Annotated in this window: 56 protein-coding genes and 1 other RNA gene (2 of these 57 running past the window's edge); 27 read left to right on the top strand and 30 right to left on the bottom strand. The window is 67.1% G+C overall.

What is annotated here, in order from left to right:
• Both OG474_RS27150 and OG474_RS27145 read right to left on the bottom strand, forming a co-directional pair.
• On the bottom strand, positions 1–948 hold the 5' portion of the coding sequence (locus tag OG474_RS27150) for a heparinase II/III family protein (RefSeq protein ID WP_405056402.1). Its footprint begins 822 nt before the window's first position; 948 of the gene's 1,770 nt are visible here — the first part of the coding sequence; it begins with the start codon at positions 946–948; the stop codon falls past the left edge of the window.
• Between the two features lie 176 nt (positions 949–1,124).
• A complete protein-coding gene (locus OG474_RS27145; RefSeq protein ID WP_405056401.1) occupies positions 1,125–1,490 on the bottom strand; it encodes a VOC family protein in 366 nt (121 codons plus the stop codon).
• A gap of 1,764 nt (positions 1,491–3,254) precedes the next feature.
• Between OG474_RS27145 and OG474_RS27140 the strand changes: the two genes are divergently transcribed.
• The 9 genes from OG474_RS27140 to OG474_RS27100 all read left to right on the top strand — a co-directional run bounded on the left by OG474_RS27140 (position 3,255) and on the right by OG474_RS27100 (position 10,561).
• Positions 3,255–4,169: an ABC transporter ATP-binding protein gene (locus tag OG474_RS27140; protein WP_405056400.1), complete on the top strand. Its 915-nt coding sequence runs from the start codon at positions 3,255–3,257 to the stop codon at positions 4,167–4,169.
• Positions 4,166–4,900 carry an ABC transporter permease gene (locus OG474_RS27135; protein ID WP_405056399.1) on the top strand — a complete coding sequence of 245 codons (735 nt, stop codon included), beginning with the start codon at positions 4,166–4,168 and terminating at the stop codon, positions 4,898–4,900. Before OG474_RS27140 ends, OG474_RS27135 begins: the two co-directional genes overlap by 4 nt.
• A 36-nt stretch (positions 4,901–4,936) precedes the next feature.
• Positions 4,937–6,061: a sensor histidine kinase gene (locus OG474_RS27130; RefSeq protein ID WP_405056398.1), complete on the top strand. Its 1,125-nt coding sequence runs from the start codon at positions 4,937–4,939 to the stop codon at positions 6,059–6,061.
• Entirely contained in the window at positions 6,058–6,666 is a 609-nt protein-coding gene (locus OG474_RS27125) for a response regulator transcription factor (RefSeq protein WP_405056397.1), read from the top strand. The genes OG474_RS27130 and OG474_RS27125 overlap by 4 nt, the downstream gene beginning before the upstream one ends.
• Entirely contained in the window at positions 6,666–7,214 is a 549-nt protein-coding gene (locus OG474_RS27120) for an exonuclease domain-containing protein (RefSeq protein ID WP_405056396.1), read from the top strand. The genes OG474_RS27125 and OG474_RS27120 overlap by 1 nt, the downstream gene beginning before the upstream one ends.
• Before the next feature lie 33 nt (positions 7,215–7,247).
• Positions 7,248–8,345: a sulfite oxidase gene (locus tag OG474_RS27115; protein ID WP_405056395.1), complete on the top strand. Its 1,098-nt coding sequence runs from the start codon at positions 7,248–7,250 to the stop codon at positions 8,343–8,345.
• Positions 8,346–8,438: 93 nt separating this feature from the next.
• Positions 8,439–8,651: a hypothetical protein gene (locus OG474_RS27110; protein ID WP_405056394.1), complete on the top strand. Its 213-nt coding sequence runs from the start codon at positions 8,439–8,441 to the stop codon at positions 8,649–8,651.
• A gap of 62 nt (positions 8,652–8,713) precedes the next feature.
• A complete protein-coding gene (locus tag OG474_RS27105; RefSeq protein WP_405056393.1) occupies positions 8,714–9,319 on the top strand; it encodes a winged helix-turn-helix domain-containing protein in 606 nt (201 codons plus the stop codon).
• A 9-nt stretch (positions 9,320–9,328) separates the two neighbouring features.
• Positions 9,329–10,561, top strand: a complete 1,233-nt coding sequence (locus OG474_RS27100; RefSeq protein WP_405056392.1) for an MFS transporter — start codon at positions 9,329–9,331, stop codon at positions 10,559–10,561.
• Here OG474_RS27100 and OG474_RS27095 read toward each other — a convergent pair.
• The 9 genes from OG474_RS27095 to OG474_RS27055 form a co-directional block, all read right to left on the bottom strand.
• Positions 10,543–11,994: a multicopper oxidase family protein gene (locus OG474_RS27095; RefSeq protein ID WP_405056391.1), complete on the bottom strand. Its 1,452-nt coding sequence runs from the start codon at positions 11,992–11,994 to the stop codon at positions 10,543–10,545. The genes OG474_RS27100 and OG474_RS27095 overlap by 19 nt on opposite strands.
• A complete protein-coding gene (locus tag OG474_RS27090) occupies positions 11,987–12,400 on the bottom strand; it encodes a DUF6220 domain-containing protein (RefSeq protein WP_405056390.1) in 414 nt (137 codons plus the stop codon). Before OG474_RS27090 ends, OG474_RS27095 begins: the two co-directional genes overlap by 8 nt.
• Complete coding sequence (locus OG474_RS27085) at positions 12,397–12,822, bottom strand: DUF1707 domain-containing protein (RefSeq protein WP_405056389.1); 426 nt, start codon at positions 12,820–12,822, stop codon at positions 12,397–12,399. The genes OG474_RS27090 and OG474_RS27085 overlap by 4 nt, the downstream gene beginning before the upstream one ends.
• Positions 12,823–13,049: 227 nt before the next feature.
• Positions 13,050–14,411 (bottom strand): ABC transporter substrate-binding protein, encoded by a 1,362-nt coding sequence (locus OG474_RS27080; protein ID WP_405056388.1) that lies wholly within the window; start codon positions 14,409–14,411, stop codon positions 13,050–13,052.
• Positions 14,411–15,310, bottom strand: coding sequence for a carbohydrate ABC transporter permease (locus OG474_RS27075; RefSeq protein WP_405056387.1), 900 nt, complete (start codon positions 15,308–15,310; stop codon positions 14,411–14,413). The genes OG474_RS27080 and OG474_RS27075 overlap by 1 nt, the downstream gene beginning before the upstream one ends.
• A complete protein-coding gene (locus tag OG474_RS27070) occupies positions 15,307–16,248 on the bottom strand; it encodes a carbohydrate ABC transporter permease (RefSeq protein WP_405056386.1) in 942 nt (313 codons plus the stop codon). Before OG474_RS27070 ends, OG474_RS27075 begins: the two co-directional genes overlap by 4 nt.
• Before the next feature lie 49 nt (positions 16,249–16,297).
• Positions 16,298–18,415 (bottom strand): alpha-galactosidase, encoded by a 2,118-nt coding sequence (locus OG474_RS27065; RefSeq protein WP_405056385.1) that lies wholly within the window; start codon positions 18,413–18,415, stop codon positions 16,298–16,300.
• A gap of 127 nt (positions 18,416–18,542) precedes the next feature.
• A complete protein-coding gene (locus OG474_RS27060; protein ID WP_405056384.1) occupies positions 18,543–19,301 on the bottom strand; it encodes a DNA polymerase beta superfamily protein in 759 nt (252 codons plus the stop codon).
• Positions 19,291–20,208, bottom strand: coding sequence for a DNA polymerase beta superfamily protein (locus tag OG474_RS27055; RefSeq protein WP_405056383.1), 918 nt, complete (start codon positions 20,206–20,208; stop codon positions 19,291–19,293). The genes OG474_RS27060 and OG474_RS27055 overlap by 11 nt, the downstream gene beginning before the upstream one ends.
• A 170-nt stretch (positions 20,209–20,378) precedes the next feature.
• Between OG474_RS27055 and OG474_RS27050 the strand changes: the two genes are divergently transcribed.
• The 8 genes from OG474_RS27050 (at position 20,379) to OG474_RS27015 (ending at position 29,018) form a co-directional block, all read left to right on the top strand.
• The gene (locus OG474_RS27050) at positions 20,379–20,939 is read left to right on the top strand and encodes an ArsR/SmtB family transcription factor (protein ID WP_405056382.1); all 561 of its coding nucleotides are present in this window, start codon (positions 20,379–20,381) and stop codon (positions 20,937–20,939) included.
• Positions 20,936–21,619 (top strand): SRPBCC domain-containing protein, encoded by a 684-nt coding sequence (locus OG474_RS27045; RefSeq protein ID WP_405056381.1) that lies wholly within the window; start codon positions 20,936–20,938, stop codon positions 21,617–21,619. The genes OG474_RS27050 and OG474_RS27045 overlap by 4 nt, the downstream gene beginning before the upstream one ends.
• A 100-nt stretch (positions 21,620–21,719) precedes the next feature.
• The gene (locus OG474_RS27040; protein ID WP_405056380.1) at positions 21,720–22,922 is read left to right on the top strand and encodes a hypothetical protein; all 1,203 of its coding nucleotides are present in this window, start codon (positions 21,720–21,722) and stop codon (positions 22,920–22,922) included.
• A gap of 161 nt (positions 22,923–23,083) precedes the next feature.
• Positions 23,084–25,414: an FHA domain-containing protein gene (locus OG474_RS27035; protein WP_405056379.1), complete on the top strand. Its 2,331-nt coding sequence runs from the start codon at positions 23,084–23,086 to the stop codon at positions 25,412–25,414.
• Positions 25,415–26,019: 605 nt separating this feature from the next.
• Positions 26,020–26,448, top strand: coding sequence for a MarR family winged helix-turn-helix transcriptional regulator (locus tag OG474_RS27030; RefSeq protein ID WP_405056378.1), 429 nt, complete (start codon positions 26,020–26,022; stop codon positions 26,446–26,448).
• Positions 26,441–27,649: an epoxide hydrolase family protein gene (locus OG474_RS27025; RefSeq protein ID WP_405056377.1), complete on the top strand. Its 1,209-nt coding sequence runs from the start codon at positions 26,441–26,443 to the stop codon at positions 27,647–27,649. The genes OG474_RS27030 and OG474_RS27025 overlap by 8 nt, the downstream gene beginning before the upstream one ends.
• Before the next feature lie 28 nt (positions 27,650–27,677).
• Positions 27,678–28,346 (top strand): hypothetical protein, encoded by a 669-nt coding sequence (locus OG474_RS27020; protein ID WP_405056376.1) that lies wholly within the window; start codon positions 27,678–27,680, stop codon positions 28,344–28,346.
• 93 nt (positions 28,347–28,439) lie between these two features.
• Complete coding sequence (locus OG474_RS27015) at positions 28,440–29,018, top strand: Uma2 family endonuclease (protein WP_405056375.1); 579 nt, start codon at positions 28,440–28,442, stop codon at positions 29,016–29,018.
• Positions 29,019–29,031: 13 nt separating this feature from the next.
• Here OG474_RS27015 and OG474_RS27010 read toward each other — a convergent pair whose 3' ends face one another.
• Entirely contained in the window at positions 29,032–29,766 is a 735-nt protein-coding gene (locus OG474_RS27010) for a hypothetical protein (protein ID WP_405056373.1), read from the bottom strand.
• 24 nt (positions 29,767–29,790) lie between these two features.
• Complete coding sequence (locus tag OG474_RS27005) at positions 29,791–30,732, bottom strand: SAM-dependent methyltransferase (protein ID WP_405056372.1); 942 nt, start codon at positions 30,730–30,732, stop codon at positions 29,791–29,793.
• Positions 30,733–30,784: 52 nt separating this feature from the next.
• Between OG474_RS27005 and OG474_RS27000 the strand changes: the two genes are divergently transcribed.
• Genes OG474_RS27000 through OG474_RS26990 form a run of 3 tightly spaced genes read left to right on the top strand, consistent with a single transcriptional unit; the run spans position 30,785 to position 32,910 of the window.
• Positions 30,785–32,224, top strand: a complete 1,440-nt coding sequence (locus tag OG474_RS27000; protein WP_405056371.1) for an FGGY-family carbohydrate kinase — start codon at positions 30,785–30,787, stop codon at positions 32,222–32,224.
• Between the two features lie 36 nt (positions 32,225–32,260).
• Positions 32,261–32,590 (top strand): hypothetical protein, encoded by a 330-nt coding sequence (locus OG474_RS26995; RefSeq protein WP_405056370.1) that lies wholly within the window; start codon positions 32,261–32,263, stop codon positions 32,588–32,590.
• Entirely contained in the window at positions 32,587–32,910 is a 324-nt protein-coding gene (locus OG474_RS26990; protein WP_405056369.1) for a hypothetical protein, read from the top strand. Before OG474_RS26995 ends, OG474_RS26990 begins: the two co-directional genes overlap by 4 nt.
• A gap of 177 nt (positions 32,911–33,087) precedes the next feature.
• On the opposite strand, the gene ssrA is transcribed toward OG474_RS26990, so the two are convergent.
• Both ssrA and OG474_RS26980 read right to left on the bottom strand, forming a co-directional pair.
• Positions 33,088–33,464: a transfer-messenger RNA gene (gene ssrA / locus OG474_RS26985) on the bottom strand.
• An 86-nt stretch (positions 33,465–33,550) separates the two neighbouring features.
• Positions 33,551–34,111: a DUF1707 and DUF4870 domain-containing protein gene (locus OG474_RS26980; RefSeq protein ID WP_405056368.1), complete on the bottom strand. Its 561-nt coding sequence runs from the start codon at positions 34,109–34,111 to the stop codon at positions 33,551–33,553.
• 119 nt (positions 34,112–34,230) lie between these two features.
• On the opposite strand from OG474_RS26980, the gene OG474_RS26975 reads away from it, so the two are divergent.
• Together OG474_RS26975 and OG474_RS26970 are read left to right on the top strand one after the other, a co-directional pair.
• Positions 34,231–34,662, top strand: coding sequence for a MerR family transcriptional regulator (locus OG474_RS26975; protein WP_405056367.1), 432 nt, complete (start codon positions 34,231–34,233; stop codon positions 34,660–34,662).
• Complete coding sequence (locus OG474_RS26970; RefSeq protein WP_405056366.1) at positions 34,659–35,609, top strand: NAD-dependent epimerase/dehydratase family protein; 951 nt, start codon at positions 34,659–34,661, stop codon at positions 35,607–35,609. The genes OG474_RS26975 and OG474_RS26970 overlap by 4 nt, the downstream gene beginning before the upstream one ends.
• Here the strand turns inward: OG474_RS26970 and OG474_RS26965 are convergent, their stop codons facing one another.
• The 5 genes from OG474_RS26965 to ftsE all read right to left on the bottom strand — a co-directional run bounded on the left by OG474_RS26965 (position 35,610) and on the right by ftsE (position 39,763).
• Positions 35,610–36,098, bottom strand: coding sequence for a DUF4265 domain-containing protein (locus tag OG474_RS26965; protein ID WP_405056365.1), 489 nt, complete (start codon positions 36,096–36,098; stop codon positions 35,610–35,612).
• 14 nt (positions 36,099–36,112) lie between these two features.
• Positions 36,113–36,592, bottom strand: coding sequence for an SsrA-binding protein SmpB (smpB, locus tag OG474_RS26960; RefSeq protein WP_405056364.1), 480 nt, complete (start codon positions 36,590–36,592; stop codon positions 36,113–36,115).
• 21 nt (positions 36,593–36,613) lie between these two features.
• Positions 36,614–38,047, bottom strand: coding sequence for a M23 family metallopeptidase (locus OG474_RS26955; RefSeq protein WP_405056363.1), 1,434 nt, complete (start codon positions 38,045–38,047; stop codon positions 36,614–36,616).
• Between the two features lie 70 nt (positions 38,048–38,117).
• The gene (gene ftsX / locus OG474_RS26950) at positions 38,118–39,029 is read right to left on the bottom strand and encodes a permease-like cell division protein FtsX (protein ID WP_405056362.1); all 912 of its coding nucleotides are present in this window, start codon (positions 39,027–39,029) and stop codon (positions 38,118–38,120) included.
• Between the two features lie 44 nt (positions 39,030–39,073).
• Positions 39,074–39,763 (bottom strand): cell division ATP-binding protein FtsE, encoded by a 690-nt coding sequence (gene ftsE, locus OG474_RS26945; protein WP_405056361.1) that lies wholly within the window; start codon positions 39,761–39,763, stop codon positions 39,074–39,076.
• 199 nt (positions 39,764–39,962) lie between these two features.
• Here ftsE and OG474_RS26940 point away from each other — a divergent pair, with 199 nt between their 5' ends.
• Together OG474_RS26940 and OG474_RS26935 are read left to right on the top strand one after the other, a co-directional pair.
• Positions 39,963–40,172, top strand: coding sequence for a type II toxin-antitoxin system VapB family antitoxin (locus OG474_RS26940; RefSeq protein WP_405056360.1), 210 nt, complete (start codon positions 39,963–39,965; stop codon positions 40,170–40,172).
• Positions 40,169–40,606, top strand: a complete 438-nt coding sequence (locus OG474_RS26935) for a PIN domain-containing protein (RefSeq protein WP_405056359.1) — start codon at positions 40,169–40,171, stop codon at positions 40,604–40,606. The genes OG474_RS26940 and OG474_RS26935 overlap by 4 nt, the downstream gene beginning before the upstream one ends.
• Before the next feature lie 17 nt (positions 40,607–40,623).
• Here OG474_RS26935 and OG474_RS26930 read toward each other — a convergent pair whose 3' ends face one another.
• Together OG474_RS26930 and OG474_RS26925 are read right to left on the bottom strand one after the other, a co-directional pair.
• Positions 40,624–40,788, bottom strand: coding sequence for a hypothetical protein (locus tag OG474_RS26930; RefSeq protein WP_405056358.1), 165 nt, complete (start codon positions 40,786–40,788; stop codon positions 40,624–40,626).
• Positions 40,781–41,188: a hypothetical protein gene (locus OG474_RS26925; RefSeq protein WP_405056357.1), complete on the bottom strand. Its 408-nt coding sequence runs from the start codon at positions 41,186–41,188 to the stop codon at positions 40,781–40,783. Before OG474_RS26925 ends, OG474_RS26930 begins: the two co-directional genes overlap by 8 nt.
• A 107-nt stretch (positions 41,189–41,295) precedes the next feature.
• Here OG474_RS26925 and OG474_RS26920 point away from each other — a divergent pair, with 107 nt between their 5' ends.
• From OG474_RS26920 to OG474_RS26910, 3 genes are all read left to right on the top strand, one after another.
• Positions 41,296–42,366, top strand: coding sequence for a carbohydrate kinase family protein (locus OG474_RS26920; protein ID WP_405056356.1), 1,071 nt, complete (start codon positions 41,296–41,298; stop codon positions 42,364–42,366).
• 92 nt (positions 42,367–42,458) lie between these two features.
• Positions 42,459–43,727 carry an ABC transporter substrate-binding protein gene (locus OG474_RS26915; RefSeq protein WP_405056355.1) on the top strand — a complete coding sequence of 423 codons (1,269 nt, stop codon included), beginning with the start codon at positions 42,459–42,461 and terminating at the stop codon, positions 43,725–43,727.
• Entirely contained in the window at positions 43,727–44,131 is a 405-nt protein-coding gene (locus OG474_RS26910) for a cytidine deaminase family protein (protein ID WP_405056354.1), read from the top strand. The genes OG474_RS26915 and OG474_RS26910 overlap by 1 nt, the downstream gene beginning before the upstream one ends.
• Positions 44,132–44,146: 15 nt before the next feature.
• Here OG474_RS26910 and OG474_RS26905 read toward each other — a convergent pair whose 3' ends face one another.
• The 8 genes from OG474_RS26905 to OG474_RS26870 all read right to left on the bottom strand — a co-directional run.
• Positions 44,147–44,482 carry a helix-turn-helix domain-containing protein gene (locus OG474_RS26905; RefSeq protein ID WP_405056353.1) on the bottom strand — a complete coding sequence of 112 codons (336 nt, stop codon included), beginning with the start codon at positions 44,480–44,482 and terminating at the stop codon, positions 44,147–44,149.
• Positions 44,479–44,847 carry a type II toxin-antitoxin system RelE/ParE family toxin gene (locus OG474_RS26900; RefSeq protein WP_405056352.1) on the bottom strand — a complete coding sequence of 123 codons (369 nt, stop codon included), beginning with the start codon at positions 44,845–44,847 and terminating at the stop codon, positions 44,479–44,481. Before OG474_RS26900 ends, OG474_RS26905 begins: the two co-directional genes overlap by 4 nt.
• 41 nt (positions 44,848–44,888) lie before the next feature.
• Positions 44,889–45,884, bottom strand: a complete 996-nt coding sequence (locus OG474_RS26895) for a TIGR03842 family LLM class F420-dependent oxidoreductase (protein WP_405056351.1) — start codon at positions 45,882–45,884, stop codon at positions 44,889–44,891.
• A 12-nt stretch (positions 45,885–45,896) separates the two neighbouring features.
• Positions 45,897–47,303 (bottom strand): dihydropyrimidinase, encoded by a 1,407-nt coding sequence (gene hydA, locus OG474_RS26890; RefSeq protein ID WP_405056350.1) that lies wholly within the window; start codon positions 47,301–47,303, stop codon positions 45,897–45,899.
• Between the two features lie 9 nt (positions 47,304–47,312).
• On the bottom strand, positions 47,313–48,155 hold the full coding sequence (locus OG474_RS26885) for a nitrilase-related carbon-nitrogen hydrolase (RefSeq protein ID WP_405056349.1): 843 nt from the start codon (positions 48,153–48,155) through the stop codon (positions 47,313–47,315).
• Positions 48,156–48,283: 128 nt separating this feature from the next.
• Entirely contained in the window at positions 48,284–48,763 is a 480-nt protein-coding gene (locus OG474_RS26880) for a hypothetical protein (protein ID WP_405056348.1), read from the bottom strand.
• Between the two features lie 225 nt (positions 48,764–48,988).
• A complete protein-coding gene (locus OG474_RS26875) occupies positions 48,989–55,303 on the bottom strand; it encodes an RHS repeat-associated core domain-containing protein (protein ID WP_405056347.1) in 6,315 nt (2,104 codons plus the stop codon).
• On the bottom strand, positions 55,303–56,731 hold the 3' end of the coding sequence (locus OG474_RS26870) for a LamG-like jellyroll fold domain-containing protein (protein WP_405056346.1). The gene runs 2,048 nt beyond the window's last position; only the last 1,429 of its 3,477 coding nucleotides appear in the window; its start codon lies beyond the right edge, outside the window — the gene reads right to left on this strand; the stop codon is at positions 55,303–55,305. Before OG474_RS26870 ends, OG474_RS26875 begins: the two co-directional genes overlap by 1 nt.

Here is a 56,731-nt window from a genome sequence, read left to right as displayed (position 1 = left end):
TGCCTTGAAGATCGCCAGCCGCTGCTGGGGTTTCGGCCCCTTCTTGCCCTGCGTCGCGACGTACTCCATCGGGGTGCCCGCGACGTTGGACAGCTTCTCCGAGCCGGTGTTGCCGATCTGGTGCAGGTACCCGGTCGCGGTGGTGGCGTAGGCCATCCACTCCCCGAGGGCCTTCCGGCGGGTCTCGATGGTCGGCCCGGGGTCGACACCGCAGTCCCGCAAGCGATCCGAGGCGCGTCCCCACAGCCGGTAGTTGAAGTCGGCGTACCCGACCGCCTGCTCGTTGTTCGTTCCCTGGTCGTCGATCGCGGTCTTCACCGCTTTGTTCAACCGCTGCGCGGCGAGCCGCATGAAGTCGGTGCGGCCGTACGTGCAGCCCACCCCGAGCAACGCGATGCTCTGGTCGGTCCCGTGATTGTGCGCACCGCTCCAGTTGTCGCTCAGGTAGCGGGCATGCGTCAGCAGCGCCTCGTCGAGCCACTTGTACTGCGCCGGTAGCTCCTGAGCCTTCAGCTGCTTCAGCAGCGCCTGCCGCACACAGATGAGCACATTCGTCCGATGCATCGTCGACTCGGACGCACTCGTGTTGGCCTTCCAGGAGAACGGGTTGTCCCGCACCCAGTCCTGCACGATCGCCAGCACCCGCTCGGTCGCCTTGGCATCGCCGGTCTCCATCGCCTTGACGCCGTTCCCCAGCCAGCGCAGCGAATACAGCCACAACTGCCAGCTGATGTTCTGATACGGATCGGCGTCCCACTTGATGTCACCGGCACCGTTCCCCACCTGGTACGGCGCGGTGTTGCCCCAGGCGAACGTGTCCTTCATCAGCGCGGTCAGCGGCACCTTCGACTCGATCCGGCTGTACCCCTGACACGGGTATCCGACCGGCGGTGTCGCCGCGATCACGATGGAGTCGTCCCCCTCGCCCGCCGAGGTTCCCGCCAACACTCGTGGCACCAGGACCGCCGCCCCGCACACCACCACGAGGGCCACGCCCACCCCCACGCTCTTCACGCCAACGCCCACAACCAGTGCCTCCGAATCCGCTGCTCTCCAGCCGAACGGATTCGCCGCGCTTCACCGTTGCACGAGGCTCCTAACTGGAGCGCACCACTCCGGAACCGCTAGTCACCGTCCTCCAAACAGAACTCGTTGCCCTCAGGATCAGCCAGCACAACCCAACTCCCCGGCAGAACTCCCCGCCGGTCGTCGACCACGCGCGCCCCCAGCGACACCAGCCGAGCAACCTCCATCTCCTGCGACCCACCCTCCGGCAACAGATCAAGATGCAGCCGGTTCTTGCTCCCCTTGCTCTCCGGCACCTCCACAAACACCAGATGCAACCCCTCCTCGAGCCCCACCCACCACAACGGATTCCCCGGCATCTCCACCTTCGTCCGAGGCCACCCGGTCACCGCACTCCAGAACCCCGACACCACCTCGGAGTCCAAACAGTCGAACGTCACATTCAAAACCAAAGACCGACTCACCCAACCTCCTCATACACGACCTGGCGACCCAGAACACCTTGCCAGCTGTCCCAGCTCCCCAGCACACCCGACTACCTACCCAGGCAAATCCGTCACACATGGCACCACCCCACCCGCAGCCCCAGACGACGGGAACCTCCGTCACCCACCGCGCCTTCCCCGACCCCCTCCACGCCAAAAACCACAAGCAACGGGAATCTCGGTCGCCAACCGCCCTTCCCCAACCTCGCCATAGCCCGCCAACCGCAGGCAACGTGCCACCTCGATCACCATCCCCACCACCCACCCCAGGCAAAGCCCGGCCCAGCCACCCATCTCTCAGCAACCGGCCGCAGCGGCGACGAACCACTCGCCAACCCGTCCGGCCGCATCCCAGCGAGCGAAAGCGCCGCTTCGCGGGGAATCACTGCCATCCAGCGACAGCAGCTCCCCGCAAAGGCGCACCGATGGGTCGACGGACGAGATCCACGGAGATCTACTGCCGGGGAGCCTGTTGCGATTTGGGGCTGCGCTTCCCCGATCCGGTTTGGGGAGCGGGATCGCGACGGGTGATCGGTCGCGAGGGTTGAGGACTTCGCCTGGGCAAGAACCCCGCCGTCCCGAATGTGCTCGTCCCATCCGACCTCTCGGATTCGGCCGGCGACGTACACGGTGGCTGGTCGCCGCTGCGGCCGGTATTACAGGGACGGGTGGCTGGGCTGGTCTGTGGCTGGGCCGGATGGCGAGGCCGGTGACCGCGGTTCCCCGTCGCCTGTGGCTGACGGGCTGTGGTTGCTCCCAACGATCAGGAGGCCTGCTAGCTGACCCGTCGCGGTGGTTGCTCCCGACGGTGAGGAGGCTTGGTAGCTGCCCCGTCGCGGTGGTTGCTCCCGACGGTGAGGAGGCTTGGTAGCTGCCCCGTCGCGGTGGTTGCTCCCGACGGTGAGGAGGCTTGGTAGCTGCCCCGTCGCGGTGGTTGCTCCCGACGATCAGGAGGCCGGTCAGCTGACTCGCCGCCGTGGTTGACCACTGCGGTTGGGGTCGCCTGCCTCGGCTGCCTGGCCTGCGGAAATTTGGCTGGATATCCGTTCAAGTTGGCCCTTCTCTGCTCAAATATTGAGGGGAGAAGGGTCAACTTGCAGGGAGATCCCCTCGTTTTCCGCGACCGCAACCGAAGCCCGGAAGCTCAAGCAGCCGAAACTGTGGTCACCGGCCTCGCCATCCCCCTCAGCCACAGACCACGCCCGCCTAGCGCTTCAGTAAATCGGCCGCCGCGGCGACCAGCCACCGGGTACGTGTCCGGCCTGTCCGGTACGGCGCGAATCGGGGGCACACCAACACCCCGCGATCCGGCCACAACCAGAGCAGCCGCACGTAACGTCCGAAGAAACGGAGTCCACGCCCGCGGGTCCTTCGGACGCTAGGAACAGCCGTGGGTAACGTCCGAAGAAACGGAGACCACGCCCGCGGGTCCTTCGGACGCTAGGAACAGCCGTGGGTAACGTCCGAAGGATCGGAGGGCCCTGTCTTCGGTTGTTCGGACGTTGGGGCGGTGGTTGGTGTCGGGTGGGGTATCCGTCGGGAAGGACCTGTGGTGGTGCGGACGGGGAGCGTGGCGGGCGGCGGGGGCGGGCGGAACGGGTGGGTCTACGTGTTGCTGGCGACAGGGGGTGGCCCTGGTGGGGACCCTGAGGGGGGACCCTGAGAGGCGGCTGACGGATGTCATGGACGAGGTGTGACTAGTGGTCGAGGGGTGTGGCGGGGTGTGGGCGCAGGCTTCTTGGTATGACGACAACGACTGCGGTCAGCCTGACGGGCGTGACCAAGAAGTACGGGGCGGTGCAGGCTGTCGCCGGGGTGGATCTGAGTATCCGGGCCGGTGAGGTCGTCGCACTGCTGGGGCCGAACGGGGCCGGCAAGTCGACCACGATCGAGATGCTGCTCGGGCTGGTCCGGCCGGACCAGGGCAGTGTGCAGGTGTACGGCGGTACGCCGTCCGAGGCGATCGCCAACGGTCAGATCGGGGTGATGCTGCAGAGCGGCGGAATCATCGAGGACGCCAAGGTCGGCGAGCTGCTGAACCTGGTGGCCGGCCTGCACAGCAAGCCGATGCCGGTGAAGGAAGCGCTGGACCGGGCCGGGATCGCCGACCTGTACGACCGCAAGATGAAGGGTCTGTCCGGCGGTCAGAAGCAGCGGGTGCGGTTCGCGATGGCGATCATCCCGCAGCCCGACCTGATCGTGCTGGACGAGCCGACGACCGGCATGGACGTCGAGTCCCGCCGTGACTTCTGGGCGTCGATGCATGCCGAGACGGCCCGCGGCCGCACGGTGCTGTTCGCCACCCACTACCTCGAAGAGGCCGACTCGTACGCCGACCGCGTGGTACTGATGCGCAACGGGAAGATCGTTGCCGACGGCACCGCAGCGCAGATCAAGGCGAGCGTCTCCGGCCGGACCATCCGGGCCACCGTGCCCGGCGCCGACCTGGCCGCATTCGCTGCCCTGCCTGGCGTTCGCAACGTCGAGACGCGCGGCGACGTCGTACTGCTGCAGTGCGGCGACTCCGACGACACCCTGCGCTACCTGCTGAACAACACGCCCGCCCACGACATCGAAGTGACTTCGGCCGACCTCGAGGACGCAGTCCTCGCGATCAGCGACGGTGCAGCACTTCAAGGGGAAGAGGCCCTGGCATGAACCGCAACTACTTGATGTTCGACATCCGCCGGACGCTCCGCAACCGGCGTGTGATGATCTTCGCGATCCTGATGCCGCTGGTGCTGTTCGCGATCTTCGGCCTGACGATTCCCAAGGACGCGGCCGAGGGCGGCATCTCCGCGATCGCCTACGTGATGGTCAGTATGGCGATGTTCGGCTCGATGTCGGCCGCGATGAGCAGCGGCGGCGTGATCGCGGCCGAGCGCGACGGCGGCTGGAACCGGACACTCCGGCTCACCCCGCTCAAGCCGCAGGCCTACGTGATCAACAAGGTCATCCTGTCGCTGCTCATCGCGGTTCCCCCGCTGATCGTGGTCTTCCTCTTCGGCATGACGGTCGGCAACGTCCACCTCAGCGCCACCCAGTGGATCACCGTCGCACTCGTGTCCTGGCTCGGTGCCCTCCCCTTCGCCGCGATCGGCCTGGTCATCGGGTACGTCGCCAAGCCGGACAGCGTGCAGCCGATCACCGGACTGGCCACGATGCTGATCGCCGCGTTCGGCGGACTGTGGCTGCCGGTCGACTCGATGCCGTCGATCATGAAGCACATCGCCCAGCTGACCCCGGCGTACTGGACCGGCCAGACCTCACGCAGCGCGCTGACCGCGGGCGGCGTCGATACCCAGGCCCTGCTGGTGGTGCTCGGCTGGACCGTCGTCCTCGGCTTCATCGCCCTCCGCCGCTACCGCGCCGACACCGCGCGGGCCTGATCGCACCTGCACTGGAGAAGGCATAGCGTGAGCTTCATGAAGCGAACCCTGCCGGACGCGATGGCCGACGACGGTCGGCCGCCGGGCCGGTGGGGTTGGCTCGCGGTCGGGGTCTGGCTGTTCTACCTGGTCCAGCCGCTGACCGAGATCTGGCAGACCCAGCACGGCATCGCTCTGGTCCTCGGCCTGCTCAACCTGCTCCTCTTCGGCGTCACGTACATCAGCTTCTTCGGAGTCCTCCGCTGGCGGGAGTTCCGGCAGGACGCGTCTCCGTTGTGGCAGCGCCTGGGCTACCTGGTCTTCATGCTGCTGCTGACCCTGCTCCTGACCATGACCGCCGGCCAGACCGCGCTCACCTGCCTGGTCTACATCGCGGCGACCGCAGTGCTCTCACTGAGCATGCAGCTCGGTGTCGTCATCTGCCTGCTGCTTCTCGGCGGCGCCGAGCTGTCGATGCGGGTCGTCCCGGGCTGGACCGACGACGGCAGCTACGGATTCGCGATCTTCCTCGGCGGCCTGGCCGTCTTCGCGATGCGCCGGTCGATCCAGCGCTCGTCGGAGCTGACCCGGGCTCGCAAGGACATGGCCGAGCTCGCGGTCCAGGAGGAGCGGAACCGGTTCGCCCGCGATCTGCACGACATCCTCGGTCACTCGCTGACTGTGATCACGGTGAAGGCCGAGCTGGCCGGCCGGCTGATCCAGGTCAACCCGGAGAAGGCCGCGGCCGAGGTCGCCGATGTGGAGGGCCTGGCCCGCGCCGCCCTCGGCGACGTCCGGGCCGCCGTCGCCGGGTACCGCGAGCTCAGCCTGGCCGGTGAGCTCGTCTCGGCGCGGACCGCGCTCCAGGCCGCCGAGATCAAACCCGATCTCCCGACCACGATGGACGAGGTCCCGGAGGAGAACCGCGAACTCTTCGCCTGGGTGATCCGCGAAGGCGTCACGAACGTCATCCGGCACTCCGGCGCCAAGCGCTGCACGATCAAACTCACCGCCCGGCAGATCGAGGTCCTCGACGACGGCAAGGGCCCGACCCCGAGCAGTACCACCTCCGGCCATGGCCTGATGGGCCTGCGTGAACGAGCAGACCAGGTCGGCGCCGCGGTCCAGGTCGGCCAGTCCCCCGGCGGCGGCTTCCGCCTTGCTGTAAAGGTAGGCCAGTGAGTATCCGATTGCTGATAGCTGACGACCAGGCTCTCGTGCGCGGGGCCTTGGCGGCTTTGCTCGATCTCGAGCCCGATCTCGAGGTGGTGTCCGAGGTCGGCCGGGGTGACGAGGTTGTCGCCGCAGCCAAGGCCAGTACGCCGGACGTCGCGCTCCTGGATGTGGAGATGCCAGGACTGGACGGCATCGAGGCCGCGGCCGCGCTGCGCACCGCCGTACCGGGCGTCCGGATCCTGATGGTGACCACGTTCGGCCGTCCCGGCTACCTCCGCCGCGCGATGGAGGCCGGTGCCGCCGGCTTCGTCGTGAAGGACACCCCGGCCGCGCAGCTGGCCGACGCCGTACGGCGGGTGCACCAGGGACTGCGCGTGGTCGACCCCTCACTCGCCGCCGAAACCCTCGTGGCCGGCACGAGTCCGCTGACCGGCCGCGAGTCCGACGTACTGCGAGCCGCCCGCGAAGGTGGGACCGTCGCCGACATCGCCAAAGAGCTGCACCTCTCCGAAGGCACGGTCCGCAACCACCTCTCCGCCGCCATCGGCAAGACCGGCGCCCGCACCCGCGCCGAGGCCGCCCGGATCGCCCTCGACAACGGCTGGCTCTGATGCGCCTGCTGAACGTCATCGACGTCGAAGCCACCTGCTGGCAAGGCGATCCGCCGCCCGGCATGACCAACGAGATCATCGAAATCGGGCTGACCACGATCGACGCCGACACCTGGCAGCGCGTGGCGAAACACCAGCTCCTGGTCCGCCCCGAGCGATCCGAGATCAGCGCGTTCTGCACCGAGCTCACCGGCCTGACCGCCGCAACCGTGAGCGCCGGCGTCTCGTTCGCCGAGGCCTGCAAGCTGCTGACCAGCCAGTACGGCGCGGCCGAGCGCGCCTGGATGAGTTGGGGCGACTACGACCGCAAGCAGTTCGAGCGCCAGTGTGCGGCGACCGGTGTCGCCTACCCCTTCGGCCCCATGCATGTGAACGCGAAGGCGCGCTTCAGCGAGGTCCGCGGCCTGAAGCGGCGGCCAGGGATGGCTCGGGCGCTGGAAATCGCCGGCCTGCCGCTCGAAGGACGGCACCATTCGGGCGCGGACGACGCCTGGAACATCGGAGCGCTCGTCGTCCAACTCTCGGCGGAAAGCTTCCCCGAGGTCTGAGCACGCACTAGCGTGGACCCTCGGGGAGGAACCATGTCGATCGAGCAGTTCAGTGTGCGGGGGCGGCTGGCGGACACCGGTGAGGGCATCACCGGTGACGAGTTGCAGCTCGCGGCGCGTAACCACGGGATTCCGCTGGAGGCGCTGCGGTACGACGTGACGCCGGCCGGGCTGCACTACGTGCTGGTGCATTACGACATCCCGGCAGGGAATGCGGCGACCTGGCGACTGGAGGTCGATGGGTGCGTCGAGCAACCGATGTCGTTCGGATTGACCGAGCTGCGCGCGATGGGTCGCCGTACCGTCCGGGTGACGTTGGAGTGTGCAGGCAACGGTCGCGCGGGGTTGCAGCCGCGGCCGATCAGCCAGCCCTGGCTGAATGAAGCAGTCGGTACGGCGGAGTGGACCGGCGTGCCGTTGTCCGACCTGCTGCGGAACGCGGGGATCCGGCCGGACGCCGTCGATGTCGTCTTCACCGGCGCCGACCACGGCGTCGAACGCGGGATCGAGCAGGACTACCAGCGTGGCCTGTCGCTCGGCGAGGCGCTCGACTCCGGCGCGATCGTTGCCTGGGAGATGAACGGCGATCCGCTGCCGCCGCAACACGGGTATCCGCTGCGCCTCGTCGTACCGGGCTGGTACGGGATGGCCAGCGTGAAGTGGTTGCGGTCGATCGAGCTGATCGACCACGAGTTCGACGGTTATCAGAACGCTGTCGCCTACCGGATCCGGCAGGAGGCCGACGAGCTCGGCACCGCCGTCACCAAGATCGAGCCGCGCGCATTGCTGGTCCCACCGGGCTTTCCCGACTTCATGACCCGGCACCGATTCGTTGCCTCCGGCACCGTCACACTCGAGGGCAAGGCCTGGTCCGGCTGGGCGCCGATCGAACGCGTCGAGGTCAGTACGGACGCCGGCGTCACCTGGCATGCCGCGAAACTCGATGCTGCTGGCAACGATGAGCTGGCCTGGCGATCCTTCAGCCATGACTGGGAAGCGACAGCGGGCGAGCACGTGATCACCGTCCGCGCCGTCGACGCCAGTGGCCGTGAGCAACCAGTCGAAGCCCCCTGGAACCGCGGCGGATTCGCGAACAACAGCGCGCAGCGGATCACGGTCCTGGTCACCTGACCGCGTGTCGCTGGGCGATTCCGGCGTACGAGCGTCACATCCTGGATGAGGACACGGTTCTCCCTTCAGGAGTGAGCTAGCTGGAGTGATGCGGTGAACGAGCAACTGCACCTGCACGCGCGGATCTTCCGTACGGCGGACGAGTGGTACGCCGACATCGACGACGGACTGTTCCCGCAGCCCGACAACCCGCTGTGGTGCGGCTCCTACGCCAGCCAGCGGGCCGCGATCGACGCCGCCTGCACCCGGATCGCCGCCATGCACCGGCGGCCGCGCCCCGCCGTTCGCGACGACCAGGCCTCCTAGCAACCCCCCGCATCAGCGAACAGCCTATTGCAACACTTCTTTCGAAAGAGTACTTTCGATGCGTGGACGAGACGACGCAACGCAAGATCAGTGACGCCCGGACGCTGCGTGCGGTGGCGCATCCGGTGCGGATCGCGATCCTCGAGCAGGTCACCATCAACGGGGCGATGACGGCGACCCAGCTCGGCGACCGCCTCGACGAGACCCCGGCGAACTGTTCGTGGCACCTGCGCAAGCTCGCGGAGTACGGGTTCGTGGAGGAGGCGCCGGGCGGTACCGGCCGGCAGCGGCCGTGGCAGGCGACCCACCTCGGGATGACCTGGGGCGATGAGGAGGGCGGCCCGCTGGAGACCGACTTCCAGTTGGCCGGCCGCGCGATGACCGAGGTTCTGGTCGCCAGGGAGGTCGACCGGCTGCGGGACAGTCAGGCACGGGCCGCGGACGAGCCCCTGGAATGGCGCACCGCGACCACCAGCTCGCAGTCGATGATGTGGCTGACCGCCGACGAGCTCGAGGAAGCCAACGAAGCCGTCCGCGAAGCATTGATGAAGCATTTCGACCGGCACCAGGACCCGGCGCTCCGCCCGCCGGGGTCGCGCCTGTGCGCCTTCATGGCCTGGGGCGTGCCGACGTACGGCATCGCCGACCCGACGCCGTCATCCGAGTGAGGTAGTCCCATGCGCGCGATGTTCTCCCAACCCGCGTTCCGGCGGCTGTTCGCCGGACTGACGACGTCGATGTTCGGCGACTCGGTGATGCTGCTCGTCCTGAGCATGTGGGTGAAGAGCCTGACCGGCTCCAACGCCCAGGCCGGTCTGACGTTCTTCTGGATGGTCGTGCCGGCCCTGGTCGCACCACTCTTCGGCCTGTACGTCGATCGGCTGCCGCCGCGCCGCGTTCTCGCCTGGGGCAGTCTCGCCTCGGCGATCGCCGTCCTCCCGCTCGTCCTGGTCCGCGACGCGGGTGACGTGTGGATCGTCTGGATGGTCGCGTTCCTCTACGGTATCTCGATGATCGTCCTGCCGGCTGCGCTGAACGGTCTGCTCAAGGAGATCGTCACCGACGACCAGCTTGTCTCGGCGAACTCCTCGCTGCAGACCGTCAAGGAAGGCTTCCGGCTGGTCGGCCCGATCATCGGCGCCGGTCTGTTCGCCCTGCTCGGCGGCTGGGCGGTCGCACTCCTCGACGCCGCGACGTTCCTGGCGGCCGCGATCATCATCGGCTCGATGAGCCTTCCGGACCGGACCCCTGAGCGCTCCGAAGGCAACTGGCTGACCGAGATGGGCGGCGGCATCCGGCACCTGTGGTCCGACCGGATCCTGCGGCACACCCTGGTCGGTCTCGGCCTGCTGCTGCTCGTGCTCGGGTTCACCGAGGCCTCGATCTACGCGATCATCGACGTCTTCAACAAGCCGGTCGAGTTCGTCAGTGTGATCGTGACGGTCCAGGGCGTCGGCGCCCTGCTCGGCGGACTGACCGCGACCTGGTGGGTGAGACGGCTTGGCGAGGTCGGCACCTTCGCGGTCGGTGCACTGGCGATGGCCGCCTCGCTCGCCGTCATCGCCGGCACCGAAAGCCTGCCGGTCCTGCTCTTCGACATCCCCTTGCTGGGCTACTCGATCCCGCTGATCATCATCTCGTTCATGACCCTGATCCAGCGCCGCACGCCCTTGCGGCTGATGGGCCGCGTCTCCACCGCCTCCGAGGTCGTCATGGGCAGCCCCCAGGCCATCAGCCTGGCCCTCGGCGCGATCCTGGTCTCGATCATCAGCTATCACGTGATCTTCCTGCTGATGGCCGTCGTCATCACCGCCGCCGTCGGCTACCTCGCCCTGACGCTGCGCGGCCAACTCCTCCGCCCGGTCCCTGCCTGGACGGAAGAGGAAGAAGCTCACTCCGGGGTGTTGTGAGTCGCTCCACCGATCTGGAACGGCGTTGCGTAACCGGAGTACATGAGATGGGTCATCAGGCCCTCGGAGGCGTGCGGCAGGTTGTGGCAGTGGTCCATCCAGACGCCGGGGTTGTCGGCGCGGAAGGCGATCTCGTAGGTCTCGTCGTTGCCGACCTCGACAGTGTCGGTCCACCACGGCGAACCCGTCGCGGCGACACCGTTGCGGCTCAGGACGACGGCGTGGTGGCCGTGCAGGTGCATCGGGTGGGCCTGCCCGCTGGTGTTGCTGATCGTCATCCGGACGAGGTCGCCCTCGGTCACCATGAACATCGGTACGTCGGGAAACTTGTGGCCGTTGATCGTCCACCACAACCCCGGTACGCCGTCCAGGAACCCGAGCCGCCTGCCGATCCGGTACTCGAACCGCCGATCCGCCTTCCCTGGATCGAGTCCGAGCCCCTTGGCCGTTCCATAGCTCAACAGATCGACGGTCTCCCCCGGCAGCTCGGCGCTCGGCGGATCCACGGGACCGATCCCGAGCGACAGCGCCGCCGTACCGGCAACGAACCGCATGCCTCCTGCCGGTACGACGGCCTCGAGATCCACTCGGCCGCCCGCGGCCAGCGCATACCCCTTGCGCACCGGAGTCGGCCCGTTCACCTCACGACCGTCGACCGCGACCACCTTGTACGGCGTCCCGACCAGCCCGACCCGGAGGATCGCGTTGTCGGTGTTGATCACCCGCACCCGTGCCGTCGTACCCGCGGGCAGTTTCAGCTGCTGGCTCCCGGTCAGCCCGTTGATCGTCCGCTTGCCGTCGTACGTGTGGATCGTGGCGAGCACCTCACCAGGAGTCTTCGGCGCGATCACGATCGGACCGAAGAGCCCGCCCTTCACCTCGTCGCTCGACACCTGATGCGAGTGATACCAGTACGTGCCGGCATCGTCGGCCCGGAAGCGATAGACGTGCTGCCCACCCACCGGTACGGCGTCCTGCGTCACCCCGGCGACTCCGTCCTCGGCGTTCGGTACGTCGATGCCGTGCCAGTGCAAGGTTGCACCGTCCGGGACGGATTCGTTGATCAACGTCACCTGGACGAGATCACCGCTCTCGGCTCGGATCAGTGGTCCCGGTGACGTCCCGTTCAGTGTGTACCCGGCCAGCCCTTTCTTCTCCTTGCGGGCAACGAGCGTGACGGCCACATCCGGCGTACCGGTCTTCGGTCCGGTCAGATCGGCGATGCTCATGCTGTGGTGCTCATGACCGCCCGCCGGGCCGCCGCCATAGTCGGCGTACCCCATGTCTGCCGCGTTGTAGGTGCCAGGGACCAGGCTGGTCGCCCAGAGATACCCCAGCGGTACGAGTACCGCCAGGAAGATCCCCAGGGCGACCAACCGGCCCCGGCGGCGCCGCGGCCGGTAGTCGACCCCGGCGCCGGATACCTCAGGCACTGGTCGCGAGCGGCCGCGGTGTAGCGGCCCGCCCAATCGCAGTCCCGGCCATCGCACCGATCGCCAGCCCATTGAGACCGTGCAGCACACCCAACGCCGGCAAGCCGAAGGACACCGTCGCCAGCACGAACTGCAACGCGACGAGCCCGACGATGACCCCGGCCAGCACCCGGCCGCGCGGCACGTCGGTCAGGAACGAAACCACCAGCAGAACCAGCGCCAGCAGCCCGATCACCATCCCGGCCATACTGTGGTAGTTCTGCCCGAAGTTGGTGTAGTCGGCCCCGATCGCGGCGCCGTCGTTCGCATCCTTCGCCACCGTGAACCCGGCGAGCGCGATCGACGCGACCTGCAGGCCGACCGCGAGTGCGATCAGCATCGCGGTCACCCGATAGACGTTCCTCATGCCATCCGCCGCTTCCGGTAGATGACCACGCCGGCCACGATCGCCGCGATCAGCAACACCGGCGGGTGCCCGCCGCCGACCGCACACCCGACCGACGCCAGCACTGCAATGACACCCAGCGCCACCAGCAACGGCAGCGGAATCTTCCCGAACGGCGCTCCCGCCGCCCATTCCGGCCGCCGCCCACGAGCCCGCGCCCCCGCCGGCCCGGCCTGCGCCTGCGCGTGCTGCTCGCGCTGCTCACCCGGCAGGTCGGTGAACACGTCACCCAGCTCAGTCTTGGTCTTGGCCCGCAGCGCGGCCTCGACCCGATCCGAGTGCTCGTCGGCACTCAGCCGCCCGGCCTCGTAGTGATCTCCCAGTCGCCGAACCGCTTCTTCGCGCTCGGCATCCCCGATACGGACAGGTCCCTCGTCGTTCATGACACTCCTCGGTGCTCGCAGTTGTTCAACTGCACCGATCGTGTCGCGACAGCACGCTCCACCGCGTCGCCCCCACGGCGGCACCTCCCCTACCCCCTCCGGCGCACCACCCCCCGTACGACGCAGGGCGCCGTACTCCCCGTGGAGTACGGCGCCCCCGGCAAGACCCCTAGCGTCCGAAGGAACGCAGTACGTGGTGTGCGTCTTTTTCGGACGTTAGGGAGGGTTCAGGCGGTGGCCGCCAGGATCTGGTTCACGTCGTCGTTCGCCTTGGTCAGCGAGCTCGGTTCAGACTGGAAGAGCATGACCGATTCCATGGCCGGAGTCATCACTGCGGCGACGTCGGCGGCGTTCGGGTTCGCCGGGTAAGGGAACACATTGCCCGCCTCGACCGGCTCCAGGAACGGCGTGACGTCCCACCCGGCCTTGGCGAACGCGGCCTGCGCCGCGGGCATCGAGGCGCTGACCGCCGGGAAGACCACTGCGGCCTTGGCGACGATGTCCTGGGCGGTCTGCGAGCCGAGGAACTTCACCCAGGCCCACGCGGCGTCCTTGCGCTCGGTACCTGCCCAGATCGTGTCTGCCAGGCCGTTCATCATCGACATCCGCTTGCCGTTGGGACCTTGTGGCAGCCGCGCCAGCTTGGTCTTCACCGTCTTGAAATCGGCGTAGGTGCCGAGCATCCACGAGCCGTTCGGAGTGATCGCGTATCGGCCGGCCGCGTACGCCGTGGTGGCCGAACTGTCGATTCCGGACTTGGCCTGCGCGAGCGTCGGCATGTATCCCTTGGTCGTCAGCCCGCGCCACCAAGCGATCGTCTCGGTGAACTTCGGGTCGCCGTAGAAGAACTTCGTCCCCCAGGGCTCACCCTCGGAGTACTTCCAGCCGTTGCTCGCCGCGTACCAGCTCCAGGTCGTCTGCCCGTCGGCGTCGCCGGCACCACCGAGGCCGAGGCCGTAGACCTTGACGTTGTTCTTGTCGAAACCGGGCTGGTCGCCACGCCGGCCCTTCTTGTCGACAGTCAGCCGAGCGAGGATCCGCTCGAAAGTGCCGCCGTCCTGCGGATTCCAGGTCATCGAGTTGAGCTGCTCGGCGCTGACCCCGGCAGCCTCGGTCAAGGCACTGTTGTAGAAGTACGCCTCGGTGTCCCAGTCCTTCGGCAGCCCGTAACGCTTGCCGTCGGCACCGATCCAGCGATCGGCGAGACCCTTCTGGTAGATGCTGAGATCAACGTTGTCGCGGGCCACGAAGTCGTCGAGCGCGAGCACCTGACCCTTGTCCGCGAACAGCGGGTACTTCGCCGAGTGCGACGTGAACACATCGGGCGCCGTACCGGAGATGAATCCGGTGACGAGTTTGTTCCAGTAGTCGGCCCAGCCGTTCTGCACGAGGTCGACCGAGTACTGCGGATTCTGCTGCTGGAACACCTTGGCGCATTCGGTGTACATCGGCAGCTGACCCGAATCCCACAGCCAGTAGGAGATCTGGCCGGGCGGACGGTTGGCGGCGCCGTTGCTGCAGCCGGCCACCGCGGAGGCAGCGACACCGGCCAGTCCGGCCTTCAGGACGGTCCTGCGTGAGATTGTCATCATTTGATCCCGGAGAAGCCGATGGAGTTGGTGATGCGCTTGGCGAAGGCCAGGAACAGGATGATCATCGGCAGCGCCGCGATCAACGTGCCGGCCATCAGACCGGCCCAGTCCGGACCACCTTGTGGGGTCTGCGAGCGGAAGACGCCGAGGGCGACGGTGAGCACGCGGACGTTCTCCTGCTGCCCGACCAGCAACGGCCAGAAGTAGTCGTTCCAGGAGTTGATGTAGGTCAGGATCGCCAGCGTGGTGATCGGCGCGGCACTCATCGGGATGATCATCCCGAAGAAGATCCGCCGGTGGCCGGCGCCGTCGATCATCGCCGCCTCCTCCAGTTCGCGGCTGATGCCGAGGAAGAACTGGCGCAGGAAGAAGATCGCGAACGGCGTCATGAACGCGCCCGGCAGGATGATGCCGGCGAAGCTGTTCAGCAGGCCGAGGTTCTTGATCAGCACGAAGTTCGGCAGCGTGGTGAAGATCGGCGGCACCATCAGCGCGGCCAGGAAGAGCGCGAAGACCTTGTCCCGGCCGGGCCAGCGCAGCCGCGCGAACGCGTACGCGGCCATCGCGCTGAAGAAGACCTGGCAGACCGTGGTGACCGTTGCCACCACCAACGAGTTGCGCAGGTACAGCCAGAAGTTGACCGAGGCACCGGAACCGCCCTGGGCCTGGGCTTCGGCGATCGTCGACAACCCGAGCACCCGCTTGAAGGCGCCGAGCGTGGTCTCCACCGGCAGCAGCGAGCTCGGGTGCCCGGCCAGTGCGGTGTTGTTGGAGAGCGCCGTACGGAGCATCCAGTAGAAGGGGAAGAGCGTCAGGATCAGCAGAATGATCAGGAACGCCCAGGCCAGAATCCGGCCGAGGTTGAGTGGCCGTCTTGAATTCAACAGCAGGCTCATGCGAGATCACTCTCCTTGGCGCGCAGCAACCGCAGCTGCAGCAGTGAGACGATCGCCAGGATCGCGAACAGCACCATCGCCATCGCGGACGCGTAGCCGAAGTCGAAACGGGTGAACGCACGCTCGAAGATGTAGTAGTAGATGACCCGCGTCGAGTTGATCGGGCCACCCTGAGTCGTGACCGCGACCGTGTCGAAGATCTGGAACGAACCGATCATGGTGACCACCAGGACCATCACCAGAACGGGACGCAGCAACGGCAGCGTGATCCGCCAGAATGTCTTCATCTCCCCGGCACCGTCCACCTCGGCCGCCTCGTAGACGTACGTCGGGATCGTCTGCAGGCCCGCGAACACCAGGAGCGCGGTGTAGCCCATGTGCCGCCAGACGTTGATCCCGGCGATGGTCGGGATCGCCCAGTTCGAGTCGCCGAAGAAGGCGACCGGGTCGATGCCGATCCAGGTCAGTCCCTGGTTCACGATGCCGACCTGGAAGTCGAGCATCCAGTACCAGACCAGCGCGACCACGACGTTCGCGACCAGATAGGGCAGCAGGATCGCGGCCCGGACGGTGATCGACCTGGTCAGCCGGTACATCACCATCGCGATGGCCACGGCCAGGACGGTCTGGACGCCGATGTTGATCACGACGTACTCGAGGGTGACGCCGAGCGCGTTCCAGAAGAAGCTGTCGTGGATCATCCGCTCGTAGTTGTCGAGCCCGTTGAACTTCGGTGCCTCGAGCAAGCTGTACTCGGTGAAGCTCAGGTAGGCGCCGCGCAGGGTCGGCCAGATGTAGAACACCACGAAACCGACCGTGGCGGGCGCGAGGAACATCATCGCGACCTTGAGGTCTCCCAGGCGCCGTCGCTGCTTCGGCGGCGGCGCCTGCTCCCCGTGACTTCGCTTTCCAGGTGGTGCGTTCGTTACGGCAGTCACAGGGGGATCTCCTTTGCTGGGTCGACTGTCAGGTCAGTCGACAGGCGGGTCAGTCGATCGCGGTCACGTCCAGCAGCAGCGCGTGCTCGGGCCACTGCACCGGCAGCTGCACGCCGGCCGCGGCGAGCGCGGCGCCGTTCAGCTCGACGGGCTCGGTCCACGAGAACTTCCAGTGCGTCTTGGGACCCGGCGTCGCGATCGGGCTGACGCGGTAGGTGCGCTGCGGGTCGAGGCCCGGCAGCCGGACCCGGCCGACGGCCGAGGTGACGGATTGCGTCAGCTGGACGGCGGCGTACACGGCGCGGGAGTTGTCCTGGGCAACCACTCCGTGCAGCAGGAAGTCGTCCGGACCACGGTCGGCGCGAACCACCCGGCCAGTGTGCAGCAGCGGCCGCAGTTCCTTGTGCAGCGCGACCCATCCGGCGAGTTCGGTCCGCTCCTCCTCGGAGGCCTTCGTGATGTCCCACTCGATACCGAAGTGGCCGAACAGGGCGGTGATCGCGCGGAAGGACAGCGCCTGGGTGCGGCCGGTGGTGTGTGCCTTCGGCGGGCCGACATGCGAGCCGATCAGCTCCGGCGGCAGCAGGAGCTGCGTGTACCGCTGGATCGTCTGGCGCTCGAGGGCGTCGTTGCTGTCGCTGCCCCAGACCCGGTCGGTGCGCTCCAGGATGCCGAGGTCGACCCGGGCGCCACCGGACGAGCAGGACTCGATCTCCAGGCCGGGGTGGCGGCGCTTGAGTTCGTCGATCAGCCGGTACACGGCGAGCGTCTGCTCGTGGATCCCCGCCGTACCGGTCAGTTGGTTGCCGCCGTCAACGAAGTCGCGGTTGTGGTCCCACTTCAGGTACGCGATGTCGTACTCGGTCAGGATGCTGTCGAGCCGCTCGAGGATGTAGTCGTAAGCAGCCGGTACGCCGAGGTTCAGCCCCTGCTGGTGCCGAGCGGTCGGCGGGAAACGGTGGCCGGTGGCAAGGATCCAGTCCGGGTGCTCGCGGGCCAGGTCCGAGTCCGGGTTCACCATCTCCGGCTCGACCCAGAGGCCGAACTGGAGACCGAGGCCGCGGACGTGGTCGACGAGCGGGTGCAGGCCCTTCGGCCAGATGCCCTCGTCGACGTACCAGTCACCGAGGCCGGCGTGGTCGTCGCGGCGGCCGCGGAACCAGCCGTCGTCCAGCACGAAGCGCTCGGCGCCGACCTCGGCGGCCGCGTCCGCGAGGCCCTTCAGCTTATCCAGGTCGAGGTCGAAGTAGACGGCCTCCCAGGTGTTCATCACGACCGGACGGTCGGTCTGCGGGTGGTGCTCGCGGGACCGCAGGTACTCGTGGAAGCGAGTCGAGATCCGGTCGAGGCCGACGCCGTACGTGCCGTAGATCCACGGGGTGCTGTAGGTGCCCTGCGGCTGCACGCGACCCTCACCGGGCAGCAGGAGCTCGCCACCACCGATGACGGCGTACCCGCTCATCCCGCGCTCGGCGTACGAGCGGTGGTTGCCGCTCCACGCGGTGTGCACGGCCCAGATCTCGCCGTCGGAGAAGCCGAAGCCCTTGGTGCCGGCGAGCAGCAGCAGGGTCGCGTCGGCGCCGGTGCGGCCGCGGCGGTTGTCGCGGATGTGCGCGCCCTGCGTGAACTCGTGCCGCTGCGGGTGCCGCTCGCCGATGTGGCGACCGGTCAGATCGAGCAGCTCGGTCGCCTCGGTCGGCACCGGCAGCGCGAGGGTGAGGCCGTCGACCGTGTACGTCGTCTCGCCCGTGTTCGTGAGGTCTGCCTTGGCCCGGACGAGACCGGAGTCTGTCAGCTCGACGGTCAGGCGAATGGTCAGCCCAGCCTCGGTGTCGGTGGCGTCAACGACAACGCTGTTGTCAGCTTGCGCGACGTCGACGATCCGGAAGCTCGCCGAGAAGTCCTGGCCGTCGCGGTGCCCGTTCAGCCCCGGCAGCCCGAACCAGCCCGCCGAGTACTCCGGCACGATCGCGACCGGCCGGTTCTCGTCCAGCCCGTTCCCGTCCTGGACCGCGCCCGCTCCGCGCCGCAACTCCAGCAGAGCCCGCTCACTCAGTTCGCCCAGATCGGCACCCCAGTGCAGCACCGAGGGCAGCGCCGGCCCCGAGCAGTCCAGCACCAAGCTGACCCCAGCAGCCCGCAGCTGCAGCACCTCAATGTTCGACACTGTTGATTCACTCTGCTTTCTGATTGATTTCAGGACGAAACTATTTACCTCGCCAGCCCGGTTGTCAATGCTTCACGAAGTAAAGTAAGTACCCTAAGCCTCCGCCCGGCTCTCTACAACGCTGCAATCAGCGCGAGAGCCGCGCGCGAACCAGCAAGTCGTGCAGGCCCGCCTCGGCGGTCGAGTTCTCCGGCAGTCGACTGACCGCCTCCGCCTCATCCAACGCCGCCTGCAGCTTCTGCACATCGACCGTCAGCGTGTCGACCGACGGCCCCTCAAGTCCCCCGTGCTCAGCCTCGGCCTTCGCCGCCATCAACTCCGGCAAGTACGCCGGCGCTCCGTCGAGCAGCTCGCGCAGATCCGCCTGAACCACACCGGTCTGCATCAGATGGATCCCGGTCAGCAGCACCCGGAAGGTGTAAAGCAGCGGCTTCAGCTCACCGGTCTTCCCGAAGAACTCCCACTGAGTCTTCGCGAACCCTCGGTAGTGGTGCGCGTGCCACTTGGTGATGCAGCCGGCCGACAGGGCGACCAGTTCCTCGTGTTCCGGCGTACTGAGCACGACCAGCGGTGACAGGACCTGCTCCAGCACGTAGCCGTTCCGCCGCAGCATCAGCCGGGCGAACTTCGCCAGGTCGTGGGTGACGAGGTCGACCTCCGCCTCATTCTCGAACCAGGTCCGATCAAGCGTCTCCGGGCCAGTGCGCAGCCCGACCACCTCGGCGGCCGGGAGCACATGCACCCCGCGCAGGTCTACATCCGAGTCCCTCGACGGGAAGCCGTACAGGTGTGCACCCGAGACTGTTGCGAAGAGCAAGGGGTACGGCTGCTCACCCATGATGTCGCGCAGCTCGGCATAGTCGAGCGTCCGCATGTCACGCGTCATCGATACTCCTTCTCCGGACCGATCGGAGCCAGTCGTCGACCCGGGCCACGTCCGGGATCGCCGGGAGGACTGTACGACGGAGTGCGTCGTCGAGGTCGGCGTGGAGTCCGAGGCGCCATTTCTCGACCTCGTCCCACGGCAGCTCGCCACGCTTCACCGCGAGCAGGCGTTCGCGATAGGGGCCGACGTCAACGACCAACCGGGCCTCGAGCAACAGAGAGCGGGCCGACAGCAACAGACGGATCAGGTGCATGACGTGCTTCCACTTGGGCGCACCGTCGCGCCGGAAGTCCGCTTCCAGCTTCTTGAACTGGCTCAGCACATACCCGGAGTAGGTCTGGTAGGCGAGCTGCGACAGGAAGGCCTGCCGGAGCTCGACCAACTCCGCACCGAGTGCCGTCTGCTGAACGACCAGCGGCGAGTGCAGGACCTCGAGCAGGTTCGGGTTCGCCTTCAGTGCGAGCTCGCAGAACCGCTCGACCTCCCACGAGAACCACTCCGGCTCCGGCCCGTCCACATGCGTCGGCGGCTTCGCCAGCGACCAGAACGACTCGGTCGGCGCGACGAACACCCCACGGGTGTCGGTGTCGGACGTATCCGTGTCGAGCCCGAACGCCCGCGACCCCACCACGACCGCAAAGATCGTGTGCTCCCGCACCAGCAGATCGCCATCAGGCTGAGTCAGCTCGAGCGCCTCGTCCTGGTACGCCGTCCGCAGGCTCAACTGGTCCCGCCGGGCCACCGTCTCCCGACCGTCCACCAGCCGAACCGCATACCGCCCGTCCGGCGTGATCCCGGCAACCCGCCCGGTCGCCCCGCGCTGCGCCGTACCGCCCTGGTCGTCGGGCGCGGCAACCCGCATCACCACCTGTGTCCCCACCGGCAACTGCGGCCCCTCAACAGACATGCCGCCATCCTCCCCCACCCCCGCCCTAACAACAGGACATATACGCCCACTACCCCACCCCCGCACGCTCAGCCGGACCCCCGCAGCCCCGAAACCAGCCACACCTCCTGCCGTTCGGCAGATCACTCGCATATTGACAGTTTTTCCTGTCAAGTGGCAGATTGGGTTCCATGCTGGTCGAGGAGCCGGAGAAGGTGCGGGTGGCGTTGTCGCCAATCCGCCGACGGATGCTGGAGCTGCTGCGCGAGCCGGCGTCGGCGACCCAGCTCGCGACCGCACTCGAGCTGCCGCGGCAGCGGGTGGGGTACCACCTGCGCGAGCTGGAGAAGGCCGGGCTGGTGGAGCTGGTCGAGGAGCGGCAGCGGCGCGGGTTCACCGAGCGGATCTTCCGCGCCGCGACCCTGGTGATCGACCCGGCGGTGATGGGCCAGGCGTTCACCGGGATCCAGGACCAGTACGCCGCCGAGCACCTGGTGGAGGTTGCCGCGGGCACCGTTCGGGACGTAGCCCGGATGCAGAGCACGGCCGATGCCGACGGCAAGCGACTGCTCACGTTCACCCTCGAGACCGAGGTGCGCTTCGCCGAGCCGGGCGATGTCCACCGCTTCACCGACGCCCTGACCGAGGCCGTCCGGCAGGTCGTCGAGCAGTTCGACACCGACAACGGACGGCCCTATCGCCTGATCGCCGGCGGTCACCCGGCACCCCGTCGTACTGGAGGAGAGTCATGACCAAGATCGTGGTGACCGTCGCGGCACCCGTGGAAGCTGTGTGGGACGCCCTGCGGGACAAGGGGAAGATCCGGCACTGGCACGGCTGGGAGTACGAGGGGCCGCAGGGCGGTCTGGAGGAGGAGATCGACCTGATCTACTTCACCCAGGCGGCCGAGGACGGGACGACGCTCACGCTGGGGAACGGCGACGAGTTCGTCGTCGAGCCGGTCGACGGCGGCAGCCGGATCACGCTGACCCGGGCGCCGAAGGGCGCGAACCCCGACTGGGACGCGTACTACGACGACGTCACCGAGGGCTGGATCACCTTCCTGCACCAGCTGCGGTTCGCGGTCGAACGCCATCCGGGCGAGGCGCGTCGTACCTTGTTCTACTCGGGCACCGGTGCGGCGAACCCGATCACCGAGCTCGGCATCCCGGCCGACGAGCTCGATCTGCCGGACGGACGAGTCAAGGCCTCCACCCTCTACACCTCCGACCACCAGGTCGGCCTGGAGGTAGATGCCTGGGGCAACGGTTTGCTGGTGCTCAGCCACATCCCGCCCGGCGAGGCGAAGCCGGAGGGCGCAACCATGGCCATCCTGTCCCTGTACGGCGACGTCGACCGCGACGAGGTCGACGCGCGCTGGCGCGCCTGGTGGTCGGAGCGGTACCCCAAGGGGCTGGAGATGTTCGACTGACGCAGGCGTGACAGTACGCAAACGTGCCAGCACGCTCGGTCTGTTCTTCGTCGGTTACCTGTGAGTACATAGGGGTCCCTCCAGCAAGAGAGGTACCCCGGTGAAGAATCCGCCCAGTTCACTCCGGCTCGCCCTGATCCTTGCGCTCTCCATGACCGGGCTCTGCCTGGTCGCCGCCCCAGCCCGCGCCGACGGCCCCGGCACCGGCACGCCGTACGTGGTCACGCTCGGCGATTCCTACATCTCCGGAGAGGCCGGCCGCTGGGCCGGCAGCTCCAACGACTCCGAGGCACCCGCCGACGCTCTCGGCGCGCACGCCTACCACGACAACGCGAGCGGTACGGCGGAAGCGATCCCGAAATGCCATCGCAGCAGCTCGGCCGAGGCGTTCATCGGTGGGGGCGTCGGCGGCCTCAACCTGTCGTGCTCCGGCGCGCGAACCACGACCGGTACCGGCGACGACTTCAAGCCCGGCATCGACTTCTACGACAACGGCGCCGGCAAACTCGGCCAGGCGAAGGCGCTGCAGCAGTTCGCGACCAGCCACAACGTGCGGCAGGTCGCGGTCTCGATCGGCGGCAACGACTTCAACTTCGCCGCGATCGTCACGCAGTGCGTGCAGGACTTCCTGCTGTCGCCCTCATGGTCGCCCGACTACTGCAAGGACGACTCGTCCGTCGTCGCCAACTTCACGACCGCGAACGTGACCGCAGTCCGCGGCAAAATCGCGACCGCTCTGCAGAACGTGCGGACGGCGATGCGGAATGCCGGGTACGGCGACAGTGCCTGGACGCTCGTCGTACAGACGTATCCCTCACCGATCCCGAACGGAAGCGGCTTCCGCTACGGCCAGACCGGCTACACCCGGCAGAGTGTCGGCGGCTGCGGCTTCTGGAGCGCCGACGCCGACTGGGCCAACAGCACCGCCCTCACCACCATCAACAACACCGTCCGCGCGGCCATCTCCCAATCCGGCCTCGCGAACATCCGTCTACTGGAGCTGCAGTCCGCCTTCAACGGCCGCCGCCTCTGCGAGAAGACAGTCGGCCTGTACGAAGAGGTCGGCCTCTCGTCCTGGACGCAGCCCACAGCGGTCGACAAGACCGAGTGGATCAACCAAATTCGAACTGTCACGACGGTCGGCTCGAATTACTTCATCCAGGAATCTCTGCATCCCAACTACTGGGCCCAACTGGCACTACGGTCCTGCCTCCGCCAGACCTACAGCCAGAACCGCGGCGGCACCTGCACCATCGCGGGCACCGGCCTCACGAACGGCGAGCCCCGCATGACACTTGGTTAATTACAGACTCAACAGTCTCGGTACGGCGTTCGCCCCGCGCGGACGCCGTAACCTGTTGGTGCACTAGTGTTGCGAGTCTCATCAGGGTGGGGGCCCTGGACCGGATGCGGGTGGGAAAGGCAGAATCGCGCCGACGGGGTCGGCTGCCGGGTGGGGTGTTGGTGGATACGGAATTCGCGCTGTCGTTCGGCACGCAGCGCTGGCCCCTGCCCGCCGCCGCCGAGGAGATCACCATCGGCCGCGCCGCGAACGCCGACGTCCGCCTCCCCGCCGAGGACCAGATCTCCCGCATCCACGCGCGTCTGACCCGGGCCGGCGCCACCTGGACCCTCCACGACGCCTCCCGCAACGGCACCGGCCTCAACGGCCGCCGCCTCACCGCCCCCACCCCCCTGACCGACCAGGACCAAATCCACATAGGCCGCGCAGTCCTAACCTTCCACGCCACCCCACCCGCCCCCGGCACAGTCCCCGCCGCGGATGCATCGCCACCGCACCTACGCAGCACGCCCCCGGCGCCCGGCGCATCCACCGGTTTCGTCGACGCACCTCCGGCCCCCGGCATCTCACCGTCCGACGCGCTCGGCCGCCCGCCCGCCTCGGCGGCTTCCCCGGCCGACCTAAGCGGCGAACAGCTCACCCCCGGCGCAGCGCCATCCGGCCGGTTCGGTACGCCGCCCGCCCAGCAGCCGCCCAGCCCTCCGCGCGCGGACCCGGCGACCGGCGTACCCGCAACCCCGGCCACCCCACCTCCGCCGGCGAGCGCACCTCCTTACACTCCGCCGGTCACATCGGCAGCACCCCAGTCCCCTCCAGGTGAAAACGGCTCCAACCAGAACAGGTGGAACGCCGACTCGGAAAGCTCCTGGGGTGAGGCAGGTAGCGCCCGCGAAAACGCCGACTCGGACCGAGGCGGATGGGATGACGGGGCTCGCCCTCGGGCGGATGAGCAAGGCGGGAATGAGGCACACGCTCAGCGGGCCGGTTCGGCTCAGGGTAGGTGGGACGAGGCGGTCCCGGGCCGTGAGGGTGAGCGCAATCTCGGGCCCAACCAGCGGGAGTGGAACGACGGCGCCCGTGCGGGTTCGCCCGACGACTCCGGTCAACTGAGCCCGTCGTCCACCACCCCGCCTCCGCCCGCGCCTCCCAGGCCGCTCACCCCCCGCCCGGCCCCCACGACCCGACCCCCGTCCAGGGAATCCGCAACCGGCTCAGCCCATTCCCGAGCAACTCCATCCAGTTCGCACCCATCGGCCCCGGACGCCTCGGGCCGGGATGCATCGGGCTCGGACGGAGTGGGCCCGGACGGATTGGGCCCGGACGCATCCAGATCGCGGGTTTCCGGCGCGCGTCTGCCCGGCTCGACGGCTGCGGCTGCGGCTGCGGCTGCGGCTGACTCTGCGCCTACCGACTCCCCCTTTGCTCCGGCCCAGCCGACCCAACCCGCCCAGCCGACCCAGCAGGCCGAGCCGGCCCAACCCGCCCAGCGGGCCCAGCCTGTCGACGAAGACGCCGTACCGCGTAACGAGCCGTATCCGGCTGACCGGGCCAGCGTTAGCCAGCCGAACCCCGCCGACGCGAGCAACAGCGCGTCCTGGCCCGGCTACCCCTCCGCGGACTACCTCGACTCGGCCCGCTCCCCGCTGTCCGGTGGCGAACGTGCCCAGATCGCCCAGCCCGATCCCCCGCACCCCGCCTGGCCCGATCGCCCGGACTACCCGGATTACCCCGACGACCCAACCCCCAGTCGCCCGGCATCCAGACCGACGCCCCGCCCAGAACGCCGTACCCGCGAAACCGCCGAAGCCGAAGTCGGCCAGGTCCGCCTCGCCCGCGTGCTCGCGATCGCCGGCGCGATGCTGGCAGTCGGCCTCGTCATCAACCTGATCGCCACCTTCCTCGCCGACGGCCCCGGCGGCATGCTGCGCTGGCTGATCGCGCCCACGCTCGCACTTCTCGGCGCGATGACGTTCGCCGTCCTGGACGCCGTCAACCCCGCCGAACGCGAACCCGGCCGCTTCGACGTCTCCGTCATCGTCGCGATCGCCGCCGTACTGCTCGGTGTCGGCGTCGGCGGCTTCGCGATCACCGCCGGAACCGAGTACGCCGCCGGCTACCTCAGCGGCAACGAGACCGGCGAGGACCGCCTGATCAAGCCGGTCAGCAAAACCACCGCCGGTCTGACAGTCACGGTCGACAACGTCACCAACACCAGCCACTTCACCCGGATCCGCATCACCGTCACCAACAAGGGCAAGGACCCGGTCAACCTCCCCCTCGACGGCAACGCAACCTTCACCAGCGCCGAGGGCAACTCGATCCGCGCCGACGGTTCGCGCAGCGACTGGCCCCAGCAGTTCGCCGTCGGCCAGTCCGCCAAGGGCACGATCGTCTTCCGCGGCCACCTCCCGAAGGGCCAGAAAGCCGCCACCCTCACCCTCCGCCCCGGCGACACCCCGATCGTCCTCGGCGGCATCCCCCTCAGCAACTAACCGTCGGTAACGACACGTCATAGTCGCCCAGCCGACCCACCGCATGCCTGAACCCCGACCACCGCGGCGCCGACCGGTGCACATCTCCATGTCCTTACCGACAACGTCGCGCAGATCTCGACCGGCAGCGTGCATGGGTGGCTGGTCGCCGCTTCGGCCGATCAAAGACGGGATGGCGGGCCGATCGGATGGCTGAGGGGGATGGCACCCTCGGCGATCACGCGTGCGTCGCCTGAGGTTGCCGGGCTTCGGTTCCGGTCCGGGAAAGACGGCCAGCGACCGAAGCTCCCGCCGCCTGGGGTTGCCGAGCTGGGGGTGCGGAGGGCGCGAGGGGGGCTTGAACAAGCAATGACCTGTGCCGGCCCACCGGATCCTGTGCAAACCTCCGGTTCATGGCTCCTCGGGAGGGCGCATGCGGCAACTGGGCACCGCTCTTCCGACCTCGGCCAACTTCTGGGGGTACGGAGGGTGCACGGGGGGCTTGAACAAGCAATGACCTGTGCCGGCCCACCGGATCCTGTGCAAACCCCCGGTTCGTGGCTCGTCACCAGATACATCAACAATCGATCTGGTTCAACTAGATCGATTGTTGATATGTTCACCCCATGACCGCCGTGGATACCGAGCGTCTGACCCGAGTGATCGTGGACTTCAACACGATCTTCATCCGGCTTCCGTCCGTCCAGCGCTTCAACTTCTCCACCCTCTCGGTGCTGCACACGCTGTCGCGGAGCGGCCCGCTGCGTCTCACCGACCTCCTCGCGACCGAGCAACTCAAACAACCGGCCCTCACCAGCCTCGTCGCGAAGCTCGAACAAGACGGCCTGGTACGCCGACGCCCGGATCCAACCGACGGACGCGCGATGCTGCTGTCGCTGACCCCGGCCGGTAGCCGCGCCGTCCGCTCCCGGCACACCAGCCGCGTCAGCAAACTCACCCAGCTCGTCGACCAGTTGACCGACGCCGAACGCGCTGTACTCGCCGAATCCGTCGACGTACTCGCCCGCCTGACCGAGCTCGCCGAAGATGCCTAAGGCAACCATGAACCTGGAACCCACCCCGATCCACGTCCCCGAAGACGTCCTCGACGATCTGCGCCACCGCCTCCGCGCAACCAAATGGCTGCTCGACGCCGGGAACGACGACGGCTTCTACGGCGTACGTCGTACCGACCTGCAAGCACTCGCCGAGTACTGGGCGGACGGCTACGACTGGCGTGCCGCCGAACGCGCGATCAATGCCTACGACAACTACCGCGTCGACGTGAGCGGCGTACCGGTGCACTTCCTGTACAAACCCGGCGTCGGCCCGGCGCCGATCCCGCTGATCCTCAGCCACGGCTGGCCGTGGACGTTCTGGCACTGGTCGAAGGTGATCGACCAACTCGCCGACCCGGCAGCGTACGGCGGCGATCCGGCCGACGCCTTCGACGTCATCGTGCCGTCCTTGCCAGGCTTCGGATTCTCGACCCCGACCAGCCCGGACATGAACTTCTGGAAGATCGCCGACGTGTGGCACGAGCTCATGACCGGAGTCCTCGGACACACCCGGTACGCCGCCGGCGGCTGCGACGTCGGCGCGCTGGTGACCGGTCAGCTCGGGCACAAGTACGCGGACGAGCTCTACGGCATCCACATCGGCTCCGGCCTGAAGCTGTCCTTCTTCAACGGCGACCGAGCCTGGGACCTGACCGGCGGAAACCCGCTCCCGGACAACCTCCCGCCCGCCATCCACGACGGCGTCATCGCGTTCGAACGCCGGTTCGCCGCGCATCTCGCCGCGCACGTCCTGCACCCGAGCACCCTCGGCTTCGGCCTCGCAGACTCCCCCGCCGGCATGCTCGCCTGGATCCTCGAACGCTGGCAGAGCTGGTCCGACGGCGCCCCCTTCACGCCCGACGACATCCTCACCCACGCGACGATCTACTGGGCCGGCAACGCGATCGACACCTCGATCCGCACCTACGCCAACAACAACCGCTACCCCTGGACCCCGTCCCACGACCGCCACCCCGCCGTCGAGGCCCCCACCGGAATCACCTTTGTCGGCTACGAGAACCCACCCGGCATCACAACCCCCGAGGCCCGCGTCAACCACTTCCTCACCAGCGACCGAGCCCCCTGGTACAACCACACCAACCTCACCGCCCACCCCACGGGCGGCCACTTCATCCCCTGGGAACTCCCCACCCAATGGACCACCGACCTGAGAACGACGTTCCGCCCGCTCCGATAGCGCCCCCGGCAGGCGATAGATTCCCCGCATGCCCCTTCCGCGCAGAGTCTCTTCCAGGACAGGCGTTCCGCTGATCGTTGCCTCGGTCACCGTTCTCGCGCTCGCCCTGTCCGCGTGCTCCATAGTGCCCAAGATCGAACCTGGCGACTCCAGCACGCGGCCGACGCCGAAGCCGGTCGCTCAGCCTACGACTCCCGATCCGCGTCCCACCCGGCCACCAATGGCCGAGCCCCCGGTCGCGAAGGTCGGCCGGCCGATCACGCTGTACGACACGGGGAACGTGGACCTCCGCAGCTACGACCCACCGAAGTGGGCCTCGGCCGTCATCACCGTGACGTCGATCAAGACCCTGAAGACCGTTCCGGGCATCCCGGCCAAGATCCGGCCTGCCCCGCACACGATGTATGCCCTCGCCGACGTCCGGACGACGATCACCGCGGACCCGTTCACCCTCTGGAACGACCACTTCCACTTGACCGCCCCCGACGGCACCGAGTACCCCCGGGACCTGAATGCCGCCTACCTCGCCGACGCTTTCCGCGACAGCACGAGCTCCAAGATGCTCGAAACCAAGGGCGCCCTCGGCCCCGGCGACGGCCTACTCCTGTTCTCGATCCCCGACACGGGCCTCCCACCCGGCACCAAACTCACCGCAGAACTCTGGAAAGGCAACGCCTGCAGTTGGCAACTCCCCTGAACCTCCACACCCCAGGCGGGTGTGTCACCCCGAATCGGACCTCAAAGCACTGGGGGCATGGAAAAATCGGTGCCCTGAGATGAGGAGATGATGATGACAGCAGTTCCACTGCCGCCCGCCCATCTGCTCACCGTCGGTGAGTATGCCGAACTCGGCGAGGACAGCTCCGGCCGGTCCGAGCTGATGGAAGGCAATCTCGTGATATCGCCGGGCCCAGGCCCGGATCACACCATGGCTGCGCTGCGGATCGCCCTGCAGTTGATGCCGCAGTTGTCACCGGATCTCGAGGTCATCACCGATGTGGACATCGATCTCGAGCTCACTCCGGCCGATCAGCCCGGATTCTCGCGTCGGCCCGACGTCATCGTCGTACGCCGCTCCGCCCGCCCGCGGGTCAGGGCAGAGGGTGGGCTGATCCGGGCGTCCGAGGTGCTCATCGTGGTCGAGATCGTCTCTCCGGGATCACGCCGTACGGACAACGTCGTCAAGCGGGCCGAGTATGCCGACGCCGGGATTCCGCACTACTGGATCGTCGACATCCAGGATCCGATCTCACTGCTGGCGTGCCATCTGACCGACAAGTTCGGCTATCTGGACGACCAGGTCGTCGGCGGTACCTTCGCGAGCACCAGCCCGTTGGCAGTGACTCTGGAACTGGGCGACCTGCGCTAGGTTCCTGCGTCGCCTAGCCGTTCTTCCTGGCCATTTCGGCGAGGGTGGCGTTGACGGGCACCATGACCCGGGCTGCGGCGAGCATTGCCTCGTCGACGGACTGGCCGGCGGCGATCGCGTTGTCGAACGCCTGGCCCGCGGCGAGACAGTCGTCGACGGTCTGCGTCTGGAAGCGCAGCCTCCAGATCGCCTGGCGGCGCATCTCCTTGCGGGTCGCGTCGCCCTGGATCTTCATCTCCTTGAGCAGGTTCGCGTACTGGGCCGGGGTGAAGGGATCCCGCCAGTTCGGGTGGGCCTTCGCCCACTTCTCCCAGGTCATGTTGACCCAGTTGCGCGGCCCGTCGTCGCGGCCGTTCGAGACGAGTCCGTTGCGGCCGTTCTTGTACGCCGTGACCTGCTTGGCCGCCGCGGGCGACAGGTCCCGGTCCCCGATCGCGATCGCGTGGGTGTGCCACGGCCAGTCCGCCTGGGAAGGATCGCGGATCCAGGACGCGAACCCGACCTGCCGGGTCGCGCTCCGGATGCGCTCACGCCTGACCCTCGGGAACAGCATCCCCTTCGCGTCCTTGAGCGAGATGTCCACCGCCCCGCCGCCGTCATGCGTACCCGCGGACCCTTGGACACCACCCGGGTTGTACGAGCCCTGGGTCAGAACGAACGTCAGGTCACAGACCGACTCGGCGGCCTCGATCATGTCGATGGTGCGTTGGTTGAGGCGGACGCCCCGGTACCTGAGGATCTTCTGCATGTGCTGCCTCACTCCCTCGATGCGCTACGTCCCAGCTAACAGCACGCCGGGATCAGGCGGTACCGACAACGTCTCCAGGACCGCTGATGTCAGCAGGACCCGGAACGGATCAGGCTTCGCCGGCTCGAACATGTACGGCACCGGCCTGCCCTGTACGGCGAACTCGTCGACCAGATCGCGGACCCGCGCCTGCCACCCCCGACTGGCCAACCACTTCTCGGGCGCAGCGTCCGGACCGCCTTGGTCGGAGTTGACGAACAGCTCGGCGACGGCTTGGTCGGCTGGATCCGAGATCGGCACCTCGCTCAGTCGGCTGCGGCGGTTGAAGTATTCCGCGGCGAATCGGCTGCCCGGCGCGGACACCGAGGTGATCAGGTCGAGCAAGGCATCCGACTGGGTCGAGTCCAGGTACATCAACAACCCCTCGGCCAACCACGCCGTCGGACGATCTTCGTCGAACCCCGCAGCCCGCAGCGGCTCGAGCCAGTTCACTCTCAGGTCAACCGCGACAGGTACGCGCTCAACCGGGCAGGTGAGCGCACTCCGAGCCAGTACGTCGTTCTTGAAGTCGTGCACCTGCTGCGTATCGAGCTCGTACACGGTTGTTCCGCTCGGCAACGGCAGTCGCCAGGCGCGGGTATCCAGCCCGGCCCCGAGGAGCACGAGCTGACGGCATCCAGCAGCCGCGGCCTGTTCGACGTACTGGTCGTAGAACGGCGTCCGGCCGGCGAAGTAGGCATAGAGGCCGATCCACAGCGCCGATGATCCGTCGTCGCGGGCGGGACCGAGCCGCGGCAGTCTGCCCTCGGCGTCGTCCGCTCCCGCCACGGCCGCGATGAAGAGCGCGGCCTGCGGGTCCGTGAACAACGCATCGCTCCGCCGCGATTCCTGCGCTCGCGCATAGGCAGTGATCAGCGCGGTGCTGCCGACGCCTTCCGGCAGGCTCGCAGGGCGTTGCGTGGTCATTGGCTCCCCCAGTGCACCGATGGACGGCATCGGCCACAGTACGGTCGGACCCGTGGATCAGTTCATGCTCGGGATCGATATCGGTACGACGGCCGTCAAGGTGATCCTCTTCGACCCGACGGGCCTGCCTGTTCGGGCACACGCGACGCCGTACGGGATCGAGCGCCCACGATCGGGGTGGGCCGAGCAGGATCCTCTCGCCTGGTGGCAGGGCTGCCAGGACGGGATTCGCGCCGTAGTGGACGGCATACCGGCTGGTGCGGTGCGCTCGACCGGAGTGGTCAGCCAGGTGAACACTCACGTCTTCGTGGACGAGGATCTCGCGGTGCTCGGACCGGCGATCATCTGGCAGGACCAGCGCTGCGCCGCGGTCGCCCGCGAACTCGACGGGCGACTCAGCGCCGCGGACAAGCTGCGGATCTGGGGCGGGCCGGTTGTGCTGGATGCATCCTTTGCCGGGGCGCGGGCCGTCTGGTTCGCGCGCACCGAGCCGGAGCTATGGGCTCGGACGCGATGGGTCCTCAGCCCGAAGGACTTCGTGCTGGCGAAGCTGACCGGCCAGGTCGCGACCGACATGATGTCCGGTACTCGAATCAGCAGCCCCGACGGCTATCTCCCCGAGGCCGTCGCGCTCGCCGACGGGTTGGCCGAGCGTCTGCCGCCGATCCGCACCCCGGAGTCCGTGTTGACCTCGACTTCTGACCTGGGGACGGTCGTGGTCGGCACCATGGACGCGTACGGCGCTGTGTTCGGCAGCCGGACCACCGAGCCTGGCCGCGGCATGATCTCGTGCGGTACGTCGCTCGTCGTCGCGGGCGCATCGCGACAGTCGCTGCCGTCGGCAGGGATCGTCACTTTCCCGCCACGCAACGGTTTGTCGGTCCACGCGGGCCCGACGCAGGCCGCCGGCGACGCGGTCCGCTGGTGGAGCCGGGTGTCCGGGCTGACCATCGAGGACGTCTTCGCCTCGGCTCGCGAAGGGCGGCCCGGGCCGATCTTCACGCCGTACCTGGCCGGCGAACGCGCCCCGCTCTGGGATCCCGACGTCCGCGCCAGCTTCCTCGGCCTCACCTCCGGTACGACGCAGGCGGACCTCTCCCGCGCCGTCCTCGAAGGCGTGGCCCTGTCCGCCCGGCACGTCCTCGAAGCCGTCGAACAAGCCTGCGGCACGGCCTTGTCCACGGTCAGCCTCTCCGGCGGCGGAGCCCGCGACGACCTCTGGTCCCAGCTGTACGCCGATGCTCTCGGCCGACCGATCGAGCGGCTGCTCGTCCCCGACAGCGCCGCCCTCGGCGCGGCCCTCCTGGGTGCCGTAGGCGACGGAACCTACCCGGACATCGAGACCGCCGCCGCGACCACCGTCCAGGTCGACCGCACCTTCCTCCCGGCGGCAAGCCCCGACCTGCGGTACGACGTCTACCGGATGTCCTACGGAGCGCTCCGCGAGATCCACGAGCGGCCAGCTGAAGATACGTATCTTCAGCGCTCGTGAGGCTTCTTTGGCGGTCGCTGCGGATACGCTTCTGCAATGAGTATGAAGTCGACGGTGATCGTGGCCCTCATCCCCTCCGCGCTGATCCTGATCGTGATCATCGTGGGAGTGATCTTCGGGCCGCGCCGCTACGCCAAGAGGAACGCCGTCCCGACCGTCACCGCGATCGACCCGGACCGGGTCGACATCGCCCGCGGTATCGCCGCCTCGATGCTCCCGCCGCACCAGCATCCTGACGACCGCACGCTCTCCCAGATGCTCGCCTTCTGCGACAACCGCAAGAAGATCCGCGCCGCCCAGCACCTCCAGGCCCAAACCGGCGCCGACCTCGCCGTCGCCCGCCGCATCGTCAACCTCCTCGCATGACCCACACCCAACTAGGCCTCCTACTCTCCGTAGGCCCCCTCGCCCTGATCGCCCTCTCCGCAATCGCCTTCCGCCTCCTGGGCCCCGGCCGCTCCCCCAACCGCCCAACCCCCACAACCATCGACCCCGTACGCCTGGACCTGGCCCGCGCGATCGCCGCCACGATGCTCGCGCCACATCAACTCCCCGACGACAACACCCTCGCCCAGGCCCTCCAGCTCCGCGACAACCGCAACCCGACCCACGCCGCCAAACTCCTCAGATCCCGAACCGGCGCCTCCCTCACAGACACCCGCCGCCTCCTCAACCGCCTCCCGTAAACGGCGCGGTGGCGCGATCCCGTAGATCAGCGGGGATGTACTGCCAAATAGCGGCAGCCATTCCCCGCAAAGCGGGCTTAAGGCGGGTCGTCGCCGCCGGCACAACCTGGCATCGGCCAAGGCGCCACAAACGCAAAATCCGCAGGTCAGATGTTCTCTGACCTGCGGATTCACGAGGGGTGGAGGTGGCGGGAATCGAACCCGCGTCCTTCAGTGTTGCCTCAAGGCTTCTCCGAGCGCAGTCTGTTAGTCGCTTTTCTCAGCCTCAGCGCTCTCACAGACACGTCGCTGACAGGCTCAGTCACTGTAAATGTCCCGTGTTAACCCCGTGACCGGGTTAACAAAGCAAGCTCCCTAGCTGAGGCCAGGAACCGGGTCGGAAGCACCCCCGGGCTGACCGCTTCTTAAGTGCTCAGGCCGTCAGGCGGCGAGAGCGAAGCTATTACGCTGCGAATTGGCAGTTATTGTTTTCCAGAGATCGTTTACGAGATAACCCTGGATCCTCGGCTCGCTTCACTTGAAACTAACATCCAAAGTCGAAACCGTTCACCCCCTGTTGAGTTTTCAAACTCCTACCCCGTACTGCGGGCAGGTCATCCACTCTAGCAAGTCCAACAAGCTGCTCGCACCTGGGATTCCCCTACTTCACCATGCGGAGCGTGAAGGGGTAGCGGAAGTTGGAGCCGGCCGCGGTCGCGATGCCGCCCACCCCGGTCAGGATGAACCACATCAGGCCGAGGATCGGGAACAGGAATCCGATCCAGCTGCCCACGATGCCGGTCGTGATACCGAGGGCCGCGAAGGCCAGGGCCGCGGTGATCTGGAAGTTCAGCGCCTCGACCGCATGCCGCCGTACGGCGGGGTTCTGCTTGCCGGCGGTGGCCACGACCAGCGCGGGGCCGACGAAGAACGTCGGGTAGCCGAGCCAGTGGGCGACCGTGCCCATGCCGCGACCGTCGCTGTTGTAGCGCTGCAGCGGGGCCGGGCGGCTGAACGCGGCCGGGACCTGGGTGGGGATCGGGCGCGCCATCAAGCCGTCGAACGTGCTGTTCAGCTCGGCCCGGGTACGCGCCTTGAGCGCCATCTCGACCCGGGTGTCGAACTCGAACTTGTCGACCCGGCCGTCGGCGTACATCTCTTGGAGGATCTCAACGGCCCGATCCCGTTGATCGTGGGTGACCAGCAGCTCTGAAGTGGACATGTATCCACTCTCTCCGCCCGAGGCCGCCCACCCCATCGGGTGCGCCCCGGATGCACCCCTGACCCGACCCGGAAGCGCGTCCTTGACTTCAAGCGCTTGAAGTTTGTCAGGCTGAGGACATGTTCACCATCCAGGACGTCTCCCGGCGCTCCGGCCTGAGCGAGCCGACGGTCCGGTACTACGAGCAGGTCGGGCTGATCGGGCCCATCCGGCGCGACGAGAGCAGCGGGCATCGCCGGTACGACGAGGCGGACCTCCACACGCTTGAATCGCTGGCATGCCTGCGGGCGACCGGCGTCGGAATCGAGGACATGCGCGTCTACGAGGCCAACCGCGCCCGCGGCCGAGCCGCCGCCGCTGAGCAGCGGGATCTGCTGCTCCGGCACGCGGAACGGATCGAGGCCGAGATCGCGGCCCAGCACGTCCGCCTGGAGTATCTGCGCGTCAAGGCCGCCCTGTGGGAGGCCCGCGACCGCCGCGACGCGGCGGCGGAGGCCGCAGCGGTTGAACGAACCATGGAAGTCATCACGAGATTGGAAGTTGTCCGATGAGCCCCACCCTGGTCACCGGTGGATCCGGTTACCTCAGCACTCACCTGATCGCGCAGTTGCTCGATCAGGGCCACGAAGTGCGCACCACCGTCCGCGATCTCGACCGCGGACCCGAACTCCGGGCCGCCATCCGCCGCGGCGGCGCCGACGACTCCGGCCTGGAGATCGTCACCGCCGATCTGTCCTCGGACGACGGCTGGGACGCGGCGGTCAAAGGCGTCGACGAGATCCACCACGTCGCCTCCCCGATCCCGCTCGTTCAGCCCGACGACCCCGAGGACCTGATCCGCCCCGCACGCGACGGCGCCGTCCGCGTACTACGCGCCGCCCGCGACGCCGGTGCCCGTCGGGTCGTGCTGACCTCGTCCTTCGCCGCCGTCGGCTACACGCCGAAGCCGAGTGCCGAGTTCACCGAGGACGACTGGACCGACCCCGATACGCCCGGACTGGCGCCGTACCCGAGGTCGAAGACGATCGCCGAGCTCGCCGCGTGGGAGGTGCTCCGAAACGAGAGCACTGATCTCGTCGTCATCAACCCCACCGGGATCTTCGGCCCCACCCTGACCACGAAGCTGGGCTCCTCGGCCCAACTGATCAAGGCGATGCTCGACGGCACCATGCCCGTCGCACCCCGAGCCCGCTTCGGCATCGCCGACGTCCGCGACGTCGCCGACCTCCACCTCCGAGCCATGGCCGCACCCCAAGCAGCCGGCAAACGCTACCTAGCCGTCTCGAACGACCCCGCCACCAGCTTCCTCGAGATCGCCGCCCTCCTCCGCACCCGCCTAGGAGCAACCCAAGCCCCCACCGAAGAGTCCCCCGGCACCGAGCCCCCACGCCCGATCATCCACAACACCCGAGCCCGCACCGACCTAGGCTGGCAACCCCGCCCGTCCGAACAAACGATCCTCGACACAGCCCTCAGCCTCCGCCGCCTAGCGCTCTGATCACGCCCGAGCGGTCGCCCTCCAGGCTGCGGTGACGCACCCTTCCTCCCAGTGCCACCACCCCTGTGCGCCGCCATGCTCGAGCAGCGCCCGGATCTTCGGCAGGTTTGCCTCAGGCGGAACATCCAGTGCCACCATCCGGTACTGCGCGAGACCTTCGCCTGTGGTGCCAAGACTGTGGAAGACTTTCAGCACGCTCTGCCGGGCGGCAGCTGAGCCGTCGTCCTTCAGCACGATCAACCGGATGGTGCAGTTCTGCGACGGCTGGACCTTCTCGCCGGCCCACAGCACACCTTCATTGTCGGGCTGGACCCCGATGATGTCGTCGCTGGCGACTCCTCGGACGAACCAAGGCGTGTTGTCCAGCCGGACCGTGCCATTACCCAGGTCGACCGCCCACATGCTCTCGACACTCGCAGGCGGCCAGCCATCGTCATCCACCTCCAGACGGAAGTGGACCTTGACGTGATCCTCCCTGACGCCCGTCACTGAGCTGCGACAGCTTAGTCGCGGCGGCGGGTTCGGTCGGAGAGGGCTCGCTGGGCTTCTCGGCCGGCTTGGCGTTCGGCGAGGGCGTGGCGTTTGTCGTAGTCCTTCTTGCCTCGGCCGGTGGCCAGCTCGACCTTGACGTAGCCGTCCTTGAAGTAGAGGGACAGCGGGATCAGCGAGACGCCCTGCTGCTCGACGGCCTTGACGAACTTGGCCATCTCGTCCTTGTGTAGCAGGAGTTTGCGGGCACGCCGCGGTTCGTGGTTGGTCCAGGTGCCGTGCGTGTACTCCGGAATATGCATTCCCTGCAGCCACAGCTCGTTACCGCGGACAGCGGCGAACGCGTCGACGAGGGAGGCCCGGCCCTGCCGCAGGGACTTCACCTCGGTCCCCGTCAGCACCAGGCCGGCCTCCACGACATCCTCGATGTGGTAGTCGTGTCGCGCCTTCCGGTTCTGCGCGATCGGCTTCTGCTGGCCGGTCTGTTTCACCATCCGACCAGTATCTCAGACCAGCTACAACCACTTCATCGGATTAACCACCCGACCGTCCTGGTAGACCATGAAGTGCAGGTGGCAGCCGGTCGAGTACCCGGTGGTCCCGACGTACCCGATGATCTCGCCACGAGTGACACGGTCGCCCACGTTGGCCTTGTAGCGGGACAGGTGGTTGTAGACGGTGGTCACGGACGAGCCGCCGATCACTCCGTGTGAGACGAACAACCGGTTCCCGTACCCACCGTTGTAGTACTTGTCGGTGACGCGACCACTCGCCGCGGCACGGATCGGCGTACCGCAGCCGGCGCCGAAGTCGGTACCGTCGTGCAGCTTCCAGTAGTGCAGGATCGGGTGGTACCGCATCCCGAACGGCGACGTGATGTAGGTGTCGATCGGCTTGCTCAGCCGCCCGCCACCGTCGTCCGGGTCGTTCGGGACCGGGCGCGGCGGCCGGCCCTCGCGGCGGGCCTTGTCGCGCTCGGCCTTCTCCCGGGCGGCCTTGCGGCGCTCAGCAGCCGCCTTCTCGGCACGGGCCCGGGCGATCAGGACCTGCTCGACCTTGGTGCGCTCGGCAAGCAACGCGTTGTACTGCGCCTGCTCGGAGTTCTTCTCGCGCTCGGCACGCTTGTAGAGGACCTGCTTCTCCGTCGTCACCGCCTGCGCCTCGGCCTTGTCGGCCGCGACCTGCTGGGTCAGCTCGGTGACTTCCTTGACCGTTCGCGCCGACTCGGCCCGCGCGGCCGCGGCGGACTGCTCGGCGGCGGCGACCTTCACCTGCTTGCTGGCCAACTGTGCCTGCGCGTTGTTCAGGTTGGTGATCGCGTTGCCCTGGATGCCGAACACGTTCCGCTGCACCTGGATGCCGGTGGCAACATCCGACGGCGACGCTCCCTGCAGCGCGATGCTGAGCCCGACCAGACTGTTCTGTTGCTGGTACGCCGACCGTACGGCGCGACCGGCCAGTGCTCGTTTCTCCGCGATCTGCTGGATCCCGGCCTCGACGTCGGCGACTGCCGCCCGGAGCGCCTGTTCGGCCTGCGCGAGCTTGCTTGCGGCAACGACATCGGCCGCCTTGGCAGCGGCGAGCCGGCCCTGGGCAGCGGCGTACCGGGTCTGGACGACCTTCAGCTTGGCGTCGGCGTTGGTGTACGCCGTGATCGCCGAGCCGAGCTGATCGGACGCCGCGGCCAGGTCGGCCTTGGACTGGCCGATCTGGGCGTCGAGTTCCTTCTTCTTCTTGGCTGGATCGGGCGGATCCGCCTGTGCGGACGGAACCGCCGCCAGTGCTCCGGCGGACAGGGACAGGACAAGGCAGCATGCGGCAACGACCGTCTGCCGCCCCTGCGATCTCGTGCTGGAACGCGGGCGCGGTCTGGCCGGGGTGCCGGTGCTGTCGTCTCGCTTGATGCTCGCCCGCTCACGCGGGTCTGCACCGGGGAAGTGCGGGACCACAGGTCGACCCCTTGCTTTGGGTTTCAGTTGTCGTGCAGAGAGACTTCTCCTGCACGATAAGTCACCCGGGTCAGACTTTGAGGTATTTCCGCGTTGTCAGGAATGTCGGGATCACGGCGAGGATCAGGCCGACGATCACCATGATGAGCGTGGCACGGAAGGTTTCACTCGCGCCGACCCACTGCCAGACCTTGAAGGTTTCCTGGGCGCGTCGCATCACCACGAAGTACACCCCGAGCCACAAGGTGCCGCAGGCAAGCACCGCGCCGATCAGCGCGGCCAGGATCGCCTCCAGCAGGAACGGCAGCTGGATGTAGAAGTTCGAGGCGCCGACCAGCCGCATGATCCCGATCTCCCGCCGTCGCGCGTACGCCGCCAGCCGGATCGTGTTCGAGATCTGCATCAGCGCGGCGATCAGCAGCAACGCGGCACAGATGTACGCGCCGTACTGGACGCCTTCGAGGGCCTTGAACAGTGGATCGAGGTACTGCCGCAGGTCCTGCACGTTGTCGACGCCGGGCAGGCCGGCCACCGCGCTGACCAGGTTCTGGTACTGCTTGGGGTCGCGGAGCTTGACCCGGTACGACTCCTGCATCTGGTCGACCGTGACCGTCGAGACGATCGGCGAGTCCTTGTACAGCTTCTGGAACTGCGCGAACGCTTCCTTCTTCGACTCACCGAAGACGCCGTCGGGCGCGGTGTCCGGATTCGACTCGATCGCCTGGCGGATCCGGTTCTTCTGGTCCTGCGTCACCTCGGCACCCGAGCAGCCGCGCCCGGTGGTGTCCTTGGTGCACATGAAGACCGAGATCTGGATCTTCCCGTACCAGTTGCCCTTCATCAGCCCGACCTGCTCGTTGGCCAGCAGCGCGCTGCCGAACAGTGCGAGCGAGACCCAGATCGTGACGACGACCGCGATCGTCATCGACAGGTTCCGCTTCAGGCCGATGCCGAGGTCGGAGAGAATGTAGTTCAAACGCATTGTTCAGTCAGTCCCTGGATCGGTCCCGGAGTCGGGGGCAACGGTCAGTGCTGGTAGCCGTAGACGCCACGCGACTCGTCGCGGACGACATGACCGTTCTCCAGCTCGATCACGCGCTTGCGCATCTGGTTGACGATCGACACGTCGTGGGTGGCCATCACGACGGTGGTCCCGGTCCGGTTGATCCGGTCGAGCAGCTTCATGATGCCCTCCGAGGTCGCCGGGTCCAGGTTTCCGGTGGGCTCGTCGGCGATCAGGATCATCGGCCGGTTCACGAACGCGCGCGCGATCGCGACCCGCTGCTGCTCACCGCCGGACAGCTCGTCGGGCAGCCGGTCCTGCTTGCCCTCGAGCCCGACCAGCTCCAGCACCTCGGGAACCGTCTTCCGGATGTGCTGGCGCGGCTTGCCGATCACCTGCAGCGCGAACGCGACGTTCTCGGCGACCGTCTTGTTCGGCAGCAGCCGGAAGTCCTGGAACACCGTTCCGATCTGCCGCCGCATCTGCGGCACCCGCCAGCTCGCGAGCCGGTTCAGGTCCTTGCCGGCCACCATGATGTGACCCTTGGACGTCCGGTACTCACGCAGGACCAGGCGCAGGAACGTCGACTTGCCGGACCCGGAGGTACCGACGAGGAAGACGAACTCGCCTTTCTCGATCTCGACGTTGACGTTCAGCAGAGCGGCCTTGGTCTGGCCCTCGTACGTCTTGGAAACATTCTCGAAGCGGATCACGGGTTCATCCGGCCGTGGTCGGGAACAGGGAGCGGGGTAGCGGTAACCACGAGGTGCACCGTACGCCACCAAGGCGGCCGCGTTCAGCCTAGCCCTTCCCCGGCGTGCCGCCGACCACCCTCGACAGTCTGCAACGATTCGATCAATTTGTATATACAGAGGTAGCGGCGTATATATACAGAGACATACCGTCGTCGGCATGAAGACGGTGATCGATCTGGACGACCATGCGCTGGCGCTGGCTGCGAAGGAGTTGGGGACCGTGACGAAGAAGGACACCGTCAACGCGGCACTGGAATTCGTGGCCCGGCGACGAGAACGCATCGAAGCACTTCTGGACGACCCGTACGGTCTAGGGGTCGGAGGAGACATCGACGACCCCGACGTCATGCGCGGCGCGCGTCGTTGAGCACTGTCACCACCGTCGGCAAGCTGTATCTGGTCGACACCTCCGCGCTGGCGCGCAGCAAACACGAGGTGGTTCGCTCGGTCATTGCCGGTCTGATCGTGGATCGCGCCGCGGCCACCTGCGTGACGGTCGACCTGGAGGTCGGCTACTCGGCGCGCAAGCATGCCGAGTTCCAGCAGGTCACCGAACGTCGAAGATCTCTGTACGTGGATCTGCCGATGAACGCAGCAGTGGCGGAGCGAGCACGCGAGGTGCAGTCGCGCATGTCAGCTCGCAGCCAGCTACGCGCCGCCGGCGTGGTCGACATCCTGACGGCAGCGGTGGCTGAACACCATGGAGCCGTGGTGCTGCACTACGACTCCGACTTCGAGCACATCGCGGCCGTGACCGGCCAGCCGCAGCTGTGGATCGCGCCGCGCGGCAGTCTGAACTGACCGCGGGTACGGCGGCCTTAGGCAGGGGCCGGGGTGGCTCCGGGGCTAGGGGCTGGGCGGGCGCCGGCTATGCGGGCTACGGCGGCGTCGGGTTTGCGGCCGGCGCGGCGGGCGGCCTCGACGTGCAGGCGGGCCAGCTCCACTGCTTGGCGGGAGACCTTGACGGTCTTCTTCTCAGCCATGCTCACCGTCTCCCTCGACGACCTCGATCTCGGCGTCTGCAATCTCAGCGTACGCGGCCGGACCGACGCGGTCGATCGCCACGGCCGCGGTGAGGGCCGCGACCAGGTCGTAGTCCTCCGGTTGTAACAGCTCCGACCGCATCAGTGAGCGGAGCGTGACGACTCCGGCGTCGGTGCCCGCCTCGTCGTCGTCCAGAATCTGCTCGACCGCCCAGCGCACCATCCGCATCGTCTCCTCGCGGTGCCGCCAGGTGTCGAGCTCACGGTCGGACTTGCGGGTCAGATAGGCGCCCAGCGCGACGCCACCGAGCGCCAGCAGCGGGCTGAGGACCGTCATCACCACCCCGACGACCGAGATCCAGACCGGAATCACCGACACACCCCCCAAACCATCAGCCATCTCCCCTGTTCGGCACCGTTGACCGGTCGATGATGTTACGAAGGAGCATTCCACCCGGCACCGACAGAACGCGCGCCCTCCGCGGGTCGGCCCAGAATCGACTCAGAATGACAAGGAACGAGGTCACCGTGATCGACGAGCCCGAGCCGTACGACGTGTTCGTCCAGGGGACGGTGTTCCTGGACATCGTGATGACCGGCCTGGAGTCCGCGCCGACCACCGGGACCGAGATCTTCGCCGAGGGGATGGGGTCGTGCCCGGGCGGGGTCGCGAACTTCGCCATCGCCGCCGGCCGGCTCGGGCTGCGCAGCGGCCTGGCCGCCGTCTTCGGCGACGACGTGTACGCCGACTTCTGCTGGCGGACCCTGGCCGACCAGGAAGGCGTAGACCTGTCGTACTCACGGCGGATCGGCCACTGGCACTCCCCCGTGACGGTCTCGATGTCGATCGACCGGGACCGGGCCATGGTCACGCACGCCCACGAGGCGCCCGGCGACCCGAGCAAACTGGTCGGTCCCGGACTCAAGACCCGGTCCGCGATCGTCCCGGTCGCCGACGACCTGCCCGACTGGGTCCAGCAGGCGAAGCAGTCCGGCGCGCTGCTGTTCGGCGACGTCGGCTGGGACCCGACCGACGAGTGGTCGCCTGCAGTCCTCGACGTACTGGACGGCTTCCACGCCTTCACCCCGAACGCGGCCGAGGCAATGGCCTACACCCGCACCGACACCCCCGAGGCCGCGCTGCACAAGCTGGCCGAGCGCGTCCCGCTGGCAGTCGTCACGAACGGCGCGGACGGCGTACTGGCTATCGACTCGGCAACTGGCGAGGAGGAGCACATCCCGGCACTGCCGGTGCGGTCGTACGACCCGACCGGAGCCGGCGATGTCTTCCTCGCGTCGCTCGTCCTCGGCACCCTCCGCGGCTGGCCGCTCGCGCACCGCCTCGCCTTCGGCAACCTGTGTGCCGGGCTGTCCGTCCAGCACTTCGGCGGATCACTGGCCGCGCCCGGCTGGGGCGACATCATCGACTGGGTCCGCGACCACAGCCGGCACCGCCCCGGCGATGTCGACCCGGAGATCCTCAAGCACTACACATTCATCGGCGATGTCCTGCCGGCCGGCCCGGTCCCGATCGTCCGCCGCGCCTCCGCCACCATCGCCCGCCTCTCCGACGCCTGAGTACTTCGCCTCGACCAGGCCGTGGAAATCCCCGCCGTACGAGCCTCGATGGTCGTAGGGTCGGGGAACCAAAAGCTTCTGGAGGCGGCGTGATGGGTGGGTTCAGCAGGCGGCAGGTGCTGGGGCTCGGCGGTGGACTGGCGGCGTTGGCCGTGGCCGGCTGCGGTTCCAACTCGGGACGGCCCAACAGCGGCGGCGACGGCACGAAGCCGGCGCTGTCGCAGTGGTACCACCAGTACGGCGAAGCCGGCACCCAGCAGGCGGTCGAGCGGTACGCGAAGGAGTACCCGGACGCCACTGTGAAGGTCGAGTGGTCGCCGGGTGAGTACGACAAGAAGGTGTCGACCACGCTGCTCACCGACCAAGGTCCGGACGTGTTCGAGTACGTCAACGGTCCCACGATCGACATGATCAAGGCCGGTCAGGTGGTCGACCTGAGCGACGTACCGGGCGACGCCGCGGCCGATTTCACGCCGTCGCTGATCAAGCGGATGTCGTACCAGGGCAAGCTGTATGCGATCCCGCAGGTCACCGACATGCAGCTGCTCGTCTACCGCAAGAGCCTGCTCAGCGCGGCCGGCGTCCAGCCTCCGCAGACGGTCGACGAGCTGCTCGACGCGGCGAAGAAGCTGACCACCGACAAGGTGAAGGGCCTGTTCGTCGGGAACGACGGCGGCGTCGGCGTCCTCGGCGGGCCGGCCCTGTGGTCGGCGGGGCTCGATTACCTCACCGAGGACGGCAAGTTCGGCTTCGACGACCCGTTGGCGGCGGAGTCCCTGAAGAAGCTCCGCGAGCTCTTCACCTCGAAGGCGCTGCTGCTCGGCGCGCCCACCGACTGGTCGGATCCGTCGGCGTTCACGCAGGGCCTGACCGCGATGCAGTTCACCGGCCTGTGGACCCTGCCCGCGATCGAGAAGGCGCTCAAGGACGACTTCGGCGTACTCCCCTGGCCGAAGCTGAACGTGACCACCGGCGCCCCGAGCGTCCCGGTCGGCGCGTACGGCGCCTGCGTCAGCTCGAAGTCGAAGAACGTCGACGCGGCGAAGAAGTTCGTCAAGTGGCTTTGGGTCGACCAGACCGACAAGCAGCTCGACTTCGCCCAGGCCTACGGCTTCCACATCCCGGCCCGCAAGTCACTCGTCGAGAAGGCCGACAAGCTGAAGTCCGGCCCGGCCGCCGACGCCGCGAAGTTCGTCAACGAGAACGGCCACGCCCAGACGCCCGTCCTCTGGTCCCCCAAATCCAGTACGGCGTACTCCGACGCCTTGAACCGGATCATCCGCACTGGCTCCGACCCGGCCACCGAGATCAAGGCGGTCAGGTCCGTCGTCGACGCCGAACTCAAACGGATCACCGGCTGATGGACCTGCACCCCCTCACCGCTGACGACCACGCGCTGATCGAGTTGGCGCGCCGTACGGTCGAGGAGAACACCGACGGCCCCGACGGCGTCCACACGATGGGCGCCGCGGTCCGCGGCGCCGACGGCCGCCTGTTCGCCGGCATCAACCTCTACCACTTCACCGGCGGCCCCTGCGCCGAACTCGTTGCCCTGGGCAACGCCCGAGCCTCCGGCGCCCGCACCCTCACCACCATCGTCGCCGTAGGCAACGAAAACCGCGGCATCTTCGCCCCCTGCGGCCGAGACCGCCAAGTCCTCGTCGACTACTACCCAGGGATCCGAGTTATCGTCCCCACCGCCGACGGCCCCCGCTCAGTCCTCGCCACCGACCTACTCCCCGGCGCCTACCACTGGGAACCCTGAGGCGGAGAGTCCGGATCAGGCGACCTTCCAGGTCCGATCGCCGAGGGTCGCCACGAGGTCGACGGTGCCACCCAAGGCAGTGACATAGGCGCGGATGATCTCGATGCCGGACACCTCACCGCTTTCGATCTTCGATACCCGCGCCTGGGAGACCTGCAGGAGTTCGGCAAGTCGAACCTGGGTGATTCCAGCGGCCTTGCGCATCTCCGCGAGCTGATAGCCACGGACGTAAGCCTCCCGCCTCTCCCGTGCTACCTGCTTGCCCGCCGCCCGCTCGGCAGGCGTTCGCGGGTCTGCAGCGTTCGCCTTGGCCTTGACGTCCTCCCAGTTCGAATACTCGCCCATCGTCATCCCTCCTCCTTCAGCGCGATCAGATGCTCTGCGAACCGCTCATCCGCCAGCGGAATGGCAGTCTGGTACCAGCTTTCCCATCGTCCGGACTTGTCGCCGGCGACCAAAACGATAGCCTCGCGCGCCGGATCGAAGGCGAAGAGCATCCGAATCTCACTCGGCCCCGCCGACGGCGGCCGCAACTCCTTCATGTTCTGGTATCGGCTGCCCTTCACTCGATCGACCAGCGGCCGACCAACTGTTGGCCCCTCAATGACCAGCAGGTCGAGAGCGTCCTCGATCCCTCCGGCCGTCACCGGATCATCTTCACAGAGTTCCAGGTACCACGCCTCGACCACGGAGTGAAGTCTGATCGTCCAACTCATACAACACAATATAACCTATTCATTATAGCGATGAGAAACGCTCAGGGGAAGGCTGGGATGATGTCTTTGCCGTAGGCGGCGAGGGTTTGTTCTTTGGCGTCGTGCTGGAGGTAGACGGCGAACTGGTCGACGCCGAGTGCCTTGAGTTCCTCGAGGCGGGCGAGGTGGTCCTCGACCGGGCCGAGGATGCAGAAGCGGTCGACGACCTCGTCGGGGACGAAGTCGGTGTGGGTGTTGCCGGCGCGGCCGTGCTGGCTGTAGTCGTAGCCCTTGCGGCCCTCGATGTAGTCGGTCAGCGCCTTCGGTACGCCGCCGCCGTCGCCGTACCGGGCAACGATGTCAGCGACGTGGTTGCCGACCATCCCACCGAACCAGCGGGTCTGCTCACGCTGGTGGTCGAGGTCGTCGCCGACATACGCCGGCGCGGCCACGCAGAACTTGATCGCGTCCGGATCCCGGCCGGCCTCCTCCGCGGAGCGCCGTACCGCGGCAATCATCCACGCGGCGATGTCCGGGTCGGCGAGTTGCAGGATGTACCCGTCGCCGACCTGACCGGTCGCCGCCAGCGCCTTCGGCCCGTACGCCGCCACCCAGACCTCGAGCGCGCCGTCCTCGACCCAACCGAGCTTCAGCTCCTGACCGCGATACGTCACGGTCTCACCACGCGCCAGCGACCGGATCACATCGACCGACTGCTTCATCTCGGCGATCGTTCCGGGCTGGGCACCGAGCGTACGCAACGCTGAGTCGCCGCGACCGATCCCACAGACCGTGCGGTTCCCGAACATCTCGTTCAGCGTCGCGAACTGTGACGCGATGACCGTCCAGTCGCGCGTCCCCGGGTTCGTCACCATCGGGCCGACGATCACGCGCCGGGTCGCGGCCAGGATCTGGCTGTAGATGACGAACGGCTCCTGCCACAGCAGATGCGAGTCGAACGTCCACACGTAGTCGAACCCGGCGTCCTCCGCCTTGACCGCCAGCTCCACCACCGTGGACGCCGGCGGATCACACTGGAACACCACTCCGAAGTCCACAGCCCACTCCCCCTACACCAGGTACGACGACAGGCCGCGCTTCAGGTACCGGCCGCGACCCTTGCGGCCATGGTAGTTGCCGTCAGCCACGATCACCTCGCCGCGCGAGATGACTGTGCCCACCCGGCCCTGGATCTCGACCCCTTCGTACGCCGAATAGTCCATGTTCATGTGGTGCGTCTCGACCCCGATCCGGGTCCGCCCGTTCGGGTCGTAGATGACGATGTCCGCATCCGAACCCGGTGCGACGATCCCCTTCTGCGGATACAGCCCGAACATCCGGGCCGGCGTGGTCGCGATCGTCTCGACCCAGCGCGCCAACGACAACTGCCCGTCGACGACACCTTGGTAGATCAGGTCGACCCGGTGCTCGACCCCGCCGATCCCGTTCGGGATCTTGGAGAAATCGCCGACCCCGAGCTCCTTCTGATCCTTCATGCAGAACGGGCAGTGATCCGTCGACACCATCGCCAGATCGTTGCTCCGGAGCCCTTTCCACAGGTCCTTCGCATGCCCCTCGTGCTTGCTGCGCAACGGAGTGCTGCAGACCCACTTCGCACCCTCGAACCCAGGCGCGCCCAGCTGGTCCTCCAGCGTCAGGTACAGATACTGCGGGCAGGTCTCCGCGAAAACGTTGCGCCCGTTGTCCCGCGCCTCGGCAACCCTGGCCAGCGCCTGACTCGCGGACAGATGCACGATGTAGAGCGGGCAGTCCTTCGCGACCTCCGCCAGCATGATCGCGCGATTCGTTGCCTCGGCCTCCAATGCGGCCGGCCGGGTGATGCCGTGATAGATCGGATCGGTCTCGCCGCGCGACAACGCCTGCTGCACCAGTACGTCGATCGCGGGACCGTTCTCCGCGTGCATCATGATCATCGCGCCGTTCTCCCGCGCGGTCTGCATCGCCCGCAGGATCTGGCCGTCGTCGGAGTAGAACACCCCGGGATACGCCATGAACAGCTTGAAGCTCGTGATCCCCTCGTCCCGGGTGAGCTGATCCATGGCCTTCAGCGCGTCGTTGTCGACCCCGCCGAGAATCATGTGGAACGCGTAGTCGATATGACAGTTGCCGCCGGCCTTCTCGTGCCAGGCCGCGAGCCCGTCCTGCACCACCTCACCGGTCCGCTGGATGGCGAAGTCGATGATCGTCGTCGTTCCCCCGTACGCCGCCGCCCGGGTCCCCGTGTCGAACGTGTCACTGGCCGACGTACCGCCGAACGGCATCTGCATGTGCGTATGCGCGTCGATCCCGCCCGGAATCACATACTTGCCGGAGGCATCGACCACCTCGTCCGGCGTGATCGTCGCGCTGAACGACGGATCGAGCAGGGCAACGATCTTCTCCCCCTGCACGAGGACATCGGCTTGTTGTGACCCGGTCGGCCCGATGACCGTCCCGCCCTTGACCAGCAACGTCATCTCTACCCCCTACGGCTTCGTCAGATCCCCGTAGGCGTCCGGCCGGCGATCCCGGTAGAACTGCCACCGGTCCCGCACCGTGTCCAGCAGTCCGAGGTCCAGATCCCTGATGATCAGTTCGGGGTCATGGTCGTGCCCGACCTCCCCCACGAACTTCCCCTCCGGATCCACGAAGTACGACGTACCGTAGAAGTCGTTGTCCCCGTAGTCGGACTCGATCCCGACCCGGTTGATCGCGCCGATGAAGTACTCGTTGGCCACCGCGCTCGCCGGCTGCTCCAACTGCCACAGGTACGCCGACAACCCGCGGCTCGTCGCCGACGGATTGAACACGATCTTCGCCCCCGCAAGCCCCAGCGCCCGCCACCCCTCCGGGAAATGCCGGTCGTAACAGATGTACACGCCAATACGGCCCACCGCGGTGTCGAACACCGGATACCCCAGGTTCCCCGGCCGGAAGTAGAACTTCTCCCAGAACCCCTTCACCTGCGGAATATGGTTCTTCCGGTACTTCCCCAAGTACTTGCCGTCAGCATCGATCACCGCAGCCGTGTTGTACAACACCCCCGGCTGCTCCTGCTCGTACATCGGAAGCACCATCACCAAGCCAAGCTCTTCCGCCAGCGCCTGGAACCGCTCGGTCGTAGGCCCCGGCACACTCTCGGCGTACTCGTAGAACTTCGGATCCTGCAGCTGACAGAAGTAAGGCCCATAGAAAAGTTCCTGGAAGCAAATAACCTTCGCCCCCGCCTCAGCAGCCTGCCGCGCATACTCCTCATGCGCCTTGATCATGGACTCTTTGTCCCCAGTCCAAGACGTCTGCACCAGCGCCGCCCGCACAACCTCCGCCACCGAAACCTCCCGAAGTCGCCGAGGCCCCATCCTCCATCCGCGCCCCGAGAGAGTCAACGGATGTCTCCTAGGGACCCACTCGTCCCACTGCGGCGCGCCAACGAGCAACCGTCGCCATCGGCCGGCGGTTACATCGACTGCGGGAAGCGCGCGCGGGCTCTGGCCTCGAACGCACGAAAATCCGCACACACTTCGTCGTCCCGGCGGCAATAGACCTTTTCCGCCGCCTGCAACTGAGCGGCGAGCGGCTCTCGTCTGCCGCGCAACAATTCAATGGCAACCATGACGTAGTTTGCCGACGGGTTCGCGGCTGCCGCCGGAACGGCCAAAAAGGCGTCCGAAGCCCGCTCCATCGACATGAATGGTCGCAGCACCTCAAAGCCACGAATCGCCTGCTGGTAAATCTCTGCCGGAGTTGATTCCGGAAGCGACCAGGTTCGAAAGTCGCCACCCAGGACATATCCTAGATTTGCTCCGACGGACGACACATAGGGCATATTCTCGAGGCCTGTCAGGTCAGACACGAGCCGCTCGATGGCTTCGGACCGAATGCCGAGGCCGACCGCCACGTCGTCACGCCTGTTCAGTGGCCCGAGGGCAGCCACCATGGACCACTCCTCGTCGACATCCAACCGCAAGACGTCATTGACCTTCCGCCACCCCGCTGAGACGAAAAGCGAAGCCAGTTCTCGACGTAATGGCAAGGCATCCTCCCATGACGAACTGCCGGACGTCCGGCTCGGATTATTCCACAACCATGTTGGTCCGGATGCTGGTCCGATGTGGGGACGCGCACCACACGTCCCCACATCGTCGCGCCGGCCGGACCTGCTCTAGCGGCCGTACAACCTCGGGCCGGAGTTCCAAACGTCGCCCTGGAAGATCACATTGATTCGCTGACCCGGTCGCAGGTCACTTCCGCCGAGTCGGGTCGTGACCGTGGCGGTCAGACCGTCCTCGCCCGACTGAACCAATTTCGGAACAACTTTTTTCTGATTTTTCGTGAATGGCGCCTGGGGCGAATACTTGGATTCGATGTACACGAACTGACCTTCTGGCGTCAGACTCAACACGTCAGCATGGATGGTGACATCCTTGCCGGCCACCTTGAACGTCAGGCCGACATCTCGCCCGACGACCGTCTCACCGCGAGCGACGGCTGCGGCGGCGCTGTATTCCTCACCGAGCTTGCCCTTGGCGTTCGAGGTCAGTTTGACCACCTTCGAGGCATCTTCGGCCTCGTCGACGGCCTTCTCCGTCTTCCCCAGAAGCCTTCCGGCCATCGCAAGATCGCCGAGGAGCGGAGGAGACCCGATGAAACTCCACAGCGCGTTCTCCTTGTCGCCATCCGCTGCGTACCAGATTCCGTTGGCGGTGTCGCAGGCCGGCCCCCAGCGGCCGGCGAAGCCGCAGACGTCCAGCAGGGCGTGGCCCACCTGCGACTCGGTCAGGTTGAAGGGCGGCAGGTCGCGGAGTGGCGAGATCGCTTTGACCAGGCCGGGGGTGTAGCCGTGCTGGGCGTAGCGGATTGCTTTGGCGGTCTGGTCGTCGGCGGAGTTCGTGCCGCCGTTCTTCTTGCCGGTGCCGCCGTTGCCGTTGCCCCCGTTGCCCTTGCCGGTACCGCCGTTGCCTGTACCGCCGCCCTTCCCCGAGTTGCCCTTACCTGTGCCCCCGCCGCCTTGGGATGGGGTGCCGGCTGGGGTTTGGCCGCCGCCGTCGTCCTGGTTCTTCAAGCCGGTCGGGTCGGAGCCGGACACAGGGTTGTCGTTGGCGTAGGTGTAGCCGAGCATTTGCTGGGGATCGGCAAGGTCCAGCAGGGGGTCGACGCTGATGAAGCGACCGATGGTGGGGTCGTACTCGCGGGCCCCGACCGTGGTCAGACCGGTGACCTTGTCTTCCGGCTTTCCCAGGAAGCCGTGATTGTCCGGCCAGGTTGTGGGACTCGCCCCACGGGGGTCACCGAAGGGTTTGGCGTAGCGCTTGGCTGCTACCTGGGTGACGGTGTCGACGGCTACTTGCGAAGTCCCGTGGTAGTCCGGGATCAACCAGGACATGTCGGAGGTGGCGGTGCCGTTCGCGGAGCGGACGCCGATCGTCTGGCCGGCGTAGTTGTACTGACGCTTGCCGAGGACCTTGTGGGTGGCCTTGTCGAGGGTGAGCTCGAGCTCACCCAGGAACAGGGTCGTTGCGGTCGGGCTGCGGCGGATCAGCAGTGCGCCGTCCGCGTCGTAGACATAGTTGGTGTCGCCGGTTGCTCCGGACAGTTTGGTCAGCTTGCCCTGCGGGCTCCAGAGCAGCGTCTGGTCGGGGCGAACAGTGGTGTTGCCGCGAGTGTCGTAGTCGTAGGTCTTCGTCGGGCCGGCACCGGCACCGGTCTGCGTCACGTTCGCCAGGGTGTGGGGCCGGTCGGTGTTGTAGTTGTAGGTGCTGGTCAGGTTGCCTGCGGTCGAGTGGTCGACCTGCGTCTTGCGTAGGCCGATCGGCGTGTAGGTCCATGACTGCCAGTACGGCGCCACGCCGCCCAGACCTGTCGCGCTCGGAGCCGGTGCGCAGTCGCTGCCGGCAGGAGTCCAGGCCTCGGTGACCCGGCGCTGACCGTCGTAGTCGAAGCACTGGGTGTCACCGCCGTCGACCAGGTTCTGGTCCTTGAGGACGTTGCCGGTCGGGTCGTAGGTGTAGAGGTGGTCGGAGAAGGTCTTGGCCTTGCCCGATGTGGTGCGGGCCAGCCGACGGGTGTCGTCCTCGTAGAGATTGTTGATCTCCATGTCGAAGGCCGAGCCGAGCATGATCTTCGTGATGTCACCGAACGGGTTGTACTCGGTCCCGTTCACGTACGTCGTGGCGCTGTGCATCTTGGTCGGCAGCCCGACCGCGTTGTACTCGTACTCGACGTCCTCGCCGCTGAACCCGCCCCCGCCCGTGTACGAGTCCTTCCAGGGCGTCTTTCCGTCGGGCTTGTAGGTGTAGTTGGTCCAGTAACTGCCGTCGAGCTCGGGGCCCTCCGCCGAGGGGATCACCCGAGTGACCTGGGTCGGCAGGTACGACACGTTCCGGGTGTTGATCATCGTCCGGTACGCCGGACCCGATTTGCCCGTCGTGTAGCTGGCCGACTCGGCCAGCTGACCCAGCAGGTCGGTCTTGTCGTATCGCCAGTCCGCCAGCAGGTTGTCGGCGAGAACGCTGCCCTTGTACAGACCCGTCTTGCGGTCCAAGGCGTCGTACGTCGTCGTCAGGGTGGTGCCGCCCGAGTCGGTGGTCGAGACCAGCCGATCGGCCTCGTCGTACGTCGACGTCGACTTGCCGGCGTCCGGGTCTGTGCTCTCGATCTTCCGGCCACGGAGGTCGTACTTGTTCGTCCACACGCCGCCCGCGCCATCCATCCGCGTCAGCCGGCCGGCCAGGTCGTAGGTGTACTTCGTGGTGTCCGGCGTACCCGTGGCGGTGTTGCCCTTGAACTCACGCCGCTCGACGATCTGTCCATGTGCGTCGGTCACAGTCGCCGTCGCGGGACTTCCGGCCGGTGGCAGCACTGTGGTGATGTCACCGCCGTAGACAGTGTTGGTCGACCACCTCGCCTGCAGCCTGCTCATGAAGGTCGACTTCACAGTGCGGCCGGAACCGTCGTACTCGCTGAAGGTTTGCGTCGGAAAGGATGCGTTCGGAATCGCGACCAGCGTGCCAGCCGGCGCGGACTCGTTCCAGATCCCCGAGTTCTCGTACTTCGCGAGTCCCCGCGAGTCATAGCGTGTTTCGCTGATGACGCGCCCACCATCGGCGGCCGGGGACTGTGTCTGCCGCGCCCGCAACATGGAGTCGAACAGTTGGTACGACGTGTTGTACCCGTTCGCCTCGACGTTGAGCGCATCGGTGCGGACTGTCGACGCCGCGGTGTTCGAGATCGTGTACGTGTACTTGAGGCTGGCTGGTTTCGATATCGCAGGAGCCTGGATCGGCAACCACACACTGGTCAGCCGCCCGAGAGCGTCGTACGCCAGCTCAGTGACCCTCTCGTTGGCATCGACTGTCTTTGACGGCACACTCCACTCGGGACGGTACGTCGTAGTCGTGGTGAAGTTGACCGGCGTACCGCTGAAGTTGTTGACCGTGGGCTGCTTCATCACGGTCTGCGTCAGCGGACCGATCGCCGCCGGAGTGTAGGCGGTGGTGGTTACCCGTCCGAGCGCGTCGGTCGAAGAGGTCGCGCGGCCAAGTGTGTCGTACGCCTTGGACCCAGTGTTCTGGTAGACCGGCAGACCGGCCGTGTAATGATGCAGCCGCTGGACCGTCGTGGCGTCACCCAGCGTTGCGACGCCGTAGTCCTTGCCGTCGTAGAACGTGCGCACGTCCGAGAGAGCACGATCCTCCGGCGGATTGGGCGAACCGGCGTCACAGGCGCCGGCGGAGGTCACGATGCGGATCGGAAGAGCGATCAGCCAGGTGGCAGTGTTCTTGAGGTAGTTGGTGATCGTGCAGGTCTCGTCGGTCTTGGTCGCGTCGCCGAAGTCGGTCACCTTCATCGGGAGGTTGTTGTCCGGGTCGTACTGCGTCGCCGTCGTACTGACCTGGTCCGGACGACCGCCGTCACGAGCCACCCGGCTCTGCGTGGCCGAGACGCCGACGAAGGTCGCCTTCAACGTCCCGCCGGGCACGGTCTGTGCTGCCTTCTGGGTGATGACGTAGTCGGTGATGACGCCGGAGACCTCGTTGTTCGAGGTGGCGTTCTGGTAGTCGACCTGCTCGCGCTGGTTTCCGGCCAACGCGGGCGCATCGGCCCGGACGCTGCCTGCGGTGTCTGTGACGTCGACGTTCTTGACCGCCTCCGTGCCCTCGAGCTTGTCGCCGTCCATGCCGCGGAAGTACTTCATGACCGACCGGCTCCGCGGCGATGTCGTGTCCGCGGGATCGCCGGTGTAGGTCGTGACCAGGCTGTACCCACGCCAGTCCGACCAGGTCTTGTCCTCGTCCTTCACCAGAGGCGACTCCTGGTAATGCCAGGCGCCTCCCCCGGAATACAGGTACTGCGTCATCATCGTCGCGCCGTTACCGGTCGGATCGGACGTCACCACGTTGTCCAGCACGTACTTGTGGAACCAGTCGAGCCGCTCGTCCTCGTGCGGCGGCGTCCACTTCACGGGATAGCAGCGTTTGGTGTTGGTGTCCTTGTCCGGCTTCTCCGCCGAGGTGCACTCGCGCCCGGCGTAGTTCACCATCACCTTGGCGCCGGTCTCGGTGTTGATCTCACTGATCCGGTAGCGGACCAGTCCGTTCAGTCCGTCGTTGCCGGTGTCGACGCGGTTCTCGAGACCGACGGCCTTGAAGATGACGTCCGGAACGCTGAGGGCCGTCCCCGCCACACCGTCATGCGCGATGCTGTTGAGCCACATCGCCTTGCCGGTGCTGTTGTCACCGGTCGACGGGAAGGTCAGGTTGGTCTGATAGGAGTCAACGGCCTGGTAGGTCGTACTCTTCAGGACCCGCGTCTGAATCTGGAGCAGACGCTTGCGGGTGAAGAAGGTCGGTGACAGCTTGTTGGTGCAGGCCGCCGTACCTTCGCAGATCTGGTCGAACGGGACGTCCGGCCAATTGCTCTTGGTCGTCGCGTTCAGCACCGAACAGTTCGAGAGGCAGCGCTCGGCGGTCGTGAAGACGACCTGCTGCGGTGCCAGCGTGGTGTCGGACAGCGACGCGTCCCGCAGACCGTAGTCGATCCGCTCGAGGTAGCCGCCCCTGACGTAGGACGTACCGGGCGAAGCCACACCGTTCTTCGCGTACTTGTTGAGTTCCTTCGTGTACCAGTACGACATCGCGTTGCCGTGCAGATCCACCACGTAGTCGAGATTCCACCGCCAACCGAGGGTGCAGCCGCCGGCTGAGGTGTGGCAAGGCTCGCCCACGTCGTCACCGTAGACCGGAACGGTGTAGACCGAGTTCGTCAGCTCGGTCATCGTCGGCTTCAGCTTGTGCTTGCCGAAGTAGTACTGAGTCCCGTCGGTCGTCGTGACCTTCCAGTACTCCTTCAGGGCGTCACCGTTGTCCTCGGTGCCGATGACCTTCTCGACCTTCGAGCCGTCGTCGTTCTTGAGCTTCCAGGTGCTCGCGCCGATGTCCCCGCCGGAGACCCGGACCAGCTCGCTGGCCTTGCCGTTCAAGGCGATCGTCGCGTTGTCGTACTTCCAGCACTGGTCGAACTTGCCGGTCTTCCCGTCCTGATCACAACTTGTGTACTTGCGCTCGATGTACGACTCCGACAACTCGAAGCCCTCACCAACCCACGAGACCTGGTTGTTCGTGGACGAGGTGCGTCCGTCGACCGACTGGGCGGAGTACTGGAACTCCAGGCTCGGCGTCGGCCCTGCCGCGGCGGGAGGCATCCGGAGTGGGTAGGACCAGGTGAAGTCGCCGCTCGATGCCCCACCGGACCAGCTGGAGGCTGCCGACAGCCCTGTCGCCGCATAGTCGCCGCTGCTCGACTCCGAGCCGGCGGTGACCGCGAGGACAGACTGCTGCGCGCCAAGGGGAGCAGTCGCTGTGACCGTCTTCTTGGAGACATCGTTCTGTGTCTTCAGCGGGGTACTCGTCGAGCAGCCCGGGGCACTGGGCGTCGTCAGGATGCAGGCCGGAAGCGCGACGATCTCAAGCCGCGATCCCCAATCAGCCCCGTAGGCGCTCTCGTAGCCGGAGTAGTCGAAGGTCAGCTGTACGTCGGACTTCGCCGCAGCCTTCGCCTTGACCAGTACGCCGCTGACACCGGCGCGTGTGCTTGCCGTCTGATCGAGGAAGTCGAGGTCGACTGCCTTTCCGGCGGCCTTGGCCGACCGGGCCGACACCAGTCCGGCGGTCGCGGCCGCCGGACTGGCGGCGACCACGCGCCGATGACCTGACGGCCAGTTCACCGGCCGCTTCGCGAAGTCGGCCGTCTTGGCGACAGCCTGCTTCATGTCAGCGGACTCGGCCGGCGGCGCGATCGGGGGCACGTCCTTGACGTCGGTGCTCTTCGTCTTGACCGTCTTCGGCCGACTCGGGATGTTCCCGGTGTCTCGGGCCTCGGCCGGCCCGGTCGATCCGACGAACACCAGTGTCGCCATCAGCGACAGGACTGTCAGGACCGGGAGCGCTCGGGTTCGCATGATGCGCAGGGATCGTTTCATCAGGAGCACTCCGTCGGGTCGCCGCCGAATTCGATGCAGAGCTGGCGTTGCGGTACGACGCCGCTGTAGACACGCAGGTCGTCCAGATAGGCATTGAGGGGTGCGTAGTCGGTGTCGGTATCGTCCGGCCTGGCGACGATCATCGCGGTGCCCTGGAACGGCGTCTTGAAGGACTTGGTTCCGCCTTCGCCGGAGCGGTCGGTGATCAGCAGGGTCATCTCGTCGAGGACCGCGTCGTACTCGGCCGCGAGAGCCGTCCAATCGCCCGCCGTCGTCTGGCTGGTCGGCCTGGTCGCCTCGACATAGGTGCCGGCGGACGAGTTGCTCGTGGCCCGGCTGAAGACCCATTCGGCGTCATCGTCCTTGGTCGGCCGGTACTCGATCCGCCAGGAATCCTTGGCGGTTCCCAGTTGCCGGACGAAGACCTGTCTCTTCGTCGGATCCTGGACCTTGACCCACAGGGTCGCCGTGAAGCTTGCCGTCGCGTCGACCAGTGGACGGTTGACGGCAAGGAGTTCTGACGCAGTTCCGGTCGCGGCGAGAACGTTGCCGCGGTCGGGGTCCTCGATGATGGCCGACGACTGATCCACGGAGCCGCCGAAGCCCGAGACAGCGTAGTCCTGGCCGTAGACGGTGTCCTCGGTCGTCCACACTCCGTTAGGACGAGGCGCGACGCTGTCGAACGGGAACTTGGCCGCGAGTGCGGCGACCTGCGCATCGTGGCCCGGCTCGCCGGCGCGCGGGTCGGCGAGCAGGTTGGCCTCGGCCGGAGAGACGGTGCGGGGCCAGATCTCCACGTTGTCGACCGCGCCGTTCAGGACTCCCTTCGCCGCAGCAACACGGTAGGAGCCCACCTCGGTCGTGCCCGTCGCCTTCCATGGGGCGTGGGTGAAGGTCGTGGTCGCCTGCAGTCGACCGTTGACGTAGAGCGACATCTGCTTGTTGGCCGCGTCGTAGACACCCATCAGGTGGGTCCACACGTTCAGGACCGGCGGAGCCAGCGAGTCCACCCGGGCCTGACCGGCCGTGCTGGAGTCACTCACATTCTGGATGAACGCCCATCGGTTGTTGCCGGCTGAGTAACGGAGCAGGCCGCCGTACGCCTGCGTCCCGGTCAGTGCGACGACTCCGGTGTCCTGCGCGACGGTCGGGCGGACCCATGCGGCGATGGTGAAGTTCTGGGAGGTGTCCACCACCGGGTCCGGCGCGGTAGCCCGGTTGTCACCGGCGCTGTTGCCGTCGAAGGTCAGCGAGCCCGCGACCCGCCCGGCGTCGTCGAACTGGGTGCCGGTCAGCGCCAGGTTGCGGTTGTTACCCGAGGAGTCGCCCGCCGTCGTACCGGATCCTTCGTCGAAGTCCCACGACCCGGAGGGCGGCAAGCCCGCACCGACGTTGATCCGGTGGTACTGCGTCCTGCTGGTAAAGGAG

Origin of the sequence: Kribbella sp. NBC_01505 (genome assembly GCF_045040285.1) — a bacterium.
Lineage (GTDB): Bacteria > Actinomycetota > Actinomycetes > Propionibacteriales > Kribbellaceae > Kribbella.
Note: the sequence above shows the minus strand (reverse complement) of the source record. Positions and strands in the feature narration are given on the sequence as shown.

What these genes read in the sequence shown, in the direction of transcription:
- OG474_RS27140 (WP_405056400.1), top strand. Translation starts at nt 3,255, where the DNA reads ATGACGACAACGACTGCGGTCAGCCTGACGGGCGTGACCAAGAAGTAC.
- OG474_RS27135 (WP_405056399.1), top strand. Translation starts at nt 4,166, where the DNA reads ATGAACCGCAACTACTTGATGTTCGACATCCGCCGGACGCTCCGCAAC.
- OG474_RS27130 (WP_405056398.1), top strand. Translation starts at nt 4,937, where the DNA reads ATGAAGCGAACCCTGCCGGACGCGATGGCCGACGACGGTCGGCCGCCG.
- OG474_RS27120 (WP_405056396.1), top strand. Translation starts at nt 6,666, where the DNA reads ATGCGCCTGCTGAACGTCATCGACGTCGAAGCCACCTGCTGGCAAGGC.
- OG474_RS27115 (WP_405056395.1), top strand. Translation starts at nt 7,248, where the DNA reads ATGTCGATCGAGCAGTTCAGTGTGCGGGGGCGGCTGGCGGACACCGGT.
- OG474_RS27100 (WP_405056392.1), top strand. Translation starts at nt 9,329, where the DNA reads ATGCGCGCGATGTTCTCCCAACCCGCGTTCCGGCGGCTGTTCGCCGGA.
- OG474_RS27090 (WP_405056390.1), bottom strand. Translation starts at nt 12,400, where the DNA reads ATGAGGAACGTCTATCGGGTGACCGCGATGCTGATCGCACTCGCGGTC.
- OG474_RS27085 (WP_405056389.1), bottom strand. Translation starts at nt 12,822, where the DNA reads ATGAACGACGAGGGACCTGTCCGTATCGGGGATGCCGAGCGCGAAGAA.
- OG474_RS27080 (WP_405056388.1), bottom strand. Translation starts at nt 14,411, where the DNA reads ATGACAATCTCACGCAGGACCGTCCTGAAGGCCGGACTGGCCGGTGTC.
- OG474_RS27075 (WP_405056387.1), bottom strand. Translation starts at nt 15,310, where the DNA reads ATGAGCCTGCTGTTGAATTCAAGACGGCCACTCAACCTCGGCCGGATT.
- OG474_RS27060 (WP_405056384.1), bottom strand. Translation starts at nt 19,301, where the DNA reads ATGACGCGTGACATGCGGACGCTCGACTATGCCGAGCTGCGCGACATC.
- OG474_RS27055 (WP_405056383.1), bottom strand. Translation starts at nt 20,208, where the DNA reads ATGTCTGTTGAGGGGCCGCAGTTGCCGGTGGGGACACAGGTGGTGATG.
- OG474_RS27050 (WP_405056382.1), top strand. Translation starts at nt 20,379, where the DNA reads ATGCTGGTCGAGGAGCCGGAGAAGGTGCGGGTGGCGTTGTCGCCAATC.
- OG474_RS27045 (WP_405056381.1), top strand. Translation starts at nt 20,936, where the DNA reads ATGACCAAGATCGTGGTGACCGTCGCGGCACCCGTGGAAGCTGTGTGG.
- OG474_RS27030 (WP_405056378.1), top strand. Translation starts at nt 26,020, where the DNA reads ATGACCGCCGTGGATACCGAGCGTCTGACCCGAGTGATCGTGGACTTC.
- OG474_RS27025 (WP_405056377.1), top strand. Translation starts at nt 26,441, where the DNA reads ATGCCTAAGGCAACCATGAACCTGGAACCCACCCCGATCCACGTCCCC.
- OG474_RS27020 (WP_405056376.1), top strand. Translation starts at nt 27,678, where the DNA reads ATGCCCCTTCCGCGCAGAGTCTCTTCCAGGACAGGCGTTCCGCTGATC.
- OG474_RS27015 (WP_405056375.1), top strand. Translation starts at nt 28,440, where the DNA reads ATGACAGCAGTTCCACTGCCGCCCGCCCATCTGCTCACCGTCGGTGAG.
- OG474_RS27010 (WP_405056373.1), bottom strand. Translation starts at nt 29,766, where the DNA reads ATGCAGAAGATCCTCAGGTACCGGGGCGTCCGCCTCAACCAACGCACC.
- OG474_RS27005 (WP_405056372.1), bottom strand. Translation starts at nt 30,732, where the DNA reads ATGACCACGCAACGCCCTGCGAGCCTGCCGGAAGGCGTCGGCAGCACC.
- OG474_RS26995 (WP_405056370.1), top strand. Translation starts at nt 32,261, where the DNA reads ATGAGTATGAAGTCGACGGTGATCGTGGCCCTCATCCCCTCCGCGCTG.
- OG474_RS26990 (WP_405056369.1), top strand. Translation starts at nt 32,587, where the DNA reads ATGACCCACACCCAACTAGGCCTCCTACTCTCCGTAGGCCCCCTCGCC.
- OG474_RS26980 (WP_405056368.1), bottom strand. Translation starts at nt 34,111, where the DNA reads ATGTCCACTTCAGAGCTGCTGGTCACCCACGATCAACGGGATCGGGCC.
- OG474_RS26975 (WP_405056367.1), top strand. Translation starts at nt 34,231, where the DNA reads ATGTTCACCATCCAGGACGTCTCCCGGCGCTCCGGCCTGAGCGAGCCG.
- OG474_RS26970 (WP_405056366.1), top strand. Translation starts at nt 34,659, where the DNA reads ATGAGCCCCACCCTGGTCACCGGTGGATCCGGTTACCTCAGCACTCAC.
- smpB (WP_405056364.1), bottom strand. Translation starts at nt 36,592, where the DNA reads ATGGTGAAACAGACCGGCCAGCAGAAGCCGATCGCGCAGAACCGGAAG.
- ftsX (WP_405056362.1), bottom strand. Translation starts at nt 39,029, where the DNA reads ATGCGTTTGAACTACATTCTCTCCGACCTCGGCATCGGCCTGAAGCGG.
- OG474_RS26940 (WP_405056360.1), top strand. Translation starts at nt 39,963, where the DNA reads ATGAAGACGGTGATCGATCTGGACGACCATGCGCTGGCGCTGGCTGCG.
- OG474_RS26930 (WP_405056358.1), bottom strand. Translation starts at nt 40,788, where the DNA reads ATGGCTGAGAAGAAGACCGTCAAGGTCTCCCGCCAAGCAGTGGAGCTG.
- OG474_RS26925 (WP_405056357.1), bottom strand. Translation starts at nt 41,188, where the DNA reads ATGGCTGATGGTTTGGGGGGTGTGTCGGTGATTCCGGTCTGGATCTCG.
- OG474_RS26920 (WP_405056356.1), top strand. Translation starts at nt 41,296, where the DNA reads ATGACAAGGAACGAGGTCACCGTGATCGACGAGCCCGAGCCGTACGAC.
- OG474_RS26915 (WP_405056355.1), top strand. Translation starts at nt 42,459, where the DNA reads ATGGGTGGGTTCAGCAGGCGGCAGGTGCTGGGGCTCGGCGGTGGACTG.
- OG474_RS26910 (WP_405056354.1), top strand. Translation starts at nt 43,727, where the DNA reads ATGGACCTGCACCCCCTCACCGCTGACGACCACGCGCTGATCGAGTTG.
- OG474_RS26905 (WP_405056353.1), bottom strand. Translation starts at nt 44,482, where the DNA reads ATGACGATGGGCGAGTATTCGAACTGGGAGGACGTCAAGGCCAAGGCG.
- OG474_RS26900 (WP_405056352.1), bottom strand. Translation starts at nt 44,847, where the DNA reads ATGAGTTGGACGATCAGACTTCACTCCGTGGTCGAGGCGTGGTACCTG.
- hydA (WP_405056350.1), bottom strand. Translation starts at nt 47,303, where the DNA reads ATGACGTTGCTGGTCAAGGGCGGGACGGTCATCGGGCCGACCGGGTCA.
- OG474_RS26880 (WP_405056348.1), bottom strand. Translation starts at nt 48,763, where the DNA reads ATGGTGGCTGCCCTCGGGCCACTGAACAGGCGTGACGACGTGGCGGTC.
- OG474_RS26875 (WP_405056347.1), bottom strand. Translation starts at nt 55,303, where the DNA reads ATGAAACGATCCCTGCGCATCATGCGAACCCGAGCGCTCCCGGTCCTG.